This is a genomic window from Myxococcus guangdongensis (assembly GCF_024198255.1).
In the GTDB taxonomy this organism is placed as follows: domain Bacteria; phylum Myxococcota; class Myxococcia; order Myxococcales; family Myxococcaceae; genus Myxococcus; species Myxococcus guangdongensis.
Map to the genome: position 1 here is coordinate 1 of NZ_JAJVKW010000016.1, position 56,708 is coordinate 56,708.

The following is a 56,708-nucleotide window of genomic DNA, read 5'->3' on the forward strand; positions in this document are numbered from 1 at the left end:
CGCTCTCCTACGGCTTTTCATGGAGGAGGTTCTCTCGGAAGTGCGAACGCTCGACATCCACCGAGAGGACTCCTTCCGTAGATTGGTCCCGCTACTCCCATCGGGTCCGTAAAGGGATCGCCGATGACGATCGTTGGTTTAGGTACAGGGCATGGCGACTGACTTCTCCCTCCCCACGAAAGAAGAGTTCTGCTCTCGAGTCGAGCGAGGGCTTGCTAATTATCCTGCATTGGCCGCTTGCGTACCGCGGGGGTATGTCGAACTACTCTCCGCTCAGAGGAACATTGATTTCGAGGCCGTGCGTACGAGCCGGTATCTCCATAATACCACGTTGCCTCTGTCGCTGTATTTGATTGGAGCGGCTGAGGAGGTCTTTCTGAGCCTCCCTCGCAGGGTGGGGTGTTATCGTGAAATCTTCATCAGGCAGTTGATGGGAGCGCAGGAACTCGCGCGACAGTTGCTCGGGTTTGTTGAGCGGTTCTTGGTGACATTCGAATCAACGCCTGGGCGGAGGAATGTCGTCTCTCCACTATGGAATGCAGGCCTGGATCGCAACGATCCGATTTTCTGGTCTGTAGTTGCCCACTCGGTTCGAGCCTGGGACCTCCACTTGGCGGGGGCCCGCATTCTCGGGTTCGAAGTGCGCACTGGCACTAGAGACCGAACGGCTGACATTCACTACATGCTCAGTGGTCAAGAGGTCTTCCTGGATATCGAAATGTGGCACGGCGCCGAACCTCGACGGACGTCACAGTTTCGAGAGGAAGTTTCAAATCGAATCAGAAGGAAAGTTGAGTACAAGTTCGCATCGCTGGTGCCCCATGCAGTGGGGGTCATCGAGGAGTGCTGCTTCCCGACGCTGGGCTCGTTCGCTGAACTCAATGACGACCGCTCGCTTCTTGAACCTGTGTTCTTCGACGACATGCCGCGATGTGGTGGCGGGCTGTCGCTTATCGTGGGTATTGCTGACCCCAGTGGACAGCTTCAAGGTGTTCAATTCGTGACCAGGAAGTCGCCGTTGATCCCAAGACTCGTAACGAGCTTGACTACCGCTGCTCGGCTCTGAGCCTGCCTGAATTCGTTAGAGAACCGTGAGCGGTCTGCATAGGGTGCGGCCCCGAGTTTCCCTCGTCGGAGCTCTCGCGCCATGACCCTCTTCACCCGACGTACCGTCCTCCAGGGGCTCGCCATCACCGCCGCGGGCTGTGCCTCGAAGCGCCCCCGCCTCGCGCCTCGCTTCGGGCCGTCACTGCCCCTGGGCGCCCAACTGGGCGATGTGCGCTCCGGGGCCGTCAGCGTCTGGGGCAAGGCGGAGCGGGCCTCCCGGCTCATGGTGGAGTGGAGCGAGGACCCACGCTTCACCCGGGCCGTCCACCGGGTCGAGGGCGGACGGCTCACGGCCCAGACGGACTTCACCGGCGTGGTGGACCTCACGGGGCTGCCCCCGGGACGCGAGATCTTCGTGCGGGTGTTCGCGGAGGACGGCGGCGCCACGGGGGAGCCGTGGACGGGGCGCTTCCTGTCGGCCTCGGACACCGCTCGGGACCTCTCGTTTGCATGGAGCGCGGATGTCTGCGGGCAGGGGTGGGGCATCAACCCGGAGTGGGGCGGGTATCGCGGCTTCGCGGCCCTGCGCGCGCTGAAGCCGGACTTCTTCCTGCACGTCGGCGACGTCATCTACGCGGACAACCCGCTGCTGCCCGAGGTGACGCTCCCGGATGGGCGCGTGTGGCGCAACGTCGTCACGCCCGCGAAGTCCAAGGTCGCCGAGACGCTCGAGGAGCTGCGCGGGAACTTCGCCTACAACTTCCTCGACGAGTCCCTGCGGGCCTTCGCTCGCGAGGTGCCCATCGCGTACCAGTGGGACGACCACGAGGTGCGCAACAACTGGTACCCGGGTCGCTCCATGGCGGACGACCCGCGCTACACGCAGGTCGCCGATGACGGCGTGCTCGGCGCACGGGCGCGTCAGGCGTTCTTCGAATACTCACCGGTAGGAGGCGCCGCGCGCGCCGAGGGGCGCATCCACCGTCAGCTCTCGCAGGGCCCGCTGCTGGATGTCTTCATCCCCGACGTGCGTGCCTTCCGCGGGCCGAACACGCTCAACCGCCAGACGCAGCCAGGCCCGGAGACGTCCTTCCTGGGGCGCGCGCAGCTCGACGGGCTCAAGCAGGCGCTGGCGTCATCGCGTGCGACGTGGAAGGTGATTGCGACCAGCATGCCGCTGGGGCTCGTCGTGCCCGCGGAGAAGACGCCGGACGGCCCGCTGATGGAGGCCTGGGCGAACGGTCCGGGCGAGCCGATGGGCCGTGAGCTGGAGCTGGCGGAGCTGCTCTCGTTCCTGAAGGAGCGGCAGGTGCGCAACGTGGTGTTCCTCACCGCGGACGTGCACTACCCGGCGATGCACCACTTCCACCCGGACCGGGCGCGCTTCCGGGACTTCGACCCGTTCTGGGAGTTCGTCGCCGGGCCGCTCAACGCGGGGACGTTCGGCCCGAGCCCGCTCGACGAGACCTTCGGCCCCGAGGTGAAGTGGCAGAAGCCGGCCACGGTGATGAACGCGGCGCCGTGGGAGGGACAGCAGTACTTCGGCAGCGTCCGCATCCAGGGCTCGTCCGGAGTGATGACCGTGGCCATCCACGACCTCACGGGCAAGGCCCTGCATCAGGTGGAGCTGGAGCCGCGTCGATGACGTTGCTGGTCATCGTGTTCTCGCTCGGGGCGGCGGCGTTGAGCTGGCACCTGCTGACGACTCGGCGCTCCCTGCCGGTCCCGTCCCTCGGGACGTGTGCTCGCTGTGGGAAGGCGCGCGAGCTGCTCGACGAGGAGCTGGATGACCTTCACCTCGACGCGGAGCAGCGGCGCCACGAGCAGAGCGGGGCGGTGGACTATCACGTCTGGTGGTGCGGCGCGTGCGAGGAGGGCGTGGTGGTGCGCAACACCGCCTTCCAGCAGACCTGGAGCCCCTGCACCGCCTGTGGCGCTCGCGCGAGCTACGGCGTGCACACCGTCGTCCACGCCACCGAGCGCAAGGGTGGAGAGCTCCGGGTCGAGGTGACGTGTCCGGGCTGTGGCCATGTCGAGCGCCACCGCCGCTACACGCCGCGCGTGCCTCCACCGGGGTGACTCACGTCGTGAGCACGAGCTTCACGAGCTCGGGAGGACTGCCCACGCGCATGGGCGGACCCCAGAAGCCGCAGCCCCGGCTCACGTAGATGTGCGAGTCCTGGTGGCGGTACAGGCCGGCCACGTGCTCCCAGGCGAAGTTGATGAGCAGCGTCATGGGCACGAGCTGCCCGCCGTGCGTGTGGCCCGAAATCTGGAGGTCCATCCCTCGCTCCGCGGCCACCTTGAAGTTCGCGGGCTGGTGCGCGAGCAACACCGCCGCCCGCTCCGGGTCTCGCCCCTGGAGCGCGAGGTCCAGGTCGTAGCCCTTCTGGTTGCGCCGCTTCCAGCCGCTCCAGTCATCCACGCCGACCAGGTCGAGCGATGCGCCCGCGTCACCGATGCGCACGTGGCGGTTGCGCAGCGACTGGATGTCGAGCGACTGGAGGAAGGTGGTCCACTCCACGTCCCCCGAGTAGTAGTCGTGATTGCCGGTGACGAAGTAGCTGCCGTAGCGCGAGCGCAGGTCCCGCAGCGCCGCGACGGAGGGGCCCAGCGTGGGGACGTCTCCGTCCACCAGGTCGCCGGTGATGGCGAAGAGGTCTGGCTTCAGCGCGTTGGCCTGGCGCACCAGCTCGTCCATGAAGCGGCGCTGGATGAACGGGCCCACGTGGATGTCCGTGAGCTGCACGATGCTGAGCCCGTCGAGCGCGCGAGGCAGCTTGGGAATCCGGATGGCGATCTCGGTGACCATCGGTGGCGCGAAGGCTCGCCAGTGGCCGTAGGACGCGAGGCCTCCGCCCGCGAGCGCCGCGCCTCCCGCCAGCGCGCGCCCGAGGAACTTCCGACGCTCCGGGTCGATGACCTCTTCCAAAGGGACCGCGAGGGGCGTGGCCCGGCGCTGCCGGAGGCGGCGACCCAACGCGATGAACGCGCGGGTGAGGTCCATGGCACCCAGGGCCAGCACGAGGCAGAGCGCCACGCCCATCCACGAGTACGTGGCCACCGTGACGGCGCGCTCGAGCTGCTCGGGGATGGCGTCCAGGAGCGTGCGTCGCAGGCCCAGCAGCAGCGTGAGCAGGCCCAGGACGAGCATGGCCACGAGGCGGCCGACGCGGCCCTGCACCAGCTCACGCACCAGTCGCCGGTAGAGATACAGGTGGCCCAGCACCGCGCCGAGGCCGATGAGCATCGAGAAGGAGGAGAACCGGAACGGCATGGGGATGAGCCCGGGCTGAGAGCGGACGGGAAGGGTAACACGCGGCGTCGGGCCCGGCCGTGTCCCGGAGATTGAACACTGCGAGTGACACGCGGCGGCCGAGAACCGGCCAGGCGCGCTCCAGGCGGGTAGATTCCCTGGCCGTGACAGCAGGCGAGCTTCGGGAGGGGACACACATGGACAAGGTCATCGTCATCACGGGGGCGAGTGGAGGAATCGGCGCGGAGCTGGCGCGGGTGGCGGGCGCGCGTGGGGCGAAGCTGGTGCTGGCGGCCCGTCGCAAGGACGCGTTGGAGACGGTGGCGACCCGCTCCGGCCGCGACTCGCTGGCGGTCGTCACCGACGTCACGTCCCGCGCGCAGGTGGAGAAGCTGCGCGACGCGGCGCTCGAGCGCTTCGGTCATATCGACGTCTGGGTGAACAACGCGGGGCGCGGCATCACCCGCTCCGTGGCGGAGCTCACCGACGAGGACCTGGACGAGATGTGGCGCGCCAACGTCAACAGCGCGCTCTACGGGATGCAGGCCGTCCTGCCGCACTTCCAGGCGCGCAACGCCGGGCAGATCCTCAACGTCTCCAGCACGCTGGGGCGACTGCCCGTCGTGCCCCATCGCTCCGCGTACAGCGCCGCCAAGCACGCGCTGAACGCGCTGAGCGCCTGTCTGCGTCAGGACCTGCACAAGTCTCATCCCGGCATCCACGTCACGGTGGTGATGCCGGGCGTGGTGGCCACGGAGTTCGGGACGAACGCGCTGGGAGGTGGACCGGACTCGCGCATGCTGCCCGGCGCGCAGCGTGTGGAGGAGGCCGTGGAGGTCATCCTCGACGCCATCGCGCATCCCCGTCCGGAGGTCTTCACGCGGCCCGCGGCGCAGCAGGAGGTGGAGCGCTACTACCGCGACGTCGCCGCCTACGAGTTGGATTCGGGCGCTCGCCCCGGACGTTGAGCGCGCGCGGCCCGGGAGCACACCTCCCGGGCCGGACGCGGCGTCACTCGTAGCGCAGCGACTCGATGGGCGCGAGGCTCGCGGCGCGGCGCGCGGGCCAGATGCCGAAGAACACGCCGACGGTGGCCGAGAAGGCGATGGCCAGGACGATGGCCTCGGGCGCCACCACCATCGTCCATCCCATGAGCTTCTGCAGCAGCGCGGCGCCGCCCACGCCCAGCGCCAGGCCCAGCGTTCCACCCGCGAGGCAGAGCACCAGCGACTCGACCAGGAACTGCAGCAGGATGTCCGTCCCGGTGGCGCCCAGCGCCTTGCGCAGGCCGATCTCTCGCGTCCGCTCCGTCACCGAGACGAGCATGATGTTCATGATGCCGATGCCGCCCACCAGCAGGGAGATGGCGGCGATGCCCGCCAGCAGCAGCGAGAAGGTCTGCGTCGTCTCCTGCACCGTCGCCAGCAGCGACGCCTGGTCGCGGATGTTGAAGTCCGCCTGCTCCTCGGGGCGCAGCCGGTGCTCGCGGCGCAGCTTGAGGTCGATCTCCGCCATCGCGTCCTCCATGGCGCCTTCGCCCGCGGCCTGCACGGCGATGGAGCGGATGCGGTTGCTGCCCATCACCCGGAACTGCGCGGTGGCCAGCGGGATGTAGAGGCTCTCATCCGGGTTGGAGAAGCCCTGCGAGCCCTTCTCGGCCAGCACGCCGATGACCTCGAAGGGGATGCCGCGGATGCGAATCGTCTCGCCCACCAGCGCGGAGGAGTCCCGCAGCCCCAGCTGTCCGGCCGCCAGCGCGCCGAGCACCACCACGCGGCGCCGGCCCTTGTCCTCCGCGTCGGTGAAGAGCCGCCCCGAGACGATGTTCGACTCGTTGATGTTGAAGTACGCCGGCCACGTGCCGACCACGGACAGGTTCGCGTTGCCCGCGCCGTACTCCACCTGGAAGCGCGACTCGATCTCCGGCGCCACGTTCTGGAGGTGCTTGGGGTTGGCGCGCAGCGCCTCCGCGTCGTCGATGGTCATGGTGGCCTGACCTCGGCCGAGACCGCCGGAGAAGGACTGTCCGGGGCGCACCGTGAGGACGTTCGTCCCCAGCGTCTTGAGCCGCTGCTCCACCGAGCGCTGGGCTCCCTCGCCCAGCGCCACCATGGTGATGACCGCCGCGATGCCGATGACGATGCCCAACATCGTCAGCAGGGAGCGCAGCTTGTTGGCGAGGACCGCGTCGAACGCGACCCGGATGATTTCTCCCATGACCTGTCCTCCTCCTCCTGCCGCCGACTACCGTCCGCCGCGCATTCCGCCGCCGCCCGCGCCCGGAATCATCCCGGCCGACTGACGCATGCGCTCCGAGCGCTGCTGCTGTTGCTGCTGGAGCTGCGCCACCGACACGAGCATCACCTGGTCACCCTCCGTCAGGCCGCTCAGCACCTCGGAGCTCTCCCAGTCGCTCAGCCCCAGCGTGACCCGGCGCGGCTCCGGTCCGTTCGGCCCCTTCACGAAGACGATTCCCGGCCGCGTGTCGCCCGTGCCCTGACGGCCCTCGCGTCCACCGCCCCGGTTGCGACGGCCTCCGCCCTCCGCGCCCGGCTCCGCGGCCTGCGCGCGCACGTTCACCGGCGTCGCTCCAGCCGGGGCCACCGCGCCCTTGTCCGCCGCGCCCTCGGGACGCGGGGCCGCGTCACCGCCCGGCGCCCCCGCGTTGCCGCTGCCGCCCGTCGGCCGCATCAGCGATCGCACGGACTCCTCGGTCAGCCCCACCGCGAGCGCCGCGGCGCGGGCGTCCCGCAGGCCCACGACGGCGGAGTTGGGGACGGTGATGGCGTCCCGCCGGCGCGAGATCTCAATCGCCACCTCCGCGTTCATGCCCGGCCGCAGCAGGCCCTCGGGGTTGTCCAGGCGCACCAGCACCGGGAAGAGGGTGACGTTCTGCTCCACCAGCGCCTGCGGTTCGATCTTCACGACCTCGCCGATGAACGTCCGGCCCGGGTAGGCCTCCATCGTCACGCGCGCCTTGAGGCCCGCCTTGAGCTGGCCCACGTCCGTCTCGTCCACCTTGGCGCGCACCTGCATCACCGACAGGTCCGCCATCTTGAACAGCGTGTTGCCGCCGGACACGTTGGAGATGGCCGAGGCGATGATCTGCCCGGGTTGAATCTGCCGCTCCAGCAGCGTGCCGGAGCTGGGCGCGCGGATGGTGACGTCCCGGCTGCGCTCCTTGGCGAGCTGGAGGTTCGTCTCCGCGCGCACCTTGGCCGCCCGCGCCGTGGCGAACGCGTCGATGGCGGACTCGTACTCCTGCTGGGTGACGTAGCCGGACTGCCGCAGCGACTCCATGCGCTGACGCTGGGCGTCCGTCGTGTTCAGCCGCACCCGCGCGGACTCCAGGTCCGCCTGGGCCTGCTCGAGCGCGTTCTGCACGTCGCGCGGGTCGATCTCCGCCAAGAGCGCGTCCTTCTCCACCTTGTCGCCGGTGTCGAAGAGCACGCGGAGCACCTCGCCGGAGGCCCTGGACTTCACCTCCACCACGCGCAGGGGCTCCACCAGGCCCGCGGACTCCGCGACGACCTCCATGTCCCGGCGCTCCACGACGGCCACCGCCGCCGAGCGCTCGGGCGCCTTCGGCTGGGTTCCCTGCTGGGTGGCGTACACGCCCGCGCCAATCAGCACCGCCGCGACACCCGTGATGACCACCTTCTTCACCTTGCTCACGACGACCTCCAAATCTTCGTGGCCTTCTCCATCTAGGAGACGGACCTGCTCAGTTCTTCTTCAGCTCGTCCCGCTCGATGACGCCGTCCTTCAGGAACAGCACCCGCTGCGCGTGCGCCGCGATGTCCGACTCGTGCGTGACGAGCATCAGCGTCTGTCCCTGCGAGTGCAGCTCCCCGAAGAGGGCCATGATCTCCTCGCCCGTGCGGCTGTCGAGCGCGCCCGTGGGCTCGTCCGCGAGCAGCAGCGCGGGCTGCGTCACCAATGCACGTGCAATCGCCACGCGCTGGCGCTGACCGCCGGACAGCTCGTTGGGGCGGTGGTCCTTGCGGCTGCCCAGGCCCACCTTGTCCAGCATGGCCGCGGCGCGCTCCAGGCGGAGCTTCTTGGGCACGCGCGCGTACACCAGAGGCAGCGCCACGTTGTCGAGCGCGGACGCGCGGGGCAGCAGGTTGAAGCTCTGGAACACGAAGCCCAGCTCGCGGTTGCGGATGCGCGCCAGCGCGTTCTCCGTCATGCCCGCCACCGGCTGGCCGTTGAGCCAGTACTGGCCGTCGCTCGGCACGTCCAGGCAGCCGATGAGGTTCATGAAGGTGGACTTGCCCGAGCCGGACGGGCCCATGACGGCCACGTACTCGTTGCGGCGGATGATGACGTCCACGCCGCGCAGCGCGCGCACCACCTCCGAGCCCATGGTGTAGTCCTTGCGCAGGCCCTCCGCTCGGATGACCACGTCCGCGATGTCGCGCGCCTTGTCGGCCGGTGCTCCTGTCGTGTCGTTCATGGGTGTCGTCACAGCTGCCTCCCGGCGAGCGCCTCCAGCTCCGCGTGCGCGATGCGATAGTCGAAGCGCGAGGACACGAGGTTGATCTCCGCCTGGACCAGGTTCTCCTGGGACGTCAGCAGCTCCAGGATGGTGGTGGCCCCCAGACGGTAGCGCTCTTCCTGCACCTTGAGGTCCTCGCGCGCCACCTCCACCGACTGCTCGGAGAGGCCGATGCGGTCGGCGGACAGGCGCAGCTGGTTGAGCGCCTGGTGGGCACCGGTGCGCACCGCGCGCCGCGTGTCCGCGAGCTGCACCTGCGACACCACCTCCGCCGTCTTCGCCCGCTGCACGCGCTCCTCGCGCAGGAAGCCGTCGAAGATGGGGTAGGAGAGGCCCAGACGGACGTTCCAGCTCGTCCTGCCGCCATTGAAGCTCGGGTCCTGGTTGAACCAGTCGTAGCCGGCCGACAGGCGCACCGTCGGCAGGTAGGTGGCCTTGGCCACGTCCACGCCCGCCGCGGTGGCGCTCAGCGTGGAGGCCGCCGCGAGCACCGCGGGCGCCTGCGCCTCCAGCTCCGACACCAGCGACTGGTCGGAGATGGCGAGCGGCTTCGGGTCCAGGTTCTCCGTGCCCTTGGCCTCCACCGCGCCCTCCGCGCCGATGAGCCGCCCGAGCGACAAGGACGCCGAGGCGCGCTGGGTCTCCGCCGTGCGCAGGGCATCGCGGGCCGTGGTGTGGTCCAGCTGCGCGCGCAGCAGGTCCGAGCGCGTCGCCGAGCCCACCGCCAACCGACGCTGCGCGGCCTCCTCGTTCTGTCGGGCCCGCTCGATTCGCGAGCGCGCCACGTTCTCCAGGCCCGTGCCGCGGAGGACCTCGTAGTACGCACGCTGCACGTCGAGCACCGCGCTGGCGCGCTGAGCCCTCAGCTGCGCGGAGGCCGCGCCCGACTGGGCCTTGGTCTGCTCGCGCGTGGCGCTGCGCTGGCCGCCGGTGAAGACGTTCCACCCGGTGCTCAGGCCCGCGCTGTAGTTGTCGGCCGAGCCGTTGATGACGGCGCCCGTCACCGGCTCGACGCGCTGGGTGCTGGAGAGCGAGCCGCTCGCGCTCGCTGACAGCGTGGGGATGTACGCACCCACGGCGCTGCGCTCGGCGGCGGCCGCGTTGGTGACGTTGCCCTCGGACTGCGCCACCGACGGGTTCGTCTTCAGCGCTCGCGCGATGGCCTCCTCGAGCGAGACGCTCGGCACCTCCGCCTGGGCCTGCTTCGTGATGCCCAGGTCCGTGGGCACCGCCTCGCTCGGAGCGCTCGACTCCGTGGGAGGTGTCGCGGCCTCCGCCGGAGTGGGCACCGCGCTCGCCTGGGCGAGGCCCAGGAGGGCGACCTTCGTGGGCGCATCCACGGGCATCAGCGTGGCGCCCTTCGTCGCGCCCGCCAGGCCCGTACCGGGCACCACCACCACGCCGAGCATCCCCAGGGTCAGCGCCGTCAGCCGCTGGGGCCGCCTCTTCAACCACGCTTTCCGGAGCATCGTCATCGCCGCCATGTCCCGTTGTAGGCCGGTGCGCTCCTGGCGCTCCGGCGTTCCTGGGCAAGGGCGATTGCATGCAGCTTGCCACATTTCAACCCACTGAAATCACATGGAAAAGGTCTCCAGGGGCTGCGGGAGTCGCCGAAGGGATGCGGATTCCGCATGCGCGCGACGCGGCTCGTCATCGAGGGCGTGGGGCATGGGCCTCGCGCTTGCACAACGAGGCCGCGACGTGTGGCGGTGACCCGGTTCGCGCGCTGTCGGAAGCGTGCTCCAGCGGCCCGGGCGCCGCCCTCCACCCTCGGGGAGAGACAGATGGGCTCGGCAGCGTTCAAGCAAGGAGGAGCCCACGTGGCGCCACGGCGTGACGGAAGGGAGTGCGGATTCCGCATCCTGGATGCAGAGTTCGCAGCGAGTGGAGGAGCCGCATGGAGTGGGAGACACCCCGAGCGAGGGCCGCGTCGATGAGCGGGCCGGCCCGTTGGAGACCGCGTGGTCCATGGATGCCCTGGGTGGCGGCGGGGCTGATGTGCGCGGTGCTGCTGTCCGCCGTCGTGTTCATCCGCCGCTCGGCGCTCGAGTCGTCGTCGTTGGTGGTGCGCGGCATGGCGAACGTGCTGATGCTCGCTGGATTGGAGGCCTTCCGGGAGGGCACTGGCGTGCCGAGCCAGCAGGCGCTCGAGTCCTTCCTGAACACCCACCAGGACGGCGGCCTTCGCTACGTGGCCATCGTCGAGGACGGGCAGGTGCTCGCGTCGGCGGGCGTCGGCTCGTTGGGGAAGATTGAGGACGGGACGCAGCTGCGGTTCGAGGAGGGCCGGGGGCGCTTCATCCACCGGCTGCGCAAGCCGCCGAGGCCGCCAGAGGGCCCGCCCACCGCGAGCGGGACACCTCCGATGGTGGAGCCCCCTGTCTCGCAGGAGGCTCGGCGCAACCTGCGCATCGGCTATGACTTCGAGCCTGTCACCGCGCTGGAGTTGAAGGAGCGCTCACAGCGACTGCTGTTCGTGGCCGCGGTGTCGTGCATGGGCATCCTGGGGCTGGCGTTCGCGTTCTCGCGCTCGTTGGCGCAGCGGGAGGCGCTGGCGGCGGAGCTGGAGCGCGGGCGTCGGCTGGCGGCGCTGGGCACCATGTCCGCGGTGTTGGCGCACGAGCTGCGAAACCCGCTCGCGTCGCTCAAGGGCCATGCGCAGCTGTTGGCTGAGCGCGTGGAGCGCGACGAGGTGCTGCGTCCCAAGGCGGACCGCATCGTCGGCGAGGCGGTGCGGCTGGAGCAGTTGATGAATGACCTGTTGGGCTTCGTGCGCAGCGGCGAGTTGCGCCGCGCGGGAACGGACCCCAACGAGGTGCTGCGCGCGGCGGTGGAGGCCACGGGCGAGTCGAGCGTGGATGCGCGTTACCTGCCGGGCCACGAGAAGGTGGAGCTGGACGCGGGCCGCTTCCAGCAGGCGCTGGAGAACGTGCTGCGCAACGCGGTGCAGGTGAGCCCGGCGGGGCAGCGCGTGGAGGTGGGCGTGGCGCAGGAGGGGCCGGCGCTCGTGTTCACGGTGAGGGACCACGGTCCGGGCATCCCCAAGGGCGACGAGGAGCGCATCTTCGAGCCGTTCGTCACCGGGCGTCTGCGGGGCGTGGGGCTGGGGCTCGCGATTACACGACGCATCGTCGAGCTGCATGGGGGCTCGGTGAGCGCGAGGACGCACGCGGAAGGGGGCGCGGAGTTCCGCCTCACCGTGCCGGCGAGGGGGACCTGAGATGGCGCGCATCCTGGTGGCGGATGACGAAGAGGGCGTGCGCTCGTTCATCGCGGAGGCGCTCGAGGTCGAGGGCCACGCGGTGACGACGGCGGCGGACGGCGAGGAGGCGGCGCGGCTGTTGTCGAAGCAGGGCGTGGACCTGCTCGTCACGGACCTGCGCATGCCGGGCATGGATGGGCTGACGCTCTTGCGCAAGGTGCGCGAGGAGCAGCCGGACGTGGAGGTCGTCGTGCTCACGGCGGTGGGCTCGGTGGAGAGCGCGGTGTCGGCGATGAAGGCCGGCGCGTTCGAGTACCTGCTCAAGCCCGTGGGCAGTCCGGCCGAGCTGCGGCTCACCGTGGCGCGGGCGTTGGAGCGGCGCGCGCTGCTCAACTTGAAGACGGAGGTGCGCCAGTCCACGAGCGAGGTCGTGCTGAGCTGGGGCGCGCCGACGATGGGCCCGGTGGTGGAGGCGCTGCGGAAGGTGGCGCCCACGCAGGCCACGGTGCTGCTGGTGGGCGAGAGCGGCACCGGCAAGGAGGTGGCGGCGCGCGCGCTGCATCAGTGGAGCGAGCGCTCCGAGGGCCCGTTCGTCGCGGTCAACTGCGCGGCGTTGACGGAGACGCTGCTGGAGAGCGAGCTGTTCGGCCACGAGAAGGGCGCGTTCACGGGCGCGGTGGCGCAGCGGCGCGGGCGCATCGAGCTGGCCCAGGGCGGCACCTTCTTCCTGGACGAGGTGGGCGAGCTGAAGGCGGAGCTGCAGGCGAAGCTCTTGCGTGTGTTGCAGGAGCGGCGCTTCGAGCGCGTGGGTGGGACGCGGACGCTGGAGGCGGACGTGCGCTGGGTGGCGGCGACCAACCGCGACCTCAAGACGATGATGGCGCACGGCGAGTTCCGCGAGGACCTCTACCACCGGCTGGCGGTGTTCCCCATCCGGCTGCCCTCGCTGCGCGAGCGGCGCGAGGACCTGCGTCCGCTGTCGGAGCTGCTCCTGCGGCGGATCGGAGAAGAGCTGGGGCGTCCGGGGCTGAAGCTGTCACCGGAGTCGTCCGAGCGACTGGAGTCGTTCTCCTGGCCAGGCAACGTGCGGGAGCTGCGCAACGCGCTGGAGCGCGCGGCGATCCTCGCGGACGGCGCGGTGGTGGAGTCGCGGCACCTGTGGCTGGACCCGACGAGCGCTCCGACGTCCACGCCGGCGCCGGCGATGGGCGCGCGACTGCCGGACAAGACGCTGGAGGAGCTGGAGCGGATGGCCATCGAGCAGGCCATCGCGGACGAGGGGGGCAACCGCAAGCGCGCCGCCCAGCGATTGGGCATCGGCCTGCGGACGCTCTACGACAAGCTGCGGCGCTACGGGATGCAGTAGCGCCGCGGGGCGCGGCTCACGGAGGGCCGTAGCCCTGCACGCGGGAGTTGAGCTCCACCGCGGTGGCGTAGATCTGCGCCCAGGCGCGGAACTTCAGCCGGTCGCCGAAGCCCTTCTGGTCATTGGCGTAGTCGAACAGGTCCTTGCGGAAGAGCGCGTCGGCGGCCTTGCGCGCATCGCCGCTCAGGGGCGTGCCCTTGCGGTCGAAGTAGCGCAGCAGATCGTACCCGTAGTCGTGCGTCTTGGCCGCGGGGTCGAACTCCTTGTCCGGACCAATCTTGCCGGGCGCGGACGCGGAGCCGAGCGGGTCCTGCATCCGCTGGCCGTGCTTCGTCTGGATGGCGTAGGGCTTGTAACCGATGACCTTCTCGAAGTCGGCCGGGGGAGGACGCGCACCCGTGAGGTACTCGGTCATCAGCTTGCCGTGGTCCCCGGCGGGAGCCTTGCCCACGCGCGCCGCGGCGGCCGTGCCCTTCGTGAAGGTGTCCTGGGTGTTCGGGCGGACCAGCGCCGTGTTCTGGGCCTTCTCCGAGGCCGGGGCCTCCGAGGCGGAGGGCGTCTGGCGGCGGGGGGCGACGGGAGCGTTGCGAACGAGCATGGAAGGACCCGGTGGAAAGCTTCTCTCAGGTTGTCGCAATTTGTAGGGTGGAAGTTGCGCGGGTGGGATTGACGCATCGCATTGTGAGAAGGAGAGCACGTGGGCGCGGACCTGTATCGAGACGGAGTGGCTCGGCTGGAGGCGGGGGACGGGCGGGAGTCGGCGCGCCTGTTGGAGGCCGCGCTGCGCGAGTCCCCTGGGGACGTGAAGGTGATGCACGCGCTGTCACGCGCCCTGGATGTCATGGGGGAGCGGGAGCGCTCCGTGCAGCTCCTGGAGCTGGTGCATGCGAAGGCGCCCTCGGAGCCCGAGCCCGCGTGTGAGCTGGCGATGGCCCTGTTGGAGCGTACCGAGGACGCGCGCGCGGCGGAGGTCCTGGCGCCGGTGCTCGCGGCGCATCCCGAGCACCCCGGTGCGAACCTCTGCATGGCCATGGCGCTGGCCAAGACGGACCCGGAGCGGGCGCGAGTTCACCTGCGGCCCGCGAGCCGGAGCTCGGACGCGGACCAGCGGGAGCAGGCGGCGGCGCTGGAGCGTGCGGTGTCGGGACAGTCCCCCGGCTGAGCGCGGGGTCTACGTCAAGCGGACACAGGCCTCGATGTTGTTGCCGTCCGGGTCCAACAGGAACGCGGCGTAGTAGGAGAAGCCGCCCTCGCGAACCCCGGGGGCGCCGTTGTCCTGTCCGCCCGCGGTGAGGCCCCGCTGGTGGAAGGCATCCACCGCCGCTCGGTCCTTCGTGGCGAACGCGATGTGGAGCGGGCTGCGCGCCGGCGCGTGCTCGGCCTTCCATGTCGATGGCCGCAAGGTCCCCACCCAGAGGAACGGCGACTTCGCGTCCGTACCGAAGATGACGAAGCCCTCGCCGCGCTCGAGGATGCCCAGGCCGAGCGGCTTCAGGCACGCTTCGTAGAAGCGCACGCTCGCGTCCAGGTCCGTCGTCACGAAGCCGAAGTGGTCGAGCTGGAGCATGCCCGTACGGTGTGGACCCGCGCGTCCTCGCGCCAAGCGCCGCCCCGGTGCGCCGAGCGCCTGCCTTCCTGCCTGGATGGTGTTTTGAGTGGTAAGCTGCTTTTGCGGCTTGTCACCCATTCCTTGCGTCCCACGCGAGCCATCCCTGTCGAGGGCTTCATGTCTGTCCTGCGTCTGCGTCACATCCTCGTGTCCCTGGCGGTGGGGCTCGTGGCGGCGGCCCCGTCCGCGCTCGCGCGAGGGCGCTACTACAACGACTCCGGGAGCATCGAGACGACCCATCCCTCGTGGATGAGCTGGGTGTCCAACTCGACGAGCCTCGCGTCGCTGTCCATCCCCGGCACGCACGACACCATGGCGTATCAGTCGTATGGCGGGAGCCTGACGCAGACGCAGTCGTTGGACCTGCGCAAGCAGCTGGACGCGGGCGTGCGCGCGCTGGACATCCGGTGCCGACACATCGCCGACCGATTCACCATCCATCACGGCGTGGTGTACCTGCACGTCAACTTCGATGACGTGCTGCGGACCACCATCCAGTTCCTGAACGACAACCCCACCGAGACGGTGGTGATGCGCGTGAAGCGCGAGCACACCGAGGAGGACATCACCCGGAGCTTCCATCAGACGTTCGAGTGGTATCGCGACCAGCCCGCCTACAGCCCCTATCTGTGGCGAGGCTCTCACGTCCCGACGCTGGGCGAGGTGCGCGGGCGCATCGTCGTGTTGGATGACTTCGCGGGCGGCGCGTACGGCATTCCCTGGGGAGCGCTGGACCTCCAGGATGACTGGACGGTGTCGCAGCTCGCGGACATCGACGACAAGTGGAACAAGGTCCGTGCGCACCTGGACCGGACGCAGGGTGGCGCGCCGGCGAAGCTGTTCGTGAACTTCCTGAGCGGCGCTTCCGCCATGGCGCATCCGCTCCATGTCGCGGGCGGCATCAACGTCCTGGGCATCGGCTATCGCGGGGTGAACGACTTCGCCATCGACCACCTGGTGGGCGGCTACGCGCAGCGCGCGGGAATCCTGATGATGGACTTCCCCGGGGCGGGCTTGATTGACGCCATCCTCGCGCTCAACGTGCGCCTCCTTTCGAGCAATGCCGCGCTCCCTCCGGACTTCGGCATCATCTTCCGGAACACGGCGCACACGGTGGGCGGTGACGCGGAGGCCCGGTGGCGCGGAACGCGGGCGTTCCTCCAGAACGCGGCGCCGGGGCGGTACTGGCACATCCTGGCGCTGAAGCGGGAGTGGGGCGGCTGGATGCACTACGAGGGCGCGTTCCTGCAGTCCGACTCCATGGATGAGTACACGCACCTGGCCTTCACCACACGCACGGTGACGAGCGTGGTGGGCCCCTCGTATCTCGCCAGCTACGTGAACGGGCAGCTCGGGAGTCTGTCCGGCGGGGCGGGAGACCGGGCCACGCAGCTTCATGGGCGGCTGAGTGCGCGCTTCCCGTTCCAGCTCTGGTCGGTGGTGGTGAAGCGGGCTCCGGGAGGCCTGAGCAACTGGGCGTATTCGGACTACGGCCGTGGCTACAAGACGTCCTCGGGTGACTACACGTACGCGGTGCAGGGGTACTCGGCCGGGGACGGCGTGTACCTGCACGAGCACGGGGGCTACGAGGGCAACGTGATTCGTCTCACGTCGAACGTCGGCAATCTGGGAGACTTCGGCTTCAACGACGTCACCAGCTCCGTGACGGTGCTCGGCGGGTATCAGGCGACGCTGTGTGAGCACGCGTTCATGTCGGGCCGGTGTTTCACCACGGCCTCGAGCATCGACAGCGTCGACTCCGTGGCCGGTGGTCCGTGGAATGATCGCATCTCGTCGCTCTCCGTCTCACGGTAGCGCTGCATCGAGAGGCGACGGTGCGGGAGCGCCGGCCGCCCGCGAGCGGTCCGGCTCCTCCCTGTCGACGCGGTGTCAGAACCGCATCGACTCGATGGCGTCGACCATCTTCCCCACGTCGTAGGCGTAGAAGCCCGCGGCGTTGAGCGTGTTGATCTCCCCGACGTAGGGCTTGTGCTCGTGGACGAAGAGGTCCAGGGCATAGGCCCGGTCCGGCCCCCACTGCTCGGCCATCCGCTGCGCGAAGGTCCACACGTCCGGATCCACCTCCGACGAGGCGAAGACCCGGTCGCCCAGCTTGTAGCGCGTCCCGGTGACGACGCGGCCATCCACGACCACCATCCGGTACTCGCTCTGGATGCGCCGAGGCTCGCTGACGGCGACCCACGTCTCCGCCGTGAGCTGCGGTGAGTCGCCCACGCGCAACACCTGCTCGCGCCAGGGCTCGAAGTCCTCCCACCGCGTCACCATCCCCGAGAACGCCTTGTCGTCGAGGCAGGGGCGGATGAAGAACGCACCCTCCTGACGAGGCACCTCGGCGAACCGGCAGACGCGCGCGTCCCCATTCAGGAGGAACTCGCCCAGGTGCTCGCGCCAGACGCGGAAGTCGAACCGCTCGTTGATGAAGACCCCGGGTGTCCACCCCCGCCGTCGCGCGTACCGGGCCAGGCTCAACGAGCCCATCACCATGACCGGCCCGTCCACGCCGACGGTGGGCTCCACGCCGCCGTCGAATGGAATGACCTTCACCAGGGTGTGCGGAATCGCGCCACGCTCCAGGACGCGCATCAGCTCGTGGAAGCCGCGCTCGTTGAACAGGTTGTCCTGAACGACCCAGTGCATGGCATGGCCCTCCGTGGAACCGCGAGCGCCGGGGACGCTCGGCCTCCACCGTGGCTGACGTCCACGGCGAAGACGAAGGGCCCGGAGCGCCAGGGATGTCCCCGACACGTCCGGGCCCTTGATGGCCACACCCAGGAACCGGGAGACCGGCTCAGGAGCGCAGCGCCACCACCGTGACGCCGTCGCCGCCCTCGTGGCTCTCACCCGGGCGATACATGCGGATGTAGGGCGAGTTCGCCAGATAGTCCCGCAGCGCCTGCTTCAGCGCGCCCGTGCCGTGGCCGTGGACGATGAGCGCGGCCTCTTCACCGCTGCGCATGCCCTGGTCCAGGAAGGACTCCACCTCCGCGAGGGCCTCGTCCGCGCGCATGCCGCGCACGTCGCAGCGGAAGTTCGTCGCGTCCACCGACGCGCCCGCCGCCGTCGACGCGCGCTTCAGCGCCGCATCCTGCTTCTGACGCTCGGGGAACTTCGCCTGCTGCGGCTTTCGCGTGCGAGAGCCCGACAGCTCGGAGGTGGGCACCCGCATCTTCATCGCGCCGCCCGCGGACACCACCGCGTGTCCATCCGCCAGCTCGAGGATCTCCACATCCCGAGCCAGCCCCGAGTGGTGCACCCACGCGCCGACCTTGAGGTTCACCGGCGCGGGGGCCTCCACCTGGAACAGCTCCGCCCTCGCGGCCAGGGCCCGCTTCTGCGCGTCCTCGGCCCGCTGCATCAGCTGCAGCCGCGCCTCCGACAGCGCCTTCTCGTTCTGCTCGGCGCGCAGCTTCGTGAGCAGCTTCTGGACCTCCGTCGCCGCCAGCTCGCTCGCCGCGTGGACGTCCTCGTTGAACTGCATCATCTTCGCGCGGCGCTCTCGCTCGAAGGTCTGCTTCTGCTTCTCCAGCTCCACGCGCAGCGCCTCGGCCTCCTTCGCCGCCACGCGCGCCTTCTCCAGCTCCTCGGAGAGCTTGCGTCGCTCCTCCTCGGCCGCCGCCAGCGCCTGTGACAGGGGGCCGCCCGCGTTCATCGTCAGCTCACGGGCGCGCTCGCACACGCGCGGGGGCAGGCCCACCCTCGCCGCGACCTCGATGGCCGAGGACTGGCCCGCCGCGCCAATCTGCAGCCGATACGTCGGCGCCATGCGCTTCGAGTCGAAGCCCACCCGCGCGTTCAGGAAGCGCGGGTCCATGTGCGCCAGCGCCTTGAGCTCCTCCAGGTGCGTCGTCACCAGGGCCACGGCGTTCTTGGCCAGCAGCTCCTCGAGCACCGCGATGGCGATGGCCGCGCCCTCGCGCGGGTCCGTGTCCGCGGCGATTTCGTCGATCATCACCAGCGAGCCTTCGCCGACCTCCGCGATGATGTCGCGCAGCATCACCACGTGCGCGCTGAACGTCGACAGGCCCTGCGCCAGGTCCTGCGAGTCGCCCACCGTCGAGTGCACCGAGCGGTACAGCGGCATCCGCGAGCCTTCACCCACCGGAACCGGCAGGCCCGCGCGCAGCATCAGCGCGCACAGCCCCACGCCCGTCAGCGTCACCGTCTTGCCGCCCGCGTTGGGGCCGGACACGATGAGCGCCTTCGCGCCACCGTTCAGCGTCACGTCGTTGGCCACCACCTCGGTGCCTCGGAGCACCAGGCGTGGGTGGCGCAGCATCCTCAACTGCAGCTCCGTCACGCCCGCGAACTCCGGCGTCGTCGCGTCCAGGTCCGCGGAGAGGATGGCCACCGCCTCCACCTCGTCCAGCTCCGCCACCGCGTCGAGGCCCTCGAGGATGCGCTCCGACTCCCGGCCGAGCTGCTGGCTCAGCTCCTGGAGCACCCGCCGCTCCTCCTCCAACACCACCGACTGGGCGATGGCCAGGTCGTTGCCCAGCCCCACCATGGCCTGCGGCTCCATGAAGAGCGTCTGGCCCGTCTGACTCGCGTTGTGGACGATGCCGTCCACCTCCGCGCGGTAGTTCGACACCACCGGCACCACGTAACGGCCGTTGCGCAGGGTGTAGTAGTTCTCCCGCAGCTTGGCGACGAAGCCCTGGTCGTGGAGCATCTCGTCCAGGCGCGACTTGATGCGACGGTGCAGGCCGCGCGCCCTGTCTCGGGCCTCGCGCAGCTCCGGGCTCGCCCGGTCCGAAATCTCACCGTCCGGTTCGAAACACTGGTCGATGCGCCGGGCCAGGGACTCCAGCAGGGGAAGCCGCCGGGCGATGTCCATCAGCCGGGGCACGCGCTCGCGGCGCTCGTCCAGGGCCTCGCGGGTGCGCACGAAGGCGAACAGGAGCTGGGCGCCGTCGATGAGCTGTCGGGGCTCCAGGGTGCCGCCCTTGGCGGCGTGACCCACATGCAGTCGCAGGTCCACCACGCCGCCGAGCGGGAGGGAGAACTGCTCCTGGGAGAGGGTTCGCGCCTCGCCCACCAGGGCCAGCGCTTCGGAGACCTGCTCGGCCGTGTCGAGGAACGGGCGGGCGAGCACTCGCTCCCGGCCTGGCTCCGTCCGACACCGCTGCGTCAGCGCTCGGAGCACATCCGCGAATCCGAGGTCTTCCAGCGTCTTTTGGGATATCTGCACGGTCATGGGTTTCATGCGTGGCCGTCCGGCCGTCAAGAGGATCTATTGAGGCGCCCGGCTCGGCTCTGCTATCAGCCGCGCATGCACTGGGTCATCCTGGTGGCGTGCCTGGCGGGCGCCTCTGACGCCGCACAGTCATCCGCCCTGACGGGGGCGCGAACCCCGGCCACCGCCCCTTCGCCCGGCACACTGTCGGACGCGCTCGCCCTGGAGGCGGGTGGAGACGACGCCGCCGCGCTCCAGGCCGTGGAGGCCCTGGTTCTTAGCCAGCCCCGTTGGGAGTTGCCACGGATGGAGGCGGCCCGGCTGCTGCTGAAGCTGGGTGGCTCGCTGGAGCAGGCCGACGCCCACCTGGAGGTCGCCACCCGCGAGGCCCCCACCAACCCCCGCGCCTGGTACCTGCGGGGGCTCATCTGGGAGGAGCGCGGCAACCCGATGCAGGCGGCCCGCGCCTACGAGACGGCGGTGCAGCACCGGGGCTCCTACGAGGAGGCCCGCTTCCGGCTCGGGGGCCTGTGGGTGTCCCTGGGGGATTTGCTCAAGGCGGAGCTCCACTACCGCTACCTGGCCCGCGCCAAGCCCGAGTGGGTGCAGGTGCGCCTGCAGCTGGCGGACGTGTTGGAGAAGCAGGAGCGGCTGTTGGACGCGGAGACGGAGCTATTGGCGGCGAGGAGCTTCCAGCCGGACAGCCCGTTGGTGCTCCGGCGACTGGCCGACTTCTATGAGCGCACGGAGCGACCCCAGCTCGCGGCGAAGGTGCGCAAGTCCATGGAGCCGCAGGAGAAGCGGCGCATGCGAGCACTCAAGCCGTCGCGTCGCTGACGGTCGACGTCGCGATGCGTCGTGGCGATTGCACCCGAGAGCGTGGCGCATAGACTGCGCGCGCTTTGAAGACCGCCAACCTCGCCATCGTCTTCACCGACATCAAGGGCTTCACCGAGCGGACCAGTCGGCAGACGCTGGAGGAGAACCAGCGGCTGCTGCGCATCCACGGCGCCCTGCTGTCGCCGCTCTTCAAGGCGTTCGGTGGCCGCATCATCAAGTCCATCGGTGACGCGTTGCTCGTCACCTTCGAGTCGCCCACCCAGGCGGTGCTCAGCGGCGTCGCCATCCAGGACCGGCTGTGGCACCACAACCGGGTGTCGCCGGAGGCGGACCAGCTCCACGTGCGCTTCGCCATCAACGTGGGCGAGGTGCGCCTGGACGGCAACGACATCTTCGGCGAGCCGGTGAACATCGCCGCGCGCGTGGAGGGGCTGGCCGAGGCGGGCGAGGTGTACTTCACCGAGGCCGTCTATCTCGCGATGAACCGGGCCGAGGTGCCCGCGCGCGAGGTGGGCGCCTTCGAGCTCAAGGGCATCCCCGGAAAGATTCGCGTCTTCCAGGTGCCGCGCGCGCCGTACCGGGTGGAGGCGCCGTCCGCGGGCGCCATCGCCGAGGCGCCGGGCACCGAGTCGATTCCGCCCTACGGCAACCTGGCCCTGTCTCGCGTACCGGAGGCCGCGCTGGACGCGCCCGGTGGAGAGCTGCAGCAGCTCGGGGTGAAGGCGGCGGCGCTGGGGCAGAAGGCCGCGGCGGGCGCGGCGGTGCTGGGGCAGCACGCGGTGGTGTTGGGGCAGCAGGCGGTGGGGCTGGGGCGACAGGCCTCCTCCCGGCTGGAGAGGGTGGGCGGCGTCTCGGGTGTGCTGCGGGCGCTGACGTCTCATCGCCGGGCGCTGGTGGTCGCGGGCTGCGTGCTGCTGGCGGTGTCGGTGGCGGGCGTGGGCCTGGTGGCGCACGGCGGAGGACCTGCGATGCGGGCCATCTCCGCGGTGGAGCGGTCGCCCAAGTCGGAGCGCGACCCGCTGGTGAAGGAGGCGCGCAAGGTCATCGCGGAGGAGCAGGATACGGGCAGGCGGCTCTACCTGCAGGGGCGACTGGACGAGGCGATGGAGAACACGCGTCGCTCGCTCGAGGACTACGGGCGCTCGGCGAAGGCGGGCCACCGGGACGCGGAGAAGCGCATCATCGAGTTGCTGTCGCATCCGACTTGCAACGTGCGCGTGGCCGCGGTGGACGCGGTGCGTTCGCACAAGCTGACCCGCGCGGTGTCGGCGCTGCAGGACCTCTCCGAGGATGGCGGCCCGGATGATGGCTCGGGCGGCTTCCTGGGCATGGGGAAGTGTGACTCCCGGGCGTATGCGGAGAGCGCGCTCAAGGTCTTCAAGGATTAGGCACGGGCCCGGGTGGGCTCGCGCGAGGAAGGAATCACCGTGACGAAGGTGAAGACGGGACTGGATGTCTGGGTGGAGCAGGGCTTCTCCGCGCTGAAGGGCAAGCGCGTGGGCGCCATCGTCAATCCCACCAGCGTGGATGCGCGCTTCCGGCACCTGGCGGACCTGCTGTCCCAGGCCCCAGGCGTGACGCTGGCGGCGCTGTTCGGCCCCGAGCACGGCGTGCGCGGCGAGGCGCAGTACATGGTCGCCGTGGATGAGGCGAAGGACCGGCGCACCGGCGTGCCCGTGTACAGCCTCTACGGTTCCACCTTCGAGTCGCTGTCCCCGCGCGCCGAGTGGCTCGAGGGCCTGGATGCGCTCGTGTTCGACATCCAGGACGTGGGCAGCCGCTACTACACCTACGTCTACACGATGGCCCTGGCCATGAAGGTGGCGGCGAAGGCGGGCGTGCCCTTCTACGTGCTGGACCGGCCCAACCCGCTCAACGGCGTGGCGATGGAGGGCAACCTGGTGGGCGAGGGCTACCGCTCCTTCGTGGGCCTGTACGCGCTGCCCAACCGCCACGGCATGACGGCGGGGGAGCTGGCGCGGTTGTTCAACGCGCAGGAGGGCTTCGGCTGTGAGCTGACGGTGGTGGCGTGCGAGGGCTGGCGCCGCGAGCAGTTCTGGTCCGAGACGGGCCTGCCGTTCATCTCGCCGTCGCCCAACATGCCCACGCCGGACACGGCGCTGGTGTACCCGGGCATGTGCCTGGGCGAGGGCACCAATGTCTCCGAGGGGCGCGGGACGTGTCGCCCGTTCGAGCAGTTCGGCGCGCCCTGGGTGGACACGGACGCGCTGCTGGCGCGGCTCGCGAGGGAGCAGCTGCCGGGCGTGGCCTTCCGCGCGGTGGGCTTCACGCCGACGTTCGACAAGTACCGGGGCGAGTCCTGCAACGGGGCCTTCATCCACGTCACGGACCGGCGGACCTTCCAGTCGCTGCGCACGGGCGTGGCCATCTTCCAGGCGCTGCACGACATCGGCCCGGGGAAGTTCGACTGGCGGGCGGACGCGTACGAGTTCGTCGAGGACGTGCCCGCGTTCGACCTGCTGTGCGGGACGGACCAGGTGCGCCAGGGCATCCTGGAGGGGTGGAGCCTGGACCGGCTGATGGAGGGGTTCCAGGCCCAAACCGAGCGCTTCGCCCGGCACAGGGAGCCCTACCTGCTGTACGCTTGAGCGTGGGACCTTCCACGTGATTGGTGTCTTCTCCGACAGCCACGGCGACCTTCAAGCCTTCGATGCGGCCTATGAGCTGCTGCGCTCCCTGGGGGCGCGGCGGTTCCTGTTCACGGGCGCGCGCTACACGGACCTGGACGAGTGGTTGCTCTGGCGCCGCCAGAAGTCGCGCGGCGGCCGTGAGTACTCGGACGCGGACTTCCTGGCGGACGTGAGCCAGTGGTTGGGCAGCCAGGACGCGCTGCCCCGTACGCCGTCGCGAGGCGAGGCGCCCGCGGATGTGGCCTCCGAGGAGGACCGTCGGCTGGTGGTGGAGCGCTTCGTTCGGGTGCCCGAGCGGGACTCGCTCCAGTATCGGGACCCCTCCATCAACAACAAGGCGATGGACCTGTTGGGCGACACGTTGTGCTGCGTGGTGCACGACAAGAACGACCTGACGCGGGAGGACCTGCTCAACGCGCTGGTGTTCATCCACGGCAAGGACCCGGAGCCCAAGGTGGTGCAGATTGGTCCGCGCTACTTCCTGACGCCGGGGCGGTTGGTGGGCGCGGCCGAGCAGACGTGCGCGCTGTTGGACCGGGTGGACCGGGAGCTGCGCTTCTCCGCGTACCGGCTGGATGGCCACGTGGTGCTGGAGCCCCACGTGCTGACGCTGGACAAGAAGTCCCCGAAGCTGACCTTGAAGTGATGTGAGGCCCTGACGTGCAGGTCGCGCTGCTTGGAGGCTCGTTCAACCCGCCGCACGTGGGGCACCTGATGGCCGCCTCGTACGTGCACGCGACGCAGGGCGTGGACCAGGTGTGGCTGATGCCGTCCTGGCAGCACCCGTTCGGCAAGCAGATGGAGGACTTCGAGCACCGCATCGCGATGTGCGAGGCGATGTGTCGGGAGACCTCGGGTTGGCTCAGGACGACGCGCATCGAGAGCGAGCCAGGGCTGACGGGGCGCACGGTGGACACGCTCGAGCTGCTGGTCGCGCGTCATCCGGACGTGCGCTGGTCCATCATCATCGGCAGCGACATCCTGAGGGACCTGCCGCATTGGAAGGACTTCCACCGCATCGAGGCGCTGTCGCGCGTGCTGGTGCTGTATCGCGCGGGCTATCCGGCGCCGAATACCGTGGGGCCTCCGCTGGCGGAGGTTTCCTCCACCGAGATTCGTGAGCTGCTGGCACGGGGGACGGAGCCCTCGGACCTGGTGCCCTCGGGGGTGTTGGCCCATGCCCGCGCGGCGGGGTTGTACGGGCTGGGACGCGCTCGGTAGGACGCGGCGGTCCGCAGGGAATCAGGGCCCGTGCTTGATATGACGGGGGTATGTCGCTGACGCGTGTCCTGAGCTCCCTCGTGTTCCTCCTGTGTCTGCCGAACTGCGCGTCGCGTGCCGTGGACGTGAAGCCTTCGTCGTCCTCCGACTGCTCGAAGTCCTCGTTGTTCGAGCGCTTCGGGCGCGGCGGCATGGTGGAGTCCCTTCCGGGAAACGACGTGCGCCTGTCGGTGATGGCGGATGTCCACAGCGCGGACTGCGGCACCCCTGACTGCTACTACACCCGGTTGCAGGCGGTGTTCCGCTTCGAGGCGGGGCCGGGCTGCCAGGTGCGCGAGGTGGAGGTCTTCTCGGAGGACGGCGGTTGCAGCCAGGGCGCCGCGTTCGATCCTCCGACGCAGGAGACGTTCTTCCCGGAGGGCGCCGCGGACCTGGCCGCGCCGACGCTCGGACAGCTCACCCTGCGCACGCGTCGGGGTGAGCGTGCCCTCGTCCTGGTGCCTCGCAATCTCTTCTACTTCACGGACGTGAAGGCGGGCGCCCCACTGCACACGTCACTCCCGGCGGGTGAAGAGGGCGAGGACGCGTGCTGCTGGGGCGCGTCCGTGGCGGAGTCACACTTCCGCGATTAGAGGCCGAACCCCACGAGGTGCAGGTCTCCCAGTCCATCGTCGTAGCGACGGGAGAACTGGTAGAAGATGGAGAAGGGCACCGACTGGCCGATGGTGGATTGGACCGACAGCGCCGTGCCGAAGGCGCCGTGGTTGTCCCGGTTGTCCGTGCGCGCCAGCGTCCCGAAGACCTCGAGCTGGAAGTTGCTCACGAAGAGGGACGGGAACAGCCACAGCGTGGAGGCCCAGCCGTAGTCGATGGGCATGCGGTAGCGATAGGTGGCCGTGCCGACCATCGCGTTCTTCGCGCGCAGGGTGATGTCCTCGTAGCCGCGCACGTACTCGCTGAAGGCGACTCCGGGCTGGAGCTGGAGGGGCAGGGCGCGCGTCTCCGTCGAGCGGCGACTGCTGTACCAGGTCTGTCCCGCGGTGAGACCACCGACCTCCAGCAGGCCCTCGGGCGCGCCGGGCAGATAGCGGCCCACCCCGGAGAGCTGGATGTGGTCTCGCCCGCGGAAGAAGCCCGCGAGGAACGCGTCCAGGCCCACGCGCAAGTCACCCACCGTCGAGTCCAGCGCGAAGGCGCCCGGATAGATGGCGGCGCTCAGGTTGATGCCGAGTCCGCGTTGGAGACCGCCGTAGGACGTCGCATCGCCCGCGAAGTAGGCCGTGGAGACCTCCGGGCCGATGAGGCGCGTGACGAGCCCGGGGAAGCGGCCCACGGCGTCGTACTCGCGGCGCAGCGCGAGCACGCCAATCGTCACGGGCGTCGTCCAGAACGTGCGCGACGCGTAGGCCAGGGCCTGCAGGTCCGTGCGCTCGTTCTCTCGCAGACGTGAGACGGAGGCCTGCAGATACCAGGGCGCGAGCTGTGCGTTGCCGTACGCGAGCGCGACGTTCGGCTCCTTGTCCTGCGTGCTGTAGGCGAGCGACAGCGCGTAGGCGTGGAAGCCGAGCCTGTCTTGTCCCGCCAGCGCGAGGCCGCCGCTGAAGATGAAGTCGTCCGAGTCCTCGCTCTCGGTGGCGAGCCACAGGTAGGGCAGTCGGAACTCGGGGATGAGGAAGCCCTCGAGCGTCGAGTAGGGCTCATCGCTGAGGACCGTGATGGCCTTGCCTGGGTCCGGCGGCGGCGCGACCACGGGGGCATCCAGATCTCCCAGGTCCGCGACGGGCACCGTCGAAGGCGGCACCGCGATGGGCGGGGGCGTGGGGAGGGTCTCCGCGAGTGGGGCGTCGGGCGTGGCGGGGAAGGGCGCTGGTGCGAAGTCGCTCGGCGGTGGCTCGGTGCCCGTGGGGCTCTGGGCCTGGGCGCCAGGCGCGCTCGTTCCCGAGGCATTCGCCGCGTCTGGACCCGACGCGACGTCGTTCGTGGGAGTTGACGGTGAAGTGCCCTCGGTGGGCGTTTCGGGGAACCCCGCGAATTCATCGCGGCTCGGCGTCGGTGACGCGGCGTCCTGTTCCGAGGGCGACGCTCCGGAAGGCGCCGCCGTGAGCGGAGGCGGGCTCATCGGCGAATCCTCCGACGTCGCCTCGGCATGGGAGGACGTCGTCGCCGTGGGGACGGGTGGAGGTGCTTCGACGGGACTCGCCGCGGCCTGTCGCTCGGGGATGTCCACCACGGGCGCGTGGTCGATGGTGAACGCGATGCCATCCCTGTTCAGGAACGTCACCTCCTTCGTGCCCACGGGATTCACGTCCAGCACCAGGAAGGGCGCGTCGGTGAGGCGCTCGAACGCGCGTGTGTCGACGTTCATCACGTGCGCCTGGAGGCGCGTCTCGTGCTCGCGCAGGAACACGATGCGCTCGTCGTCCAGCCATCGCGGCGAGTAATTGAACTGACCATCCCGCGTCAGCCAGCGCAGGCTCCCGTCCTCCTCGCGCACCACCAGGTCCCAGCCCTGGCTTCCCCCGAGCGGGAACACGATGCGCTTCCCATCCGGCGACACGGTGGGCGGCCCCACCGGAGCGCTCGCCTCGAGGTTCGTGAGCGCCTGCTGCTTCCCGGTCTCCAACTCCAGCCGCCGCAAGTTGGCGGTGTCTCCCTCGATGTGGACATAGACATACGCCTTGCCGTCCGGGGTGATGCTCCCGCCCATGCCCTTCAGGCCATCCCAGACGCGCACCACGTCGCCCGAGCGCGCATCCACGCGCCACAGCTTCGCCTCGTATGCGCCCACCGCGTTCAGGTCCGCCATGACCAGGTACAGCCACGCGCCATCCGTGCTGAACGACATGCCGCTGACCAGCGTGGACGTCCCCAGCACCCAGCGACGGAAGGGCAGCAGCTCCACCAACGGCCGCTCGAAGCGCACGCGTCCATCCGCTTCGTGCACCGTCAGCCGCGAGTACTCCGTGCGCCCCACGCTCACCAACGCCGTCGTCCCCGAGGCCGGATGCGAGGCGAGCCGCGAGAAGTAGCCCGCGTCGCGCTGCCACACCGTCTGCGTCGGAGGTCGCTCGCGGACGATGAGCTGCTCGTGCAGGTTCTTCGTGAACTCGGCGAACAGCGAGCCGATGTCCCGGCCGTACACGCGCTTGAAGCGCAGCGTCACCGCGATGGGCGGGATGATGGTGCTGCCCTGGTCATCCACCAGCTTCCAGAGCTTCTCCTCGCCGTACTGCGAGGCCAGGTACTCCACGAAGTGCATGCCCGTCAGGTAGTTGCCACCAAACGGATCCATCGCGCGGTTCTCCGGCGACAGGAACCCCGGGTCCATCTTGCCGTCACGCGCCTGTACCACCGAGTCGAACCAGCCGCGCCACACCGGGCTATGCGGGCGCCCCGTGTCCTTGCCGAAGCGGCCCTCGTAGTACGTGGCCAGCCCCTCCAGGAACCACGACTCCGTGAAGGTGTTGGGTTGGAACAGGCCGCCCGTGAAGGCGTTGAGGAACCCCCAGAGCCCGTCCGCCTGCTGGAGCTGTACGTAGTGCACGGCCTCGTGACAGGCCACGTCGCCCACGTCCACCTCGCCCAGCCCGAAGAGGTGGAACAGCTCCAGCGTCATGTGCGCCGGCATCACCATCTGCTGGGGGACGCTGGCGTAGTCGGGCACGACGTACGCGTTGTTGAAGTCCGCGCTCGTCATGTAGACGAGGACCTTGTCCCTCGGCTTCTGGCGCACGGTGTGGCTGCGCAGCCGTTCGACGCAGCCCTCCAGCCTCGCCGCCATGCGCAGCGCGGGGGCTCGCAGGTGTTCCGGGTAATAGAGCTCCAGGGACTCCGTCGTCAGCTTCCGCATCGAGTCGCGCGCGAAGGACGTCTGGATGTCTTGGGGAAAACGGGGTGTGACGGAAGCGCACCCCCAGCATGTCAGCAGGAGACAGACGACCCAGGAGTGCCAGCGGAGGGGCCGGCGGGTAGCAGGCATAGGAGCCATCCTACTGGCCACAATTCGTAGCCACGAACGCGTTTTTCACGGTAAGGGGAGGCCCTCCGCTTCCCTTACGATTTCGGATTCCTCCATGTCCCAACCGGATACCCAGGCGCATCCTGTTCCCCAGCATGTCCACCAGGCGCAGCTCCAGGTTGCCGCGGCCCTCGAGAAGGCCGAGGGCAAGCCGATCGACCTGATCAAGGCGCCCTGGGGAGATGTGGAGAAGGCCGTCGCGAAGGTCCTCGGTGGCCCGTTCCAGGTGAACCAGCCCGAGCACCAGACGCTGGCCCTGGGTCTGGCCGGCGCCTTCGCCATGCGCCTCATCATGGAGCACCAGGCGTTCTGGTTCCCCAACCGGGACTCGCCCGAGGGCGCGACGCTGGGCTTCCCCGAGGCCATCATCATGCTGTCGCCGTTCGGCGCGGCGATGGACGCACTGGGTCAGAACAAGCTGAGCCGGCTGGACGACCTGGCGGGGGACATCCGCCGTTCGCTGGGCCAGGCCCGCTTCGGCACCAACCCGGCCCAGGCGCTGGGTGGCCAGGCCCCCAAGCTGACGCCGGTGGACTACCAGCGGCTGTTCGACCCGGGCTTCCTGCAGTTCGTGGTGGTGGACCCGGCGAAGGCGAAGACGGCGCTGGAGACGAAGCCGGACGTGCTCGCTCGCGACGTGCGCGCCGCCCTGGGCCGCGCGCAGGACCTGCCGGCCGAGGCTCGCCAGCAGTTCGAGGGGCAGATCGTCCAGTCCCTGCAGCGGTTGGACCCCAGCAAGTCGCTCATCGAGCAGGCCGAGCGCGCGCCGCGTCTGGCGGAGCTGATGGTGCACCTGTTCGCCACGGTGAACGGCACGGGCTCCGCGCCCGAGGACTTCTGGCACGACATCGTCCTGCCGTTGCTGTTCATCGGCGCGCCGACCACGTTCCCGCCGCTGGATGACGAGGAGCTGGAGCTGTTCCGCAACGGCGCGGACCCGCTGCCGCTGTTCGTGGACGTGGTGCCGCACGCGCACAGCGCTCCGGACGAGGGCCTGCTGGGCGCGTTCGAGATGAGCGACATCGGCCTGCTGCACCCGGGCTTCGCTCGGGTGGGCGCGCTGCGGCTCATCCGCATCGACCCCACTCGCATCAAGCCGCTGCTGGCCAGCTTCGACCCACAAAAGCTCGGGACGAGCATCAAGACGTTCGGCGACACGGTGGCGGCGGCCGCGGGCAAGCCGGTCAACGACACGCCGCAGGGCAAGGAGATGCTCCAGGCGTCGCTCACGCTGCTGTCGGACCTGAAGCGCGGCGTGGGAGAGGGCAAGGGCGAGCTGTGCCTGCGTCGTCTCACCGAGGCCGAGGCCGCCTCCGAGCGCGCCCTGGGTTCGGTGCGCAAGGGCCTTCAGGGCTCGCTCATCATCACCTGAGCCGCTTCTCCAGCGCGGCGCGCGATTCGGGGCTGAGTCTCTCCGAGACGAGCTTCAGCGCGCGCCGCGACAGCAGTCGGTAGATGGGGGCGATGTCGTCCGGGAGCGCCTCCAGGTGCGCGCCGACCACGCCCGCGTCACCCCGCACGATGGGCCCGGTGAGCCCCCCCGCGAGGCCCCGCGCTTCCATGCCTCTCAGGGCGGAGCGCATCAGGGGCAGCAGGGCGCGGAGTGCTGAGTCGGGTGGAATTCCCGCGGTGCCGAGCGCCGCGACGGCCGCGTCGGCGAGCGCCACGACGAGCCCCGCGCTCATCACCGCGCCCGCGTGGTAGGCGGCGCGGTGGGCCTCGGGGACCTCGATGGCCTCGAGCATCACGTCGCGGGCCATGTGTCGCAGCACTTCGCGCAGGGGGTTGGAGCGCGTGCTGATGGACGCGGTGTGGCCGGCGAGCGAGTCGCGCGCGGAGGACACGGCGCAGAGCGGATGGAACGAGCCGAGGGCGCGGCCTCGCGGCTCGCCAAGCGCTTCGAGCGACAGTGCGCCGGCCGTGTGCACGAGAGCGACGGAGCGGGGCAGGGTGCTGGCGAGCTCTTCCGCGACGCGGGGGACCTCCGCATCCGGGACGCAGAGGAGCACGAGTCGAGCGCGCCGCAGGTCTTCGAGAGTCGAGGCTTTCAGGCCGAGCGCTTCGGTTCGCTTGCGTCCCTCGTCGCCGCGAGAGTGGAGCGTCACGGGCCAGCCCGTTGCGCTCAGCGCGAGCCCGAGGGCTCCGCCGAGGCGACCTGTTCCGACGATGACGACACGGGGCCGCTTCGTTGAGCGAGTGGCGCGTGGTGCCGGTGCGCTCGCGGCGCTGCCGGGCGCGGAGATACCCTGTCGCGTGGGCTGTGCGTGATGGATGCTGGCGGCGATACGGGGCTTCGCGGAAGGGGTGGTGGTGCGGTTCGCGAAGGGGCGCCCTGGTGCGGCCTTCGTCGGCTCGGCGCTGGGGGAGACGGACTGCCTCGTGGTGCCGCCAGGATCGCGGTTCGCGAAGGGGCGCCTCGGTGCTGCCTTCGTCTGCGTGGCGCTGAGGGGGGGCGCGCGCTTCGCGGTGCTGCCCTCGCGGTTCGCCGAGGCGCCTTCCCGTGGAGTCGCTGCGCGCCCGGTGCTGTCGGATGCGGGGCGCTTCGCGGTCGCGCGGCCCCGGGAGGATTCCTTCCCCGGGGCACTTCGCTTCCGCGAGTCGCGGGGGCTCATCGCTCCCGCTGGAACGCGAGCTGTCCGGCGTGGAGCGCGACGCGCACGCGGTCTCCCGCGCCGAACTCACCGGAAAGGATGCGCTCGGCCAACGGTCCTTCCACCAGCCGCTGCACCATCTGCCGCATGGGACGCGCGCCGAGCTGCGGGTCGAAGCCGCCCGACTTCAGCAGGTGCCCCACCACGTCGTCGCCCGCCACGTATTCGATGCCGCGCTCGGTCGACAGCCGCTTGCTGCTCTCCTCCAGCAGCAGCGTCGCGATGCGGGCGACCTCCTCCTCCTCCAGCGGACGGAAGGGGAGCCGCTCATCGATGCGGTTCCACAACTCCGGCGGAAGCGCCCGACGCGCCGCCGACGCCGCGTGCTCCAGCGCGGTCGCCGCGCCCGAGCTCTCCTGCCCGAAGCCCAGCGGACGACCCGTGCGCGAGAACGCCTCCGCGCCCAGGTTCGTCGTCAGCACGATGACGGTGTTCGAGAAGTCGATGTGCCGACCCTTGCCGTCCGTCAGCCGCCCCTCCTCGAGGACCTGGAGCAGCAGCATCTGCACCTCGCGGTGCGCCTTCTCGATTTCGTCCAGCACCACCACGGACGAGGGACGCCGACGCACCGGCTCCGTGAGCTGGCCACCTTCGCCATGGCCCACGTAGCCCGCGGGCGAGCCGATGAGGCGCGACACCCCGTGCGCCTCCGACATCTCGCTCATGTCCAACCGCACCAGCGCGTCGCGGTTGCCGAAGAGCACCTCCGCCAGCCCGCGCGCCATCTCCGTCTTGCCCACGCCCGTGGGGCCCAGGAACAGGAAGCTGCCCATGGGACGCCGCGACGCGAAGCCCGCGTAGTTGCGACGGATGACCCGCGCGATGCGCGCAATCGCCTCCTCGTGACCGATGACCCGCTCGCCCAGGTCCTGCTCCAGCCGGAGCAGCCGCGCCGAGTCGTTCATCAACAGCCGCTCTTCCGGAACGCCCGCGAGCTTCGCCACCACCCGCGCCACGTCCGACGGCTCCACCACGTCACGCCCCTCGCGGTGGCAGCGGCTCCCCGCCAGGTCCACCACCGAGATGGCCTTGTCCGGCATGAACCGGTCCGTCACGTAGCGGCTCGCCAGCGACGCCGCGGCCTCCAGCGCCTCCGGCCGATAGCGCAGCGCGTGGTGCTCCTCGTACCGGCCGATGATGCCGCGGAGGATCTCCACTGTCTCCGGCACCGACGGCTCGTGCACCACCACCGCCGTGAAGCGCCGCTCGAGCGCCGGGTCCGCGCTGATGAACTTGCGGTACTCGTCGTGCGTCGTCGCGCCGATGCACGGGAACTCGCCCCGCGCCATCGCCGTCTTCAGCTCGTTGGCCGCGTCCTGCGGACCGTCGCCCGTGGAGCCCGCGCCCACCAGCGTGTGGATTTCGTCGATGAAGACCATCACGCGCCCCTCGGCGCGGCGGACCTCTTCCTTCAACGCGTTGAGCTTCTCGGAGAACGAGCCGCGAAGCTGGGTGCCCGCCACCAGCGAGGCCATGTCCAGCTCCACCAACACCTTCTCCGCCAGCCCGCCACGCAGCCCCAACAGCCGCTGCGCCACGCCCTCCACCACCGCCGTCTTGCCCACGCCCGCCTCACCCAGCAGGCACGGGTTGTTCGTCCGGCGCTTGCCGAGGACGTCGATGACCTCCTCGATTTCCCGCGCGCGGCCCACCACCGGGTCCAGCTTCCCCTCGCGGGCCGCCTGACTCAGGTTGCGGCCCAGCGACGTCAGCAGCGGGAACGCCTTGGGGTCCAGCGCCATCGAGGGGCCCTTCGCCACCGCCGCAGCGGCCTGCGCGGGACGGGCCACGGGGGCAGGCGCCGGAGGAGGCGGCGTCGGACGCGCCACGGGCGCCGACGTCGGTGCCGGGGGCGTCACGGTGGGCGTGACGCGCGCGGTCGGAGCGGGAGCCGGGGGCGGCGGCGCGGCCTTCGCCGGCGGCTCGTGGTCCACGTCGATGAGGTCGCGAGGGGACAGGGCGGGCGTCGTCGCGCGCGGGGGGGCGGGGGGAGGAGGCTTCGGCGGCGCGACCGGCGTCGGACGCGGCAGGCTCACCGCCACGGCGGAGAAGGGCAGGGGGGACGGGGGCGCCCCGAGCGGTCGGCTGGACGCGGGCCGCGAGGTGGTGACGTGCGTGCGCCCCGGCTGGAGCTTGCGCGGCATCCGCCCGCTCACGAAGTAGGAGACCGCCGTGGTGCGCAGCGTCGCCAGATCCAGGCCCGCGTGCATCAGCAGCTCCTGGGCCCCGCAGCGCACCCGCGTCACCGCGATGAGCAGGTGCAGGCAGTCCGCCTCCGTGGAGCCGCAGCTGACCGCGATTTCACGGGCCTTCTCCCTCAGCTCGCGGACCAGGCCATCGTGCTCGGCGGGCGCCGCGGTGAGCAGTTGGAGGAGGGCATCCTCGTCCACGCCCCGCTCCTTCAGGAGCAGCTGCGCTCGGTTCTCCACCGTGAACAGCGCCAGGAGCACGTGGGCCGAGGTAAGCTTCTGGGCCACGCTCCGGGCAATGTCGTTGGCTTCTTGAAGGACCTGGGCGAGATCCGTGCTTTCGACCATTCGAGCTCCGGCAGACGTGCAGCCGAGCGGAATACACCCTCTCGATCCCGGCGGCAAAATTTCCGCAACAGGTTGCTACAGGTCTGCGGAATCCTTGAAGTAGAAAGCCGCCCGACCTTCCATGCGGATGGAATTCGGCCGGCTGGCTGCCCGTTCACCGCGGAATTTCGACTGGCCGAGCAATTGCCTGAGGGGGATCGCCGTACTTCCCTCCGAGACCACCCACCTTATGACCTCACTCGTCCAACCCGTGCGCGTCTTCATCGACCCTGTCGAGGGGACGCCCGCCGCCGTCGAAGCCCGCCGTTGGGTCTGGCCCCTCCTCATCCTCGCCCTCTGCGTGTCCGCCTCCGGGACGCTGTTTTCCCTTCGCTGGGACGCGACCCCGGATGTCATCCGTGAGCTGCAGGCCTCCGGGGAGATGTCGACCATCTCCGAGGCGGACCTGAGCGACAAGATCCAGACCGCGTCCCGCAAGGCGCTGGTGGGCGGCATCGCCAAGGGCGTCTTCGTGATGCCGTTCATGGCGCTGCTGCTGGCCGCCATGCTCTGGGTCGTGTCCTGGCTGTTCGACCGGCCCGTCCACTTCGAGAAGCTGATGTCGGTGGCGGCCATCGCGCTCTTGCCCATCGCGCTCTACCACCTCATCCTCGCCGGCTGTCTCGCGGCGCAGCACACCGTCTCCGTCTCGCGCGTCCTCCAACTGGTGCCGTCGCACCTGGGGGCGTTCATGGACGGGCTGAGCCCCAAGATGGCGCGCGTCGCCTCCACCGTGGACTTCTTCAACCTCTGGAGCACCGCGCTGCTCGGCCTGGGCTTCTCCGCCGCCACCGGCATGCCCCGCGGCCGAGCGCTGCTGTTGTCCCTGGCGCTCTACGCGATGTTCGCGGGCATCATGATGGTGGGCTTGCCCGGCTCGGCGGGAGGTGGCCAATGAACGCCCTCATCGTCGCGACGCTCCTGTCCGCGTCCCCCGCGCCCACGCCCATCACCCTGCAGCAGGCCCGCGAGGAGGGCCGCCAGAGCACCACCGCGCTCACGGCGCTCCAGGACCTGGAGGTCAGCCAGCAGGACGTGAACATCCGCCGCTCCGCGCTGTTGCCCCAGCTCTCCGTCAACGGCTTCGTGGGCAAGCGTTGGCTCGGCCGCCGGCAGACGTTCGACCTGGTGCCGGACGTGAACAACCCCGGCGAGTTCGTGCAGATCTCCGTCGAGTCCAAGCCCACCTCCACGGGCGACTACGACCTGGGCGCCGTCATCAGCCAGAGCATCTACGACCGCGCGGTCTGGAAGCAGCTCGAGCAGGCCGGGGTGCTGCGCGACGCGCAGGCGAGCCAGGCCAAGGAGGAGGCGGACACCGCGGAGCTGGAGGCCATCCGTCGCTTCTTCACGCTCTTCCGCACCCAGTCCACCCGCCAGGTGCTGGACGCCACCGTCAAGCGCAGCGAGGAGCAGCTCGAGCGCGCCCGCGCCCTGTTCCTGGCGGGCCGCGTGGGCAAGGTCGAGGAGATCTCCGCCCTGGTGAACCTGGGCAATGACCGCATCTCCTTCGTCCAGTCGCTCAGCCAGCTGGTCACGGACCAGGGCCAGCTCGCGGTGTGGCTGACGCGTCCGGGCACCGAGCCCGTGGAGGCGGTGGACCCGGGCGTGCTCCAGTCGGAGCCCGGCCCCGCGCCCACCATCGAGCAGGCCATCAGCGTGGCCCGTGAGCAGCGCCCGCTGCTCAAGGCGCTGGAGGCGCGGGTGAGCGCGGCGGAGCTGGAGCGCGCCATCGCCCGCGCGGACTACATCCCGAAGCTGACGGCCCAGGGCGTCTACACCCGCCAGGGTCCGGACGCCGGCCAGGTCTTCACCGAGCCGCGCCTGCAGAACAACTTCATCGGCCGCATCAACCTGGACTGGAACGTCTTCAACGGCTTCCTCACCCCCGCGCAGACCAAGCGGGCCGAGGCCAACGTCCGCAAGGCCCAGCTCCAGCTGGCGCAGTCCGCGCGGGAGATCGAGGCCGAGGTGCGCACCGCGCACCAGTCGCTGGAGGCGCAGATCGTCGCCGCCCGGCTGTCCTCGGAGAACCGCGAGGCCGCCGTCCAGGGACTCAACCTGGCCGAGGAGCGCTTCAAGGCCGGTGCGGGGTCCACGCTGGAGGTCCGTGACGCGCAGCTCAGCCTCACGCAGGCGGAGCTCAGCTTGTTGGAAAACAGAATCGATGTCGAAATCGCCCGCTTCACCTTGATGCGGGCCATGGGCGCCCTGATGAGCCCGGGAGAGACGAAATGAAGTGGTGGAAGGGTGTGATCGCCGGTGCGCTGTTCCTCGGTGCCGCGGCCATCACGGCGGGAGGCCTGAAGGAGCGTCCCCCGCCGTCCCAGGAGGTGCAGATCGCCAAGGCTCGCAAGGGCACCATCACCCGCACCATCACCGGCGCGGGCAAGGTGCAGGCGGCCACGACGGTGAAGATCTCCTCCAGCCTCTCCGGAGACCTGGTGGAGCTGCTCGTCAAGGATGGCGACGCGGTGAAGAAGGGTCAGGTGCTGGCCCGCATCGATCGGCGCGTGTACGAGGCGGCGCTCAAGCAGGCCATGGCCTCGCAGAACGCGGCGCGCGCCGACGCCCAGGTGGCGGAGGTGGAGCTCAGCCGCACCACGCAGGAGCTGGGGCGGGTGGAGGGACTGGTGACCAAGGGCCTGGCGTCCGGCGCCGAGCTGGACATCGCCAAGGCGGGCAAGAACACGGCGGAGGCCCGGCTCGCGTCCTCGAAGCAGCTGCTCGCGCGCAACGTCGCCGTCGTGGAGCAGGCGCAGACGGACCTGTCGCGCACGACGATGTTCTCGCCCATCGACGGCAACGTCATCGAGCTGTCGCGCGAGGTGGGTGAGCGCGTGCGTGGCTCGGAGCTGGCCGAGGACGTGGTGATGACCATCGCGGCGCTGTCCGCCATGGAGGTGAAGTTCGAGGTGGGTGAGCACGAGGTGGTGCACCTCAAGCCGGGCCAGCCCGCGGACGTGACGCTGGACGCGCTGGAGGGGCAGACCTTCGCGGGCTCCGTCGTGGAGATCGCCCAGAAGGCGCTCATCAAGAACGAGGGCACGGAGGCCGAGGTGACCAGCTTCCCCGTCACGGTGGCGCTGGACATGCGGCCGCCGGGCGTGCTGCCGGGCATGAGCGCGGAGGCTCGCATCTCCGCGGAGACGCGCAACGACGTCGTCCTGGTGCCCATCCAGGCCGTCACCGTGCGTGCGGAGCGCACGCTGCCCGATTACAAGGAGCCCATCGAGGGTGGCGGGCTCAAGGCGCGGCGCACCGAGTCGCTGGCCAAGGTGGTCTTCGTGGTGGACGCGGCGAACAAGGCGCAGGTGCGGCGGGTGCAGACGGGCATCGCGTCCGACACGGAGCTGGAGATCCTCTCCGGGCTGAACGATGGCGACCGCGTGGTGGAGGGCCCCTACCGCACGCTGTCGAAGGAGCTCAACCACGGGGACAACGTGCAGGAGCCCGAGCAGGGCGGTCCGGGCGGCATGAAGGGCGGGCGGAAGTCGTGAGCCACGGCAGCGGCGCCGGCGAGGGCCGGCTCATCCAGGTGGACAACATCACCCGCGTCTTCCACGTCGGTGGCGAGGAGGTGCGGGCGCTGCGAGGCGTCACCTTCGGCGTGGGCCGGGGCGAGTGGATTGCCATCATCGGTCAGTCCGGCTCCGGCAAGAGCACGATGATGAACGTGCTGGGCTGCCTGGATACGCCTTCCAGCGGCCGCTACATGCTCAACGGCAAGGACGTGTCGCGCATGAGCGACGACGAGCTGGCCGTCATCCGCAACGTGGAGATCGGCTTCATCTTCCAGACGTTCCAGCTGCTGCCGAAGGAGACGGCGCTAGCCAACGTGGAGCTGCCGCTGGTGTACCGCGGCATGCCCGCGAAGGAGCGGCGGGAGCGGGCGAAGGCGGCGTTGGACAAGGTGCAGCTCACGCACCGCATGCACCACCGGCCCAACGAGCTGTCGGGCGGTCAGCGTCAGCGCGTGGCCATCGCCCGCGCGCTGGTGTCCGAGCCGTCCATGCTGCTGGCGGACGAGCCCACGGGAAACCTGGACTCGGCCACGGGCGAGGAGATCGTCCGGCTGTTCGAGCAGCTGCACCAGGCCGGCCACACGCTGGTGCTCGTCACGCACGAGCCGAAGCTCGCGGCCCGGTGTCCGAGGGCCATCCGGCTGAGCGACGGTGAGATCGTCGCGGACGGGCCGGGGCGCGAGGTGGCGCTGGGCAACGCCGCGGCGATCGCTGCGGGGGGCGCATGAAGCGCTGGGCGGGTTTCCGGGTGGACGTCCTGGAGGGCGCGCGCATCGCGCTGTTCTCGCTGCGCGCCAATCGCCTGCGCACCGTGCTGACGACGATGGGCATCGGCATCGGCGTGGCCACGCTGCTGGCCATCGTCGGCATCATCCAGGGCCTCAACACGTCCTTCCACCGGCAGCTCGCGAGCTTCGGGGCGAACACGCTCTATGTGAGCAAGTACCCGATGATCATCAAGGGCGACTGGTGGAAGTACCGCGGGCGCAAGAACTTCACGCTCGACCAGGTGCAGCGGCTGCGCGCCATGGCGCCCTTCATCAGCGCGATGTCGCCGTCGGTGTCGCGGTTGGCGGACGTGTCGTACGCCAGCGAGCAGATGTCCACGGTGCGCATCCAGGGCGTCAACCACGAGTACCTGAGCATCTCCGGGTTCGACATCACCAACGGCCGCTTCCTCACGGAGGCGGATGAAGAGGTGACGCGGCCGGTGGCGGTGCTGGGCGCGGACGTGGCGGACCGGCTGTTCCCAGGCATCAGCCCGGTGGGGCGCACCATCCGCGTGGACAACCGCTCCTTCCAGGTGGTGGGCACGCTCAGCCGCAAGGGCAAGGTGGTGAACGAGAGCATGGACCTGCTCGTCATCATCCCCTTCAAGACCTTCTACAGCAGCTTCGGCAAGGGCCGCCCGTTCGAGATCGCCATGGCGGTGGCGGACGCGGGCCAGGTGCGCGCGGCCGAGGACCAGCTCATCGGCATCCTCCGGCGCATCCGCGGCACGACGCCGGGCGAGCCGGACGACTTCAACATCAACAAGCCGGAGGCCATGGCGCAGACGTACGCGCAGCTCACGGGGGCGCTGTACGGCGTCGCGGTGGGCGTGGGCCTGATTACCCTGCTCGTGGGCGGCATCGGCATCATGAACATCATGCTGGTGTCGGTGCGCGAGCGGACGCGGGAGATCGGCGTGCGGCGCGCGCTGGGGGCGCGCAAGCGCACCATCGTGGTGCAGTTCCTGATGGAGGCGGCCAGCGTGTCCGCGGTGGGTGGCCTGTTGGGGACCACGGTGGGGCTGGGGACGGCCAAGGTGGTGTCCTTGATCACGCCGCTGGCGGCGGATGTGCAGACGGGCACCATCCTGGGCGGGGTGTTCTTCGCGGCGCTGGTGGGCCTGCTGTTCGGAATCTGGCCGGCGGCGCGCGCGGCGAGCCTGGACCCGGTGGAAGCCCTCCGGTACGAGTGAGCCGATGCGAGCCTTCTTCGACAACCTCCGGCTGGCGCTGGGCACGTTCCTGGGCAACCCGCTGCGCTCGCTGTTGACGCTGCTGGGCATCGTCATCGGCGTGGCCACGGTCATCACCATGATGGGGCTCATCGAGGGCCTGCGCACCAAGGTGAACCGGGATCTGGGCCGCCTGGGCGCGCACACCTTCCAGCTCACCAAGTGGCCCGCGGGCGGCTTCGGCCGCTTCAACTGGGCCAAGTTCGCCAAGCGCCCGGACATGGGCATGGAGGACGTGCGCGCGCTCGAGCAGTTCTGTCCGTCGGTGGGGCTGGTGGCGCCCTCGGACGACCAGGGCGGCCAGAAGGTGTCCACGGTGAGCAAGGAGACGCGGCCCGCGGTGCGCATCATGGGCGCGTCCACGACGTACCCGACGGTGAGCGGGCTGTCCGTGCAGTCCGGCCGCTTCTTCAACGAGGTGGAGGGGCTGGACGGCCGCAACGTCATCATCCTGGGCCTGGACGTGGCGGACGAGCTGTTCCCCGGCATCGACCCGGTGGGCTTCGAGGTCCGCCTGAAGGGCCGGCCGTTCCGGGTGATTGGCGTGCTCCAGCGGCGCGGCAGCTTCCTGGGCATGGTGAGCCTGGACAACCAGGCCATCATCCCGCTGCGTGTGTTCCAGCAGCTCTACGGCAAGGAGCGCTCGCTGGACGTCGACATCCAGGCGAAGGACCCCGGCCTGTTCCGCAAGGCGCAGGACGAGGTCGCCACGCTGATGCGCCGCCGGCACAACCTGGCGCCGGACGAGGCCAACGACTTCGAGCTGCACACCAACGAGTCGGTGACGGCGTCGTTCAACCAGCTCTCGCAGGTCATCACCATCGCCGGCGTGGGCGTGTGCTTCCTGTCGCTGGTGGTGGGCGGCATCGGCATCCTGAACATCATGTTGGTGTCGGTGATGGAGCGCACGCGGGAGATTGGCGTGCGCAAGGCGCTGGGCGCGAAGCGGCGGCGCATCCTGGGGCAGTTCGCCACGGAGGCGGTGCTGCTGGCGCTGATGGGCGGCGCCATGGGCGTGGGGCTGGGCTTCGGGCTGGTGTTCCTGGGCGACTGGATGGTGGGCTTCCCCATGTCCGTGCCGCCGTGGGCCGTGGCGCTGGCGCTGTCGATGAGCTGCGGGGTGGGGCTGTTGTTCGGAATCTATCCGGCCGCCCGCGCCGCGAAGCTGGACCCCGTCGAGGCGATGCGCAACGAGTAGCCGCGCGGCGGACCTGGCCGGTTGCCTCCCTCCCCGGACTCCATTAGGGGAGGGGGCATGGCGCCTCGCATCGGTTCGCTGTGGGACTCGGTCGGCAACACCCCGCTGCTTCGCATCGGCTCGCTCAGCCGCGTCACCGGCTGCGACATCCTGGGCAAGGCGGAGTTCATGAACCCCGGCGGCAGCATCAAGGACCGCGCCGCCAAGGGGATGATTCGCCGCGCGGAGGAGCAGGGGCTCTTGAAGCCCGGCGGCACCATCGTCGAGGGCACCGCGGGCAACACGGGCATCGGCCTGGGGCTGCTCGGCCGCGAGCGCGGCTACCGCGTCGTGGTGACGATGCCGGACAACCAGGCGCGCGAGAAGTACGAGTACCTGGAGGCCATGGGCGTGGAGGTCCGCAAGGTGCCGCCCGTGCCCTTCGCCAACCCGGCCCACTTCTTCCATCAGGCCCGCGCGCTGTCGGAGGCGCACGGCTGGTTCTGGGCCAACCAGTTCGAGAACACGGCCAACGGCGACTTCCACTACGAGACGACCGGGCCCGAAATCTGGGAGCAGTGCGAGGGCCGCGTGGACGTGCTCGTCGCCTCCGTGGGCAGCGGCGGGACGCTGTCCGGCGTCAGCCGCTTCCTCAAGGAGAAGAACCCCGCCGTGCGCGTGGTGCTCGTGGACCCCGCGGGCTCGGGGCTCTATTGCTACGTGCGCGAGGGGAAGCTGGAGGCGTCGGGCTCCTCCATCACCGAGGGCATCGGCATCATGCGCATCACCGCCAACTTCCAGGCCGCGCGCGTGGACGAGGCGATGCGGCTGGGCGACGCGGAGATGCTCGACATGCTCTACCACCTGGCCCGCGAGGACGCGCTGGTGGTGGGCACCTCCGCCGCGCTCAACGTGCGCGCCGCGTACGACATCGCGCGCCAGCACGCGGGCACGGGCCTGCGCATCGTCACCTTCCTGTGTGATCACGGCAGCCGCTACGCGTCCAAGGTCTTCAACGCGGAGTTCCTCGCGTCCAAGCAGCTCCAGGTGAAGCCGCTGCCCACCGACGCCCGCTGAGGCGCGTGTCCCCGTGCGCGCTCAGTGCGGCGCGGAGAAGCGCCCGGGTTCCTGCGACGAAGGGCCCGGGTGCGTCTTGCGGAACACGTAGTAGTCCGCGTGCCGCGTCCACTCGGGACGGCCCTCGGCGCGTGGCACGCGTGGCCCTCGCGTGGCCTGACGGGGGACCAGGTATGTGTCGAGCTCCTGGTCGACGAAGGTGAACTTGCCGCGCAGCTCCTTCACCACCGCGACGAGCGACAGGTTCTCCTCGGCCGCGGCGTCGGCCGCGTCGCCGTGGTGATCATTCGTCACCAGGAGGCCGCCCACCTTCAGGTACTTCCCGCACGCGCGAGAGATGCCTCCGGCGTAGAGCGAGAGCACCAGGTCGAAGCTCTCGTCCAGGATGGGGATGGGCTGCGTGAAGTCCTGCGCGACGAAGCGCACGTAGGCCTTCTGCGCGTACTGCTGCCGCGAGCTGATCTTCCGCAGCACGCCGTCCTTGTTCGCGAAGAAGCCCTGCGCCAGGTCGTTGCGGTCCACGTAGACGACGTGCTGGAAGAAGAACGACGGGGTGATGTGCACGAAGCACCCCGGGTACAGCACCGTGTCCACCGCCACGTAGCGCTCGCGGAGCACCTCGAAGAGGCCCGCTCGCTCGAGCTGATGATCGACCACGAAGCCCTGGTAGATCTCCTCGACTCTCTCCATTTCCTGGATTTGAGCCGCTTCCTGGGGGGCCTGACAACTTTGTGACGGCGACGGGCGCGGCGCACGCGACGGGCGCGGAAAGTCACAGTCGGGACGGCCGGTGCGGTCCAGGAAGACTCCGTCGTGAGGTGTGCTCATCCGCGTTCGGCGCGTGCGGGTCGATGCGCACTCACCTCGGGCCCCTGTGACGAGGGCTTGCACGAAATCCGCACGAACATTCCTCGGGAAGCGCACGGCCAGGCCATCCGCGTTGCACGGCGGAGGACGAGTCTGGGCGCATGAATCCTCCTGCCTTTCCGCCTCGTGCTCCGAGGACGTCCGATGGCCCCATCCGCGGGGCGTTCCGGTGGCTCGTCGCCCACCACGTCTTCGGCAGTCTGCTCATCGTCGTCTTCGCCACCGCGGTGATTGCCGGTCAGGTGGCGGGGCGGACGGACTTCGCGAACTCGGAGCTGGCGGCCGGGGTGGAGGACCGATGGGGCGCGCCCGTGGTGCAGCCCGCGCCGTCACTGCGCTACGTGCACAGCGGCACCATCTTCACCGAGCTCAAGCCGTTGGCGTTCGACCGTCAGCACGTGGAGGTGCTGGCGAAGATGAACTACCGCAAGCGCGGCCTGCGCTACTTCTCCGGCTTCGACTTCAACCTGGGCGCGGAGTACGCGGTGGTCAACCGCGAGGGCCACGACATCGACGTGGCGTTCATCTTCCCCATGGAGATGGACAAGTCGCAGGTGCTCCTGTCGGAGCTCCAGTTCCTGGTGGACGGGAAGGAGGCCAGCCTGGACCTGGGCGAGTCCGGCAACCGGCTCGTCTGGACGGGCCGCATCGCCAAGGGGGCCACGGCCCGCTTCGTCATCCGCTACCGCGCGCGGGGGCTCGACTCGTTCATCTACAAGCTGGACCCGGCGCTCTCCGCGCGCGACGTGCGCGTGCACCTGGCCGTCGAGGGTGGGGACAACTACGACTATCCGGCGGGCGTGCTGTCCGCGTCGTCGGTGCAGGCGGGCAGCGACACCGTCACGCTGGACTGGGCGTTCCAGTCGCTCGAGTCCGGCGTCAACCTGGGCGTCATCCTCCCGTCGGAGAAGACGTTCGACTCCATGGTGTCGCGGATGGCGGGGCGCGCGTGGGTGCCGTTCCTGGTGCTGGTGGCGCTGCTCGCGGCGCTGGGCTTGAGGCACAAGCGGCAGCTCGCGCTGCATGAGTCGTATCTGCTCGCGGCCGTGTACGGCTTCTTCTTCGTGCTGCTCGCGTACCTGGCGGCCTTCATGAACTTCTACGCGGCCTATGCCGTGAGCGCGCTGGGCCTGGGCGCGGCGGTGGTGGCGTATGCGCGGTGGCTGTTCCCGAAGGAGCGCACGTCGGTGCTCGCGGGTCTGTGGGCCGCCACGCTGCTGGTGCCCACCGGCGCGGTCATCCTCGAGGGCTACACGGGCCTCATCTACACGCTGGAGATCCTCGCGGGCCTGCTCGGGCTGATGGTGCTCTCCACCCGCGCGAGCGTGCGCGCGTTCCTGTCGGATTGGTCCCATCCCGGCGCGGCCCCGAGCGCGGCCCCCGTGTCCACCCCTGTCACCCCGGAAGCGAGCTGAGCCCATCATGCGGACCCTTTCCCTCGTCGTCGGAATCCTGCTGCTCGCCCCCGAGGCCCTGGGCGCGCCCGAGTCCACCCCGGCTCCCGCCGGCACCGCCACCGTGCCGCTGGAGCAGCTCATCCCGCTGTACTCGCAGCGACAGGCGCCACCTCCCGCGCCGCCCACCGAGGCGCTGGTGAAGAGCGAGCTGAGCGGACGGTTGTCCGCGGATGCACTGCAAGTGGAGGCGACCTTCGAGGTGGAGGTGCTCGCGGACGGACGCTGGACGCAGGTGCGCCTGCTGCAACTCGACGCGGACACGTACCCCACGGCCTTGCCCACGTTGGACGACGCCACGGTGGGCGTGGTGGATGGCTACCTGTGCCTGCTCACGCGCAAGGCGGGGCGTCAGAGCTTCGACGTGAGCCTCACCGTGCGCTCGTCGGGCACGGGCCCGGAGCGCCGTGCGCAGCTCCGCTTCGGTCCCCATGTCTCGCCGGTGCCGCTGGCGCTGGAGGCGGACACGTCCGTGTTCACGCTGCTGGAGTCGCTGCCGTCCTCGGGCGAGGGCTACGCGCTCTATCCCGTGCAGGGCGCGCTGCGCGTCGGCTGGAAGGCGGCGTCCCAGGTGGCGCAGGCGACGAAGCCTCAGGTGCGTCCTCCGCTGGAGCCGCGCATCTCCGAGGCCACCGCGACGTGGGTGTCCACGCTGGAGGGCCGGGCCACGCTTCGCGTCGGCTACACGTTGAGCCTGGACCGCGAGCAGGCGCTGGAGTTGGTGGTGCCGGAGGGGCACGCGTTGGAGCGCGTCACGCTCAACGCCATCCCCGTGCCCGTGGAGGCGGTGACGGAGGGGGTGCTGCGGCTGAAGGTGGCGCCCGCGCGGCTCGGCGAGACAGCGGGTGCGCTCGAGGTGGTGCTGACGCGGGAGCTGGGCGTGTTCCACCTGTCCGGCCGGTTGAAGCTGGCGCTGCCACGCGTCTCGTGGCCGGTGGCGGAGCTTCGGGCCCGCGCGCACTTCCCCGCGGTGTTCAACTACCGCCGCGAGGGTGGCAGCCTGGAGCAGTTCGAGGCGGCCGAGACGACGCCTCAGGGCGCGACGCTGCCGGGCAAGGTGCTGCACTTCCGTCAGTACCTGGTGGCCGCGTCCGCGCCCACGCTCGAGCTGGGCTACTCGGTGGACATCTCCAACAGCTACTTCCGTTGATGCACGGCGACGGCGAAGGCGGAGCCCTTCGTCTCCGGGTTCGCGGGCAGCAGCTCCAGACTGGAGCCGAAGGCGCGCAGCATGGACTGGGAGATGGTGAGGCCCAGGCCCGTGCCTCCGCGCTCGCGCGCCGTGGTGAAGAAGGCGTCGAAGATGCGGGCGCGGTTCGACTCGGAGATGCCGCGCCCGTCGTCCCGCACCACGACACGCACGACGCCGTCGGGCTGCGTCTCCACGGCGAGCGACACGCGGACGTCCTCGCCGCCGTGCTGACGGGCGTTGGTGATGAGCTGCCAGAGCACGTCCTCCATCACCTCGGAGGGCAGGGCCACGGTGAGGCCCTCGGGGACGGGGCCCACGTCCACGCGCTCCAGTCCCTCCGCGTGGGCCCTCTCGGTGACGGCTTTCAAGAGCGGAGCCAGCTCCACCTGGGCGGGCGTGGCGGTCATGGAGTCGGCGCGGGCCAGCTCCAGCAGTCGCTGCACCAGCCGCGTGAGTCGGCGCGCGTCGGCGTCGATGTTGGAGAGGAAGCGCGTGCGCTGCTCGGCTGTCATCGCGTCCGCGCTGTCGCGCAACAGCTCCACCGCGCCCTGGATGGAGGCCAGCGGTGTCTTGAACTCGTGCGACACGTTGGCCGCGAAGGAGCGGATGTACTGGTTGCGATCTCTCAGCGCGGTGGCCATGCCGGCGAGCGACTCGGACAGCTCGGCCAGCTCCGCGACGACGGGACGGGCCAGGGGTTCGTAGCCCTCTGGCGCGCTGGCGGCGATGGCGCGCGTCTGCTTCACCAGGGCTCGCACCGGACGGCCCAGCAGCGCGGCGGCGGCCAGCGACATCAGCCCGAGCGCGCCGAGCAGCACCAGGCCCGTGGCCGTCAGGTTCCAACGGTCCGCGTACGTGGCCTTGGCGAAGGTCATCGGCGTGCGCGCCAGCACCACCGCGCCCCAGACGCGCTCGCCTTGCAGGATGGGCAGCGCCACCGAGACGCGGATGCCGGTGTCGCGGCTGAGCGAGGCCAGGGGCGTGTCCTCGGCCTCGGAGTGGCGGCGGCGCAGCACGCTCGCGGGCTCTCCTCGCAGGGCCTGTTGCACTTCGGGGCGGTCCGCCAACGTCGTGCCCAGCACGGCCGGGCTGCTGCTGGAGACCACCACGCCGCTGGTGTCGACCACGCGGATGCCCGCGAGCGTGGCGGCGCGCACGTTCTCCAGGAGCGGGTTGAGCTTCACGCCTGCCTCAAGGGCCAAGGGCTCACCGGGCACGAGCGCGCGCGGTGGCTCCTCGTCCGCGGGGAGCGGCTCGTCCGAGGCCTTGAGCGACGGGAGGATGGGGCGCAGCCGCTTGTCATCGGGGATGGGGAAGGGCCACTTCGCGGTGCGAGTCCGTCCGTAGTCGCCCTCGCCGACGCGCTCGGCCAGCGTGGCGCGATAGAGCTCCACCACCACGGCGCCTTGGGTGAGCAGCTCCATCTCCGTCTGGCGGATGAGCTGGTTGTCGTAGACGCGCACGAAGGCGAGCCCGCCCAGCGTGAGCACGAAGCCCGCGAGCCCCACGGCCGCGAACACCATCCACAGCCGGGGCTGGGGGCGGCCGCTACGGGATGGCGAGCCGATAGCCGAGGCCATGCACCGTCTCGATGACTTCCCCGCCGACACCGGCGAACTTCTGCCGCACCCGACGCACGTGGCTGTCGATGGTCCGGTCACTCACCACGCCGTCGTCGTAGACGCGCGTCATGACCTCGTCCCGGGTGAACACCTTACCCGGCACGCGCAACAGCGCCGCGAGCAGGTGGAACTCCGTCACGGTGAGCACCACCTCCTGTTCGCCCCACCAGGCGCGGAAGCGCTCCTCGTCCAGCTTCAGGGGGCCGCGCATCAAGGGCTTCGACGCCGCGGAGGTCTCGGGCGCGGGCCGCGCGCGGCGCAGCACCGCCTTCACGCGCGCCACCAGCTCGCGCGGGCTGAAGGGCTTGGTCAGGTAGTCGTCGCCGCCCAGCTCCAGGCCGAGGATGCGGTCCACCTCATCGTCCCGCGAGGAGAGGAAGACGATGGGCAGCTCGTGTGTGCGCCGCACCTCGCGGCACACCGTGAGCCCGTCCATCTCCGGCATCATGATGTCCAGGACGATGAGCGCGGGGAGCGAGCGCTGGACGTGGGCCAGCGCCGCTCGCCCCTCCGCGGCCTCTTCCACGCGGAAGCCGCCTTGCTCCAGCGCGAAACGGACGATGTCCCGCAGGTGGGGATCATCATCGACGACCAGGACGGTGGGACGTTCAGCCACGCGACACTCGGGTTGGGGAGGGCGCGGAGTGTACCTCCGACACGGCCGGACCTGGGCGTACAGTCACCTTTTCATTTTTTATTCGGGCCGGACGCAACCCGGTGCGGGCGGGTCCGATAACCCCAAGGAATGCGGTCGTCTGGCTTCGGGGGAAGTCAGCGCCACTTGATTGACGGAAGGACGAGCGACCTCGGGGGAGGGGCTCGTCCGGTTCGAGCCGGGGCGGCTGCATGCGCCCCGGCTCAGCCTGTCAATTGGCTTCGCGAACCTTCAGTCGCCGCGAGCGCCGTCGCGGGCGACGGATGGCCACCGCCGCCGCGAGCATCAACACCACCGGAACGAACACCAACAACGTTTGAGCCGTCACCGTCTCCCTCCTCCATGCACTATGGCGGAGGGGTCTGACGTTCCTTCTCCGGAAAACCTGAATTAACCAGGACTCCCGGTGTCGGGAGAGGTGTGACGCTCCGGATCAACCGCAGGAGAATTCGCCGGAGCTGGTGTGCACCACCGCGCCGGTGGCGTCCGTGACGGTGGCGCTGACGCGCAGGGAGGAAAAGATGGTGCCACTTTCGTCAGGGGTCCGACACGTGAAGCTGCGGCTCGCACCTCCCGGAGTGGGGCCGGACGTGTAGTACCTGCCCGTCGCTTCGAGGAAGATCCGCTGGGTCCACGTATAGGTGAACGGTGCGACGCCTTCGGTGACGAGCGCATCGCAGCTGACCCGGCTAGAGTCCTGCGAACAGGAGAGCGAAGCCGTGAGCCCCGCGCGCTGGGCGCCCATCACATCCTCGGACGTGGGCGTGTCCTCGAGCGTGCCGCCACATGCCGTCAGCAAGGTCCCAGCTCCGAGCACCACCGCCACCATGAGCTTCGACTTCATGGATGCCTCCGCGAGAGATTCGGGTGAAGGATGCGCGAGAAGCCTATCGTGGATGGCAATGATTGGCGTGGGTCCTGAGTGACCAGCCGCCCTTGATTGAGATTGCGCCGTCAGCGCGCACATGGAGTGGGCGAGCGTCGGCGGGCCGACGCGGCGAGCCCCAGCCAGAAAATAGCGCTGATGCCATACGCCACCCACACCACTGTCGGCCGGCGGTACTCGAGCCACAGCGTCCCCTCGCCAATGCCGAGCAGGTGCGGGTATGCGCGGAACAGCGGCTGCTCGCGACCCTGCGCGTCCACCAGTCGCATCCCAGGGAACCACGCGAGCTTCACCTTGAAGAGACGTGGGCCCACGGAGGGCAGGTCCAATCGATAGCGTCCGGGGCCCTCCTTGTTCAGCGTGGCGGGCTCGGGTGGCAGCTTCACGGAGGGGCCCGCGACGGCGAGCGCGTCCTCCAGCGGTTGCCACTCCGCGTCTCCCACGAGCGTCTGCCGCAGGTGGATGCGCGCCTCGCACGCGGGGCCCATGGGGTGGAAGTAGGCGTTGTAGAAGTAGCGCTCGGCGCGCTCGAACGGCATCAGCTCCGAGGGCGGCAGCAGCTCCACGCTCGTGTTGAACGCGGGACCTCCGGCGATGCCGTCACGCGGCTCGACGCGGACCGTGCGGAAGGGCGCGCCATTCACGGAGAACGAAGGCTCGGGGACGAAGCGGAAGCGCGGGGTGCCCCCCTCCTCGAGCGTGCGCGAGTAACAGGCCGCGCGGGTCTTGATGTCTTCCAGCGTTGTCTCGGGCGCCACGGGCCTCGCTGACAGGACGCGCGTGTCCACCGAGAAGCGGGTGATGTTGAAGTCCGCGAGGAAGTGGTCGAGCACGCACTGCTGGAAGGGACACGCGAAGCTGCCGAAGTAGAAGTGGTCCAGGATGACCGGTCGGCCCACGAGCGTGGCCATGTACGAACTCACCAGGTGGTTCGCGGTGTTGCTCTCCCAGAAGAGCCCCTTGGGTCCTCGGAAGTGCTCGTCCACCACGCCGAGGTAGCTCTCCACCGCGAAGTCGAACGGGCGCCGATACTCCAGCGCGAAGTGTCGACCGAAGCGCTCATCCGTGACGCCGGTCGAGCCCTCTCGCGCGAAGCGCGACCCACCCGCGAGCCGGCCCGGGAGCGTGAAGCCCGAGCGCAACGGGAAGAGCCAAGCCAGCAGGGCCAGCGCCACGAACGCGGCGGCGCGCGCCACGTGGCTCCTCCACGGGTCGGTCGAGGGCAACGCATCCAGCACGGCCGCCACCATGGCGGGGACCAGCACGAGCCCGCAGATGTCGAAGCGGTAGTAGTGCAGCGCGGGCAGCCACGGCGAGTCCTTGAACACGAGCGCGAAGAGGGACGGGACAAGGAGCGTCACCGCCGCGGAGGCGAACAGCCGCATGCCGCGCGTCCACCCGAACAGCGCCACGGGCAGGCACACGAGCAGCACGCTCCAACCCGTCTGTTCGACCATGACCAGGTTGCTGACCATCAATCCGCGATGCGCGAGGAACGGAAGCCAGAAGAACGCACTCAGCCCCGCGCCCAGCACCAGCGCGCCCACGAGGCGGACGTCCCGGAGGATGCGGGGCAGCGAGAGCAGCACGAGCACTCCCGCCGCGAGCCCCATGATGAGGTGCGACAGGACAACGCCCGCGAGCAGCAACGCGAGCCGTCGGGGTCTCGGCGTGCCATGGAGCTCGGCGGCCACCGCGAAGAAGAAGAACGCGCCGAGGAACTGGCTCGTGATTCCCACGCGGAACAGGTCCAGGAAGCAGAGCCCCTGCGCGAAGCCCTCGGCCTTGTGCGTGTAGAACAGGGTGATGGACGCGAGGACGAAGAGCCCGCGCACCCACGGACGCTCGAAGCGCCAGGCCAGCAGGCCCACGCCCGCGAAGTAGCCCGCGACGAGCAGTGACAGGAACAGCTTGAAGACGTCGACGGGCTCGAGCGGCAGCAGCCACAACAGTGCGCCCAGGAGCAGGTCCTCGAGTGGCGGGTAGAACAGGTTCTGGACGTACCCGAGGAAGGCGCTGTCGTTGAACTGGTGGAAGTATCCCCGACGCACCGCCATGCCGCTGGCGAGGTGCCCCGCGACGTCGATGCTGAAGACATCCAGCCGTGTGACGATGAGCACGACCCCATAGGCCGTCGCGAGCGCGAGGGCCCACAGGAGCGCGGAGGTGTGGGCGACGGGTGACTGCCGCATCTGGAAGCAACGTCAGGCGGGAGGACGCCGTCGTGCCGGCGCCGTTCCCTCACGGACGTCGGGACTCAGCCTCCCTCGGAGGTGCCGCCGCCGTTGGTGCACGTGTAGCAACCAGGCTCCGTGCCACACCAGCCCGGGCCGCGCGAATCGACACAGTACGTCGGGCACGTGTAGCAATTCGGCTCGTTCCCACACCAACCCGCGCCCCGGGTATTGGCGCAGACCTGGCCGCACTGCACGCAGTTCGGCTCCTGTCCGCACCAGCCGGTACCGCGCGTGGACGCGCACTGCTTGGGACAGACGTAACAGGCCGGCTCCGTGCCGCAGTACGCGGAGCCCCGCGTACTGGAGCAGGACGTGCTCGGGGGCGGCCCGCCGGGCGAAGGAATCTTGAAGCAGTTCGGCTCCAGGCCCATGTAGCCAGGGCCGCGCGTCTGATAACAGGCGGCGCCGTACATGATCTGACAGCCGAAGATGGCATCCCACTCCTGGCCCGCGGGACAGTTGTGCTGGGTGGGGCCCGCGGCCTGGGCGCTTTCCTCGAAGAAGGAGTCATCCTGCTGCGTCCACGACTCGGCCGGGTCGAGCTCCGAGCCCGCGCAACTGGAGACGACGAGTCCCAGGACCACGGTGAGCAATACACGCGATGAAGGGAGGATGTGTCGGAGCATGGCTGAGATTCAGACCTCCAAGAAGACCCGCCATTGTGGTGCGAGTGCACTCTCGGTACAAGTGAAATCCCGGTGCCAGTGAAGATCCGTCTGGGCTTGAATTTCAGCGGGTCTCACCCGGGCCCACCGCGGGGTGTCTGTCATTCGAAGTGGGCGGCTTTCCGTAGAACGTGGTGGGGCCGAAGCCGTCCCGACCGGCGGCGACCATCAGGGCGAACCCTTCCGGGCCCGCGCCGATGGAAGCGGTGGGGGACTCCAGTTGATAGCGGCCCGGCGCCGTCTGTCGGAAGTGGATGCCGGGGAGCGAGGACAGCGCCTTCCGCTCCGCATAGGCGGTGTCGTAGGTGAAGTCACGCCCGTCGGAGGCGCGGCAGAACAGCCGCTGGGGCGAGTAGACCGCGCAGTACCAGGACCACGCATAGGGCAGGTCCACCGCGTGCGCGGCGTCCTGGAGGACATGCGACGGCGTCGCCGGTGGAAGCGGGATGAAGAAGAACTGGAGGTTCGTCTGCGCCCAATCCTTGATGGGGGCCGCCATCTCCAGCTCGACGCGCGTCACTCCGTCCGCTTGTTTCAAGGTCACATTCTTGAAACGATGTGAACGCGTATCGAGTGAGGGATACAGCACGGGCTCGGCGGCGCGGGGCAGGGCCGGGCGCGTGTCCCCCGTCGCGAGCGCGGACACGGTGAGGTGGTCCACGAACCCCACGTAGTCGCGCGCGGTGGCGAGCGTGACGCCGAGCGTGCGCGGCACCGGGTGCCCCGTCAGGGCGTAGTAGCGCTCCAGCGGGACCTCGACGTGGACGCGCGCGCCATCGACCTGGAGGATGACGCCGGTGTCCTGGCCCACCGCGTCCGCTCGGACCGGGTCTCTCACGTAGACCTGCGGCGTGTAGCCCATCATCACCGGCGCCATGAGCCCCACGCGGACGTCCAGGCGATGGGGCAGCTCCAGGTCCGTGCGGACCGGATAGGCCAGGTCGGCGGCGTACTGCGGGTCGGCCGTCAGCGCATAGCGCGAGGGGACGCCGTCGGTGGGCTCGCCGAGGAAGAGGTAGAGGTTCTGGTCCGCCGGGTTGCGGAAGCCGCCCTGGAGCGTCGCGTCCACGACGAGGTGCGTGGCCGTCCTCGTGGCCGACATCGCGGTGAGGACCAGCTCCCGAGCGCCCGTCAGCTCCAGGCGGGTGACTTGCTGGTGCTCGGCGACGTGGGCACAGCGCGCTTCGTCGGCGCCAGCGCCCAGCGCACAGTCCAGCGCGTACGGCGGCGGCCGGGAGGTACAGCAGGGCAGGGCGGCCCCGAGGAGCAGCCCTGCCTGGAGGAGGCGACGCGGGACTACCACCGCTCGATGGAGGTGATGGTCAGCGCGAACGGAGGACCGGAGAAGCTCGAGTTGTTCGTGCAGGGCCGCTCGGCGATGTCACCCAGGTTGGCCGAGTAGAAGCCGTAGGTGGAGCCGTTGCCCTTCTCGTAGAACACGCTGCCGCCGGGCAGGGTGACCTTCCACACGAAGTTGAAGCTGTCGTACCACTTGGGCGACGTGCGGTGGGAGATGAAGCTGCGCACCGTCACCGTCCAGGTCCACGGCGCGGAGGCGGGCGCGGCGACCGTCTGCGTGTTGTCCCAGTCGAAGGCGACCCAGTTGTCCAGCCCGCCCCAGCCGTGGATGAGCTCCACCGACGTGCCCCACGGCAGGGAGAGGTTCCGGTACGACATCCGGATCTCCGCCTCGTAGGAGCTGGCATACAGACAGGAGTGGAGCGACGCGCGGCCATCCGCCCAGTGCTCGATGGCGAAGGACGACGAGGACGCGAGGAACAGCGCGAGGGCGCAGAGCTTTCGGACGGCCGAGGTCATGAAGAGACTCCCAGGTGGTTGGTTCGGCGCGCGTCTCTATCACGAGGGTGGGTTCTCGTGAACTCCCTGCATGTCTGTTCACTCCTCCTTTCCCCGTGAGGTGTCGGGTCCCTGAAACATCGTTTCGTGACGTGGGAGGTATCGGCGCATCCGGAATGACCCAGCCCTCCCAGGGCGTGGACCTGTGGGCCGCGGTCCGAAACGACGCGCATGATTTGCGTGGGGTGTCGTCCCTGCCCCGGCTGTGATTGTGTCTGAATCCACTTCCGGTGTGTCTGTCATTTGATGCAGGCTGATGGCTCGCGCACGGTCAGTCGATTCGCGTCTGCGTGCGAGAAGGGGAACATCATGCGCATGTCGAAGAGTGTCTGCGTCGCCGGCTTCCTGCTGGCGATGGTGGTGGGCTGCGGCTCCGGTACGCAGTCGGGTGCGGTTCAGCTGGTGATTGGCGAGCAGGAGGCCGCGGCGACGGAGTCGAGCGTCGTGCGCATCCAGGTGGTCGTCTCCGGCGCGGACTTCGCGGACATCCAGCAGGACCTGGTGAAGACGGGCTCGGCCTGGGGCGGCACCATCGACGGGATTCCCGCCGGGACTGACAGGACGCTCACGGTGAAGGCCTTCGCGGCGAACAACGGACTCGAGTACCAGGGCCAGGCGACGGGCGTCGCCATCGTCGGAGGCGAGACGGCGCTGGTGGCCGTCACGCTGCATGACATGACGTTCGGACACCACGACGACAACGACGTGCCCATCATCGACTCGGTGTCGGTGTCGTCGAGCACGGTGGTCGCCGGAGAGCAGCTCACGCTGGGCGCCACGGCGCATGACCCGGTGCCGAATGACCTGCTGTCGTATTCGTGGAGCGCCACGGCGGGGCAGCTGAGCAGCACCACGGTGAAGAACCCCACGTGGACGGCGCCGACGTCGCCGCAGACGGTGACGCTCACGCTGACGGTGCGCGACCAGCGCAACGGCGTCAGCACGGCCCGCCTCACGGTGGAGGTCATCGCCGCGACGGTGCCGGGCGGGAGCGCCACGGTCAGCGTGAGCTTCAACAGGCCGCCGCTCGTGCTCTATGTGCACGCGAGCGAGGGCCGGGTGGTGCTCGGACAGAGCACGGCCGTCGTCGCGAACGTGGTCGACCAGGAGCGAGATCCGGTGACCTACCAGTGGAGCGCGACCTGTGCCGGCACGTTCAGCACGCCGACCGGACAGTCATCGAGCTTCACGCCGACGGCGGTTCCGTCCGGCGCGTGCAACAACTGCAACGTCACCATGACGGCGCGGGACAGCCGTGGAGGCGTGCGCTCCGGCTCGGTGAGGCTGTGCGTGGTCTCCTCGCCCGCACCGTGAGCCCAGGCGCCCACGGTTGAGGAGCTTCCCGGAGGGCTGTGGTTGGTTTTAATTCCGCTGAATTGTGGGGGGAATCCCGCCCGTGCCAGGGCTTGCGTGTCCCCTGGCGCGTGCATCCATGCGCCCGGGGACCTTCACATGGACATGGAGAGACGGACATGAAGCGACAAGGATTGCTGCTCGTGCTGTTGGCGCTCCCGCTGTTGGCGTGTGGCGGGGCGGAGATGCCCTCCGGTGCCGCCGGACCCGGGCAGGGCGATGACACGGAGCTGGCCAGCGCGGAGTCCTCGCTGCAGCCCAACTGGGCCTCGTGCATGGGCGACTCGGACTGCACGTCCAATCGCTGTGGTTGCAACGGCGGGACGACGCGCGTGTGTCTGCCGACCTCCGCGTATCCCAAGCAGTGTGCGAACTGGACGGCCTGCACCTTCGATTCGCACTGCTCGTCCAACTGGTGCGGCTGCAACGGCAGCCAGGTGATGGTGTGTCTGCCCAACACCGCGTATCCCAAGTACTGCACGCCCTGAGTCGGTGACGTCGCCGCCGCCTCCCATGCAGGCGAGGCGGCGGTCCTCCGCGCAGGTCTTCAGCGGATGAGCGGGGTGGTCCGCTCCGAGCCGGTGCGCGAGACACGACGCGTCTCCCGCCCGTTGAAGTCCACGGCCTCGCCTTCACCCACCAGCGTGCGGATGGTGATGCGAGACAGGCACTGGCTGTCGTCCACGGTGTGCGTCACCACGTAGCGCGGCACGCTGGAGGCGGGCTCGCCCAGGCGCAGGCGCATCTCCCGCAGGGCGTCGATGTAGCCCGCCAGCGGCTCCATCCTCGCTAGCGCGCGCCGCAGCACCTTGTCCGAGCGCTTGCTCATGACGCGGTCCCACACCAGGTAACCCGCGCCGAGCGTGGCGGAGCTGGTGAAGAACATCACGAAGTTGAGCATCCCGCCGAGGAGCCGGTTGCGGGTGAAGCCCTGCTCGCCCGTCGCCTCGGTGAGGATGTCCTTGAGCGTCTCCACCGCGGACTGGTTCGCCATCCCCAGCCACTCGCGCGCGTCCTTCGGGCTGCCCAGCAGCAACCGGCACAGGCCCAGGTGCAGCGAGATGAGCGAGACGCGGGCGGTGTCTCGCTCGGCGCCCAGCGCCTCCGTGAAGCGGTGGCCCGCGGCCCTGATCTGCTCCAGCCGCTCGTCGCGCGTACACGTGGGCCGGGTCGAGGCCTCCAGGTGGGCGCGCCCCGCGTGGAAGGCGCCCTCGCGCAGCAGGTGCGGCTCCCGATGCAGATGACCCAACAGGACCAGCTGCTCTCCCTCCGTCCCCAGCAGCGCCTCCTGCAGCGCCACCGGCCCCTCTTCCTGATGCTTGCCGTTCACCTGTCGAGGTGTGGCCAGGATGAGGTCATTCCACGTCGCCATTCGCGGACTCCCGTGTGCTGCGGCGCCTCTTGTCTCCGGCGATCCCCCTGGAGACCAAGTCTGCCACAGCCACGAGGTTTCACGAGCCCGGGTCCGCGCTTCCGCCACCGCCTCTCGCTCTCTCATTTCCGAGCGGTCGGGCGCGTTCAGGCCCGGCAGAAAAAGGTGCCCGTGGTCTCGGGGTGTCACGAATCTTCGCCGGGCTGTCGCGCATTGCTGGATTGGTACCGCGAGAATGCGGGTGTCTCGGGCCCATGGGTCCTTTGTGCCCTCCATGCCTCGGAGTCGCGCGAAGCGCGCCCTGCCTCATCGGAGCCGGGCGCTCGGGCGGCGAGACGCGGAGGGTGGGATTTCGTGCAGAGCCCTCGTTCGCGGGGGAGGGGGCGCGTGTTCGCGCCCTCCGCGCACGGGCACGAGTCACGTCGAGCTCAGGCGCTGCCGGGCGCGGGCGCCTCGTACATGCGGAAGCGCGTCACGGGGCGATAGCCCATGCGTTGATACACGGGCGCGCCGGCGTCGGTGGCGTGGAGCACGGAGCGCTCGAGGCCCCACGTGTCGCGAGCCTCGCGCAGCGCGTGCCGCATGACGAGCTCCGCGGCGCCGATTCGCCGGTGCTTGGGAGACGTGGCGACGAGC

The 56,708-nt window shown here is 69.8% G+C and carries 48 protein-coding genes (1 of these 48 running past the window's edge); 26 read left to right on the forward strand and 22 right to left on the reverse strand.

The window, feature by feature from the left end; translation table 11 throughout:
* Window positions 1–151: 151 nt before the first annotated feature.
* The 3 genes from LXT21_RS36410 (at window position 152) to LXT21_RS36420 (ending at window position 3,126) form a co-directional block, all read left to right on the forward strand.
* A complete protein-coding gene (locus LXT21_RS36410) occupies window positions 152–1,066 on the forward strand; it encodes a hypothetical protein (protein WP_254042841.1) in 915 nt (304 codons plus the stop codon).
* Between the two features lie 81 nt (window positions 1,067–1,147).
* Window positions 1,148–2,692 (forward strand): alkaline phosphatase D family protein, encoded by a 1,545-nt coding sequence (locus LXT21_RS36415; RefSeq protein ID WP_254042842.1) that lies wholly within the window; start codon window positions 1,148–1,150, stop codon window positions 2,690–2,692.
* On the forward strand, window positions 2,689–3,126 hold the full coding sequence (locus LXT21_RS36420) for a hypothetical protein (protein ID WP_254042843.1): 438 nt from the start codon (window positions 2,689–2,691) through the stop codon (window positions 3,124–3,126). The genes LXT21_RS36415 and LXT21_RS36420 overlap by 4 nt, the downstream gene beginning before the upstream one ends.
* A gap of 1 nt (window position 3,127) precedes the next feature.
* Here the strand turns inward: LXT21_RS36420 and LXT21_RS36425 are convergent, their stop codons facing one another.
* The gene (locus tag LXT21_RS36425) at window positions 3,128–4,324 is read right to left on the reverse strand and encodes a metallophosphoesterase (protein WP_254042844.1); all 1,197 of its coding nucleotides are present in this window, start codon (window positions 4,322–4,324) and stop codon (window positions 3,128–3,130) included.
* 176 nt (window positions 4,325–4,500) lie between these two features.
* Here LXT21_RS36425 and LXT21_RS36430 point away from each other — a divergent pair, with 176 nt between their 5' ends.
* Window positions 4,501–5,271: an SDR family oxidoreductase gene (locus LXT21_RS36430; protein WP_254042845.1), complete on the forward strand. Its 771-nt coding sequence runs from the start codon at window positions 4,501–4,503 to the stop codon at window positions 5,269–5,271.
* A gap of 43 nt (window positions 5,272–5,314) precedes the next feature.
* Here LXT21_RS36430 and LXT21_RS36435 read toward each other — a convergent pair whose 3' ends face one another.
* The 4 genes from LXT21_RS36435 to LXT21_RS36450 are packed head-to-tail and all read right to left on the reverse strand — an operon-like array spanning window position 5,315 to window position 10,255.
* A complete protein-coding gene (locus LXT21_RS36435) occupies window positions 5,315–6,520 on the reverse strand; it encodes an ABC transporter permease (RefSeq protein ID WP_254042846.1) in 1,206 nt (401 codons plus the stop codon).
* Window positions 6,521–6,547: 27 nt separating this feature from the next.
* Window positions 6,548–7,978, reverse strand: a complete 1,431-nt coding sequence (locus tag LXT21_RS36440; RefSeq protein ID WP_254042847.1) for an efflux RND transporter periplasmic adaptor subunit — start codon at window positions 7,976–7,978, stop codon at window positions 6,548–6,550.
* 49 nt (window positions 7,979–8,027) lie between these two features.
* On the reverse strand, window positions 8,028–8,762 hold the full coding sequence (locus LXT21_RS36445) for an ABC transporter ATP-binding protein (protein ID WP_254042997.1): 735 nt from the start codon (window positions 8,760–8,762) through the stop codon (window positions 8,028–8,030).
* An 8-nt stretch (window positions 8,763–8,770) separates the two neighbouring features.
* A complete protein-coding gene (locus LXT21_RS36450; protein WP_254042848.1) occupies window positions 8,771–10,255 on the reverse strand; it encodes a TolC family protein in 1,485 nt (494 codons plus the stop codon).
* 521 nt (window positions 10,256–10,776) lie between these two features.
* Between LXT21_RS36450 and LXT21_RS36455 the strand changes: the two genes are divergently transcribed.
* Both LXT21_RS36455 and LXT21_RS36460 read left to right on the forward strand, forming a co-directional pair.
* Window positions 10,777–12,024 (forward strand): sensor histidine kinase, encoded by a 1,248-nt coding sequence (locus tag LXT21_RS36455; RefSeq protein WP_254042849.1) that lies wholly within the window; start codon window positions 10,777–10,779, stop codon window positions 12,022–12,024.
* Between the two features lies 1 nt (window position 12,025).
* The gene (locus tag LXT21_RS36460; RefSeq protein ID WP_254042850.1) at window positions 12,026–13,372 is read left to right on the forward strand and encodes a sigma-54-dependent transcriptional regulator; all 1,347 of its coding nucleotides are present in this window, start codon (window positions 12,026–12,028) and stop codon (window positions 13,370–13,372) included.
* Window positions 13,373–13,388: 16 nt separating this feature from the next.
* Here the strand turns inward: LXT21_RS36460 and LXT21_RS36465 are convergent, their stop codons facing one another.
* The gene (locus tag LXT21_RS36465; protein ID WP_254042851.1) at window positions 13,389–13,970 is read right to left on the reverse strand and encodes a hypothetical protein; all 582 of its coding nucleotides are present in this window, start codon (window positions 13,968–13,970) and stop codon (window positions 13,389–13,391) included.
* A 99-nt stretch (window positions 13,971–14,069) separates the two neighbouring features.
* Here LXT21_RS36465 and LXT21_RS36470 point away from each other — a divergent pair, with 99 nt between their 5' ends.
* Complete coding sequence (locus tag LXT21_RS36470; protein ID WP_254042852.1) at window positions 14,070–14,534, forward strand: tetratricopeptide repeat protein; 465 nt, start codon at window positions 14,070–14,072, stop codon at window positions 14,532–14,534.
* Window positions 14,535–14,543: 9 nt separating this feature from the next.
* Here the strand turns inward: LXT21_RS36470 and LXT21_RS36475 are convergent, their stop codons facing one another.
* On the reverse strand, window positions 14,544–14,939 hold the full coding sequence (locus LXT21_RS36475) for a VOC family protein (protein WP_254042853.1): 396 nt from the start codon (window positions 14,937–14,939) through the stop codon (window positions 14,544–14,546).
* A gap of 159 nt (window positions 14,940–15,098) precedes the next feature.
* On the opposite strand from LXT21_RS36475, the gene LXT21_RS36480 reads away from it, so the two are divergent.
* Window positions 15,099–16,796: a phosphatidylinositol-specific phospholipase C domain-containing protein gene (locus tag LXT21_RS36480; protein WP_254042854.1), complete on the forward strand. Its 1,698-nt coding sequence runs from the start codon at window positions 15,099–15,101 to the stop codon at window positions 16,794–16,796.
* 75 nt (window positions 16,797–16,871) lie between these two features.
* Here LXT21_RS36480 and LXT21_RS36485 read toward each other — a convergent pair whose 3' ends face one another.
* Window positions 16,872–17,639: an ATP-grasp domain-containing protein gene (locus tag LXT21_RS36485; RefSeq protein WP_254042855.1), complete on the reverse strand. Its 768-nt coding sequence runs from the start codon at window positions 17,637–17,639 to the stop codon at window positions 16,872–16,874.
* 151 nt (window positions 17,640–17,790) lie between these two features.
* Window positions 17,791–20,196, reverse strand: coding sequence for an endonuclease MutS2 (locus LXT21_RS36490; protein WP_254042998.1), 2,406 nt, complete (start codon window positions 20,194–20,196; stop codon window positions 17,791–17,793).
* A 75-nt stretch (window positions 20,197–20,271) separates the two neighbouring features.
* Between LXT21_RS36490 and LXT21_RS36495 the strand changes: the two genes are divergently transcribed.
* From LXT21_RS36495 to LXT21_RS36520, 6 genes are all read left to right on the forward strand, one after another.
* Complete coding sequence (locus LXT21_RS36495; RefSeq protein ID WP_254042856.1) at window positions 20,272–21,012, forward strand: tetratricopeptide repeat protein; 741 nt, start codon at window positions 20,272–20,274, stop codon at window positions 21,010–21,012.
* A 65-nt stretch (window positions 21,013–21,077) separates the two neighbouring features.
* The gene (locus LXT21_RS36500; RefSeq protein ID WP_254042857.1) at window positions 21,078–22,403 is read left to right on the forward strand and encodes an adenylate/guanylate cyclase domain-containing protein; all 1,326 of its coding nucleotides are present in this window, start codon (window positions 21,078–21,080) and stop codon (window positions 22,401–22,403) included.
* Between the two features lie 39 nt (window positions 22,404–22,442).
* Window positions 22,443–23,624: an exo-beta-N-acetylmuramidase NamZ family protein gene (locus tag LXT21_RS36505; protein ID WP_254042858.1), complete on the forward strand. Its 1,182-nt coding sequence runs from the start codon at window positions 22,443–22,445 to the stop codon at window positions 23,622–23,624.
* Window positions 23,625–23,640: 16 nt separating this feature from the next.
* Window positions 23,641–24,312 carry a hypothetical protein gene (locus LXT21_RS36510; RefSeq protein WP_254042859.1) on the forward strand — a complete coding sequence of 224 codons (672 nt, stop codon included), beginning with the start codon at window positions 23,641–23,643 and terminating at the stop codon, window positions 24,310–24,312.
* A gap of 14 nt (window positions 24,313–24,326) precedes the next feature.
* Window positions 24,327–24,887, forward strand: a complete 561-nt coding sequence (gene nadD / locus LXT21_RS36515; protein WP_323395469.1) for a nicotinate (nicotinamide) nucleotide adenylyltransferase — start codon at window positions 24,327–24,329, stop codon at window positions 24,885–24,887.
* A 50-nt stretch (window positions 24,888–24,937) separates the two neighbouring features.
* Entirely contained in the window at window positions 24,938–25,519 is a 582-nt protein-coding gene (locus LXT21_RS36520; protein ID WP_254042860.1) for a hypothetical protein, read from the forward strand.
* Here LXT21_RS36520 and LXT21_RS36525 read toward each other — a convergent pair.
* Entirely contained in the window at window positions 25,516–28,737 is a 3,222-nt protein-coding gene (locus tag LXT21_RS36525; protein WP_254042861.1) for a hypothetical protein, read from the reverse strand. The two genes, LXT21_RS36520 and LXT21_RS36525, sit on opposite strands and share 4 nt — an antisense overlap.
* A 223-nt stretch (window positions 28,738–28,960) precedes the next feature.
* Between LXT21_RS36525 and LXT21_RS36530 the strand changes: the two genes are divergently transcribed.
* Complete coding sequence (locus LXT21_RS36530) at window positions 28,961–30,277, forward strand: hypothetical protein (protein ID WP_254042862.1); 1,317 nt, start codon at window positions 28,961–28,963, stop codon at window positions 30,275–30,277.
* On the opposite strand, the gene LXT21_RS45030 is transcribed toward LXT21_RS36530, so the two are convergent.
* Together LXT21_RS45030 and LXT21_RS36540 are read right to left on the reverse strand one after the other, a co-directional pair.
* Window positions 30,270–31,517, reverse strand: a complete 1,248-nt coding sequence (locus LXT21_RS45030) for a Rossmann-like and DUF2520 domain-containing protein (protein ID WP_256572290.1) — start codon at window positions 31,515–31,517, stop codon at window positions 30,270–30,272. The two genes, LXT21_RS36530 and LXT21_RS45030, sit on opposite strands and share 8 nt — an antisense overlap.
* The gene (locus tag LXT21_RS36540; RefSeq protein WP_254042863.1) at window positions 31,514–34,093 is read right to left on the reverse strand and encodes an AAA family ATPase; all 2,580 of its coding nucleotides are present in this window, start codon (window positions 34,091–34,093) and stop codon (window positions 31,514–31,516) included. The genes LXT21_RS45030 and LXT21_RS36540 overlap by 4 nt, the downstream gene beginning before the upstream one ends.
* 229 nt (window positions 34,094–34,322) lie before the next feature.
* Between LXT21_RS36540 and LXT21_RS36545 the strand changes: the two genes are divergently transcribed.
* Genes LXT21_RS36545 through LXT21_RS36575 form a run of 7 tightly spaced genes read left to right on the forward strand, consistent with a single transcriptional unit; the run spans window position 34,323 to window position 41,912 of the window.
* Window positions 34,323–35,030 (forward strand): YIP1 family protein, encoded by a 708-nt coding sequence (locus LXT21_RS36545; protein WP_254042864.1) that lies wholly within the window; start codon window positions 34,323–34,325, stop codon window positions 35,028–35,030.
* On the forward strand, window positions 35,027–36,370 hold the full coding sequence (locus LXT21_RS36550) for a TolC family protein (RefSeq protein WP_254042865.1): 1,344 nt from the start codon (window positions 35,027–35,029) through the stop codon (window positions 36,368–36,370). The genes LXT21_RS36545 and LXT21_RS36550 overlap by 4 nt, the downstream gene beginning before the upstream one ends.
* Window positions 36,367–37,632 (forward strand): efflux RND transporter periplasmic adaptor subunit, encoded by a 1,266-nt coding sequence (locus tag LXT21_RS36555; protein ID WP_254042866.1) that lies wholly within the window; start codon window positions 36,367–36,369, stop codon window positions 37,630–37,632. Before LXT21_RS36550 ends, LXT21_RS36555 begins: the two co-directional genes overlap by 4 nt.
* Window positions 37,629–38,384, forward strand: a complete 756-nt coding sequence (locus LXT21_RS36560) for an ABC transporter ATP-binding protein (protein ID WP_254042867.1) — start codon at window positions 37,629–37,631, stop codon at window positions 38,382–38,384. Before LXT21_RS36555 ends, LXT21_RS36560 begins: the two co-directional genes overlap by 4 nt.
* A complete protein-coding gene (locus LXT21_RS36565; protein WP_254042868.1) occupies window positions 38,381–39,619 on the forward strand; it encodes an ABC transporter permease in 1,239 nt (412 codons plus the stop codon). The genes LXT21_RS36560 and LXT21_RS36565 overlap by 4 nt, the downstream gene beginning before the upstream one ends.
* 4 nt (window positions 39,620–39,623) lie before the next feature.
* Window positions 39,624–40,856, forward strand: coding sequence for an ABC transporter permease (locus LXT21_RS36570; RefSeq protein ID WP_254042869.1), 1,233 nt, complete (start codon window positions 39,624–39,626; stop codon window positions 40,854–40,856).
* A gap of 57 nt (window positions 40,857–40,913) precedes the next feature.
* Window positions 40,914–41,912: a cysteine synthase A gene (locus LXT21_RS36575; RefSeq protein WP_254042870.1), complete on the forward strand. Its 999-nt coding sequence runs from the start codon at window positions 40,914–40,916 to the stop codon at window positions 41,910–41,912.
* A 21-nt stretch (window positions 41,913–41,933) separates the two neighbouring features.
* On the opposite strand, the gene LXT21_RS36580 is transcribed toward LXT21_RS36575, so the two are convergent.
* Window positions 41,934–42,602, reverse strand: a complete 669-nt coding sequence (locus tag LXT21_RS36580; RefSeq protein WP_254042871.1) for a class I SAM-dependent methyltransferase — start codon at window positions 42,600–42,602, stop codon at window positions 41,934–41,936.
* 278 nt (window positions 42,603–42,880) lie between these two features.
* Here LXT21_RS36580 and LXT21_RS36585 point away from each other — a divergent pair, with 278 nt between their 5' ends.
* Window positions 42,881–44,194, forward strand: coding sequence for a hypothetical protein (locus LXT21_RS36585; protein ID WP_254042872.1), 1,314 nt, complete (start codon window positions 42,881–42,883; stop codon window positions 44,192–44,194).
* A 7-nt stretch (window positions 44,195–44,201) separates the two neighbouring features.
* Entirely contained in the window at window positions 44,202–45,383 is a 1,182-nt protein-coding gene (locus tag LXT21_RS36590; protein ID WP_254042873.1) for a hypothetical protein, read from the forward strand.
* Here LXT21_RS36590 and LXT21_RS36595 read toward each other — a convergent pair.
* The 7 genes from LXT21_RS36595 to LXT21_RS36625 all read right to left on the reverse strand — a co-directional run bounded on the left by LXT21_RS36595 (window position 45,371) and on the right by LXT21_RS36625 (window position 53,308).
* Window positions 45,371–47,005 carry a sensor histidine kinase gene (locus LXT21_RS36595; protein WP_254042874.1) on the reverse strand — a complete coding sequence of 545 codons (1,635 nt, stop codon included), beginning with the start codon at window positions 47,003–47,005 and terminating at the stop codon, window positions 45,371–45,373. The two genes, LXT21_RS36590 and LXT21_RS36595, sit on opposite strands and share 13 nt — an antisense overlap.
* A complete protein-coding gene (locus LXT21_RS36600; protein WP_254042875.1) occupies window positions 46,974–47,663 on the reverse strand; it encodes a response regulator in 690 nt (229 codons plus the stop codon). Before LXT21_RS36600 ends, LXT21_RS36595 begins: the two co-directional genes overlap by 32 nt.
* A gap of 472 nt (window positions 47,664–48,135) precedes the next feature.
* Entirely contained in the window at window positions 48,136–48,546 is a 411-nt protein-coding gene (locus tag LXT21_RS36605; protein ID WP_254042876.1) for a hypothetical protein, read from the reverse strand.
* A 110-nt stretch (window positions 48,547–48,656) separates the two neighbouring features.
* Window positions 48,657–50,780, reverse strand: a complete 2,124-nt coding sequence (locus tag LXT21_RS36610; RefSeq protein WP_254042877.1) for a hypothetical protein — start codon at window positions 50,778–50,780, stop codon at window positions 48,657–48,659.
* Window positions 50,781–50,845: 65 nt separating this feature from the next.
* Complete coding sequence (locus LXT21_RS36615; protein WP_254042878.1) at window positions 50,846–51,451, reverse strand: hypothetical protein; 606 nt, start codon at window positions 51,449–51,451, stop codon at window positions 50,846–50,848.
* Window positions 51,452–51,554: 103 nt separating this feature from the next.
* The gene (locus LXT21_RS36620) at window positions 51,555–52,793 is read right to left on the reverse strand and encodes a hypothetical protein (protein WP_254042879.1); all 1,239 of its coding nucleotides are present in this window, start codon (window positions 52,791–52,793) and stop codon (window positions 51,555–51,557) included.
* A complete protein-coding gene (locus tag LXT21_RS36625) occupies window positions 52,787–53,308 on the reverse strand; it encodes a hypothetical protein (RefSeq protein ID WP_254042880.1) in 522 nt (173 codons plus the stop codon). Before LXT21_RS36625 ends, LXT21_RS36620 begins: the two co-directional genes overlap by 7 nt.
* A gap of 348 nt (window positions 53,309–53,656) precedes the next feature.
* Between LXT21_RS36625 and LXT21_RS36630 the strand changes: the two genes are divergently transcribed.
* Window positions 53,657–54,661, forward strand: a complete 1,005-nt coding sequence (locus tag LXT21_RS36630; RefSeq protein WP_254042881.1) for a PKD domain-containing protein — start codon at window positions 53,657–53,659, stop codon at window positions 54,659–54,661.
* A 158-nt stretch (window positions 54,662–54,819) separates the two neighbouring features.
* Entirely contained in the window at window positions 54,820–55,188 is a 369-nt protein-coding gene (locus LXT21_RS36635) for a hypothetical protein (protein WP_254042882.1), read from the forward strand.
* Window positions 55,189–55,247: 59 nt separating this feature from the next.
* Here LXT21_RS36635 and LXT21_RS36640 read toward each other — a convergent pair whose 3' ends face one another.
* A complete protein-coding gene (locus tag LXT21_RS36640) occupies window positions 55,248–56,072 on the reverse strand; it encodes a hypothetical protein (protein ID WP_074956946.1) in 825 nt (274 codons plus the stop codon).
* Between the two features lie 428 nt (window positions 56,073–56,500).
* Window positions 56,501–56,708: the 3' end of a GNAT family N-acetyltransferase gene (locus tag LXT21_RS36645; RefSeq protein ID WP_254042883.1), read on the reverse strand. It continues 608 nt past the right edge of the window; only the last 208 of its 816 coding nucleotides appear in the window; the start codon falls outside the window, past its right edge; its stop codon occupies window positions 56,501–56,503.

Bases quoted from the DNA above. Each gene is read 5' to 3' on its own strand.
- LXT21_RS36410 (WP_254042841.1), top strand. From the start codon at position 152: ATGGCGACTGACTTCTCCCTCCCCACGAAAGAAGAGTTCTGCTCTCGA.
- LXT21_RS36415 (WP_254042842.1), top strand. From the start codon at position 1,148: ATGACCCTCTTCACCCGACGTACCGTCCTCCAGGGGCTCGCCATCACC.
- LXT21_RS36420 (WP_254042843.1), top strand. From the start codon at position 2,689: ATGACGTTGCTGGTCATCGTGTTCTCGCTCGGGGCGGCGGCGTTGAGC.
- LXT21_RS36425 (WP_254042844.1), bottom strand. From the start codon at position 4,324: ATGCCGTTCCGGTTCTCCTCCTTCTCGATGCTCATCGGCCTCGGCGCG.
- LXT21_RS36430 (WP_254042845.1), top strand. From the start codon at position 4,501: ATGGACAAGGTCATCGTCATCACGGGGGCGAGTGGAGGAATCGGCGCG.
- LXT21_RS36435 (WP_254042846.1), bottom strand. From the start codon at position 6,520: ATGGGAGAAATCATCCGGGTCGCGTTCGACGCGGTCCTCGCCAACAAG.
- LXT21_RS36445 (WP_254042997.1), bottom strand. From the start codon at position 8,762: ATGAACGACACGACAGGAGCACCGGCCGACAAGGCGCGCGACATCGCG.
- LXT21_RS36455 (WP_254042849.1), top strand. From the start codon at position 10,777: ATGCCCTGGGTGGCGGCGGGGCTGATGTGCGCGGTGCTGCTGTCCGCC.
- LXT21_RS36460 (WP_254042850.1), top strand. From the start codon at position 12,026: ATGGCGCGCATCCTGGTGGCGGATGACGAAGAGGGCGTGCGCTCGTTC.
- LXT21_RS36465 (WP_254042851.1), bottom strand. From the start codon at position 13,970: ATGCTCGTTCGCAACGCTCCCGTCGCCCCCCGCCGCCAGACGCCCTCC.
- LXT21_RS36475 (WP_254042853.1), bottom strand. From the start codon at position 14,939: ATGCTCCAGCTCGACCACTTCGGCTTCGTGACGACGGACCTGGACGCG.
- LXT21_RS36480 (WP_254042854.1), top strand. From the start codon at position 15,099: ATGTCTGTCCTGCGTCTGCGTCACATCCTCGTGTCCCTGGCGGTGGGG.
- LXT21_RS36485 (WP_254042855.1), bottom strand. From the start codon at position 17,639: ATGCACTGGGTCGTTCAGGACAACCTGTTCAACGAGCGCGGCTTCCAC.
- LXT21_RS36490 (WP_254042998.1), bottom strand. From the start codon at position 20,196: ATGACCGTGCAGATATCCCAAAAGACGCTGGAAGACCTCGGATTCGCG.
- LXT21_RS36495 (WP_254042856.1), top strand. From the start codon at position 20,272: ATGCACTGGGTCATCCTGGTGGCGTGCCTGGCGGGCGCCTCTGACGCC.
- LXT21_RS36520 (WP_254042860.1), top strand. From the start codon at position 24,938: ATGTCGCTGACGCGTGTCCTGAGCTCCCTCGTGTTCCTCCTGTGTCTG.
- LXT21_RS36525 (WP_254042861.1), bottom strand. From the start codon at position 28,737: ATGCGGAAGCTGACGACGGAGTCCCTGGAGCTCTATTACCCGGAACAC.
- LXT21_RS36530 (WP_254042862.1), top strand. From the start codon at position 28,961: ATGTCCCAACCGGATACCCAGGCGCATCCTGTTCCCCAGCATGTCCAC.
- LXT21_RS45030 (WP_256572290.1), bottom strand. From the start codon at position 31,517: ATGAGCCCCCGCGACTCGCGGAAGCGAAGTGCCCCGGGGAAGGAATCC.
- LXT21_RS36540 (WP_254042863.1), bottom strand. From the start codon at position 34,093: ATGGTCGAAAGCACGGATCTCGCCCAGGTCCTTCAAGAAGCCAACGAC.
- LXT21_RS36545 (WP_254042864.1), top strand. From the start codon at position 34,323: ATGACCTCACTCGTCCAACCCGTGCGCGTCTTCATCGACCCTGTCGAG.
- LXT21_RS36550 (WP_254042865.1), top strand. From the start codon at position 35,027: ATGAACGCCCTCATCGTCGCGACGCTCCTGTCCGCGTCCCCCGCGCCC.
- LXT21_RS36555 (WP_254042866.1), top strand. From the start codon at position 36,367: ATGAAGTGGTGGAAGGGTGTGATCGCCGGTGCGCTGTTCCTCGGTGCC.
- LXT21_RS36565 (WP_254042868.1), top strand. From the start codon at position 38,381: ATGAAGCGCTGGGCGGGTTTCCGGGTGGACGTCCTGGAGGGCGCGCGC.
- LXT21_RS36570 (WP_254042869.1), top strand. From the start codon at position 39,624: ATGCGAGCCTTCTTCGACAACCTCCGGCTGGCGCTGGGCACGTTCCTG.
- LXT21_RS36575 (WP_254042870.1), top strand. From the start codon at position 40,914: ATGGCGCCTCGCATCGGTTCGCTGTGGGACTCGGTCGGCAACACCCCG.
- LXT21_RS36580 (WP_254042871.1), bottom strand. From the start codon at position 42,602: ATGGAGAGAGTCGAGGAGATCTACCAGGGCTTCGTGGTCGATCATCAG.
- LXT21_RS36585 (WP_254042872.1), top strand. From the start codon at position 42,881: ATGAATCCTCCTGCCTTTCCGCCTCGTGCTCCGAGGACGTCCGATGGC.
- LXT21_RS36590 (WP_254042873.1), top strand. From the start codon at position 44,202: ATGCGGACCCTTTCCCTCGTCGTCGGAATCCTGCTGCTCGCCCCCGAG.
- LXT21_RS36595 (WP_254042874.1), bottom strand. From the start codon at position 47,005: ATGGCCTCGGCTATCGGCTCGCCATCCCGTAGCGGCCGCCCCCAGCCC.
- LXT21_RS36605 (WP_254042876.1), bottom strand. From the start codon at position 48,546: ATGAAGTCGAAGCTCATGGTGGCGGTGGTGCTCGGAGCTGGGACCTTG.
- LXT21_RS36610 (WP_254042877.1), bottom strand. From the start codon at position 50,780: ATGCGGCAGTCACCCGTCGCCCACACCTCCGCGCTCCTGTGGGCCCTC.
- LXT21_RS36615 (WP_254042878.1), bottom strand. From the start codon at position 51,451: ATGCTCCGACACATCCTCCCTTCATCGCGTGTATTGCTCACCGTGGTC.
- LXT21_RS36625 (WP_254042880.1), bottom strand. From the start codon at position 53,308: ATGACCTCGGCCGTCCGAAAGCTCTGCGCCCTCGCGCTGTTCCTCGCG.
- LXT21_RS36630 (WP_254042881.1), top strand. From the start codon at position 53,657: ATGCGCATGTCGAAGAGTGTCTGCGTCGCCGGCTTCCTGCTGGCGATG.
- LXT21_RS36635 (WP_254042882.1), top strand. From the start codon at position 54,820: ATGAAGCGACAAGGATTGCTGCTCGTGCTGTTGGCGCTCCCGCTGTTG.
- LXT21_RS36640 (WP_074956946.1), bottom strand. From the start codon at position 56,072: ATGGCGACGTGGAATGACCTCATCCTGGCCACACCTCGACAGGTGAAC.